Source organism: Cognatundibacterium rugosum (assembly GCF_014284365.1).
GTDB lineage: Bacteria > Pseudomonadota > Gammaproteobacteria > Burkholderiales > Burkholderiaceae_D > Undibacterium > Undibacterium rugosum.
In genome coordinates this window covers 57,672-115,342 of sequence record NZ_JACOGG010000013.1, presented here as the reverse complement: position 1 = coordinate 115,342, position 57,671 = coordinate 57,672, and the positions used below count along the sequence as shown (strand labels likewise).

The 57,671-nt window shown below is 54.2% G+C and carries 43 protein-coding genes and 1 riboswitch (2 of these 44 cut by a window edge); of the genes, 20 read left to right on the top strand and 23 right to left on the bottom strand.

Going from position 1 to position 57,671, the window contains the following annotated elements; all coding sequences use genetic code 11:
* A protein-coding gene (locus H8K47_RS12995; RefSeq protein WP_186881845.1) for a sensor histidine kinase crosses the window boundary here: on the bottom strand, positions 1-765 show its 5' portion. The gene continues 273 nt to the left of window position 1, outside the view; only the first 765 of its 1,038 coding nucleotides appear in the window; its start codon is at positions 763-765; its stop codon lies beyond the left edge, outside the window.
* Between the two features lie 91 nt (positions 766-856).
* Here H8K47_RS12995 and argH point away from each other — a divergent pair, with 91 nt between their 5' ends.
* Positions 857-2,251 carry an argininosuccinate lyase gene (gene argH / locus H8K47_RS12990; protein ID WP_186881844.1) on the top strand — a complete coding sequence of 465 codons (1,395 nt, stop codon included), beginning with the start codon at positions 857-859 and terminating at the stop codon, positions 2,249-2,251.
* Positions 2,252-2,375: 124 nt separating this feature from the next.
* Positions 2,376-3,521 (top strand): ABC transporter substrate-binding protein, encoded by a 1,146-nt coding sequence (locus H8K47_RS12985; RefSeq protein WP_186881843.1) that lies wholly within the window; start codon positions 2,376-2,378, stop codon positions 3,519-3,521.
* A 150-nt stretch (positions 3,522-3,671) separates the two neighbouring features.
* On the opposite strand, the gene pmbA is transcribed toward H8K47_RS12985, so the two are convergent.
* A complete protein-coding gene (gene pmbA, locus H8K47_RS12980) occupies positions 3,672-5,024 on the bottom strand; it encodes a metalloprotease PmbA (protein ID WP_186881842.1) in 1,353 nt (450 codons plus the stop codon).
* Between the two features lie 204 nt (positions 5,025-5,228).
* On the opposite strand from pmbA, the gene yjgA reads away from it, so the two are divergent.
* The 3 genes from yjgA (at position 5,229) to H8K47_RS12965 (ending at position 7,187) form a co-directional block, all read left to right on the top strand.
* Positions 5,229-5,831 carry a ribosome biogenesis factor YjgA gene (yjgA, locus tag H8K47_RS12975; RefSeq protein ID WP_186881841.1) on the top strand — a complete coding sequence of 201 codons (603 nt, stop codon included), beginning with the start codon at positions 5,229-5,231 and terminating at the stop codon, positions 5,829-5,831.
* Complete coding sequence (gene mog, locus H8K47_RS12970; protein WP_186881840.1) at positions 5,824-6,441, top strand: molybdopterin adenylyltransferase; 618 nt, start codon at positions 5,824-5,826, stop codon at positions 6,439-6,441. The genes yjgA and mog overlap by 8 nt, the downstream gene beginning before the upstream one ends.
* 71 nt (positions 6,442-6,512) lie before the next feature.
* Positions 6,513-7,187 (top strand): alpha/beta hydrolase, encoded by a 675-nt coding sequence (locus tag H8K47_RS12965; RefSeq protein ID WP_186881839.1) that lies wholly within the window; start codon positions 6,513-6,515, stop codon positions 7,185-7,187.
* A 59-nt stretch (positions 7,188-7,246) separates the two neighbouring features.
* Here H8K47_RS12965 and H8K47_RS12960 read toward each other — a convergent pair whose 3' ends face one another.
* Genes H8K47_RS12960 through purU form a run of 3 tightly spaced genes read right to left on the bottom strand, consistent with a single transcriptional unit; the run spans position 7,247 to position 9,308 of the window.
* Entirely contained in the window at positions 7,247-7,897 is a 651-nt protein-coding gene (locus tag H8K47_RS12960; protein WP_186881838.1) for a hypothetical protein, read from the bottom strand.
* The gene (locus tag H8K47_RS12955) at positions 7,894-8,436 is read right to left on the bottom strand and encodes a YaeQ family protein (protein ID WP_186881837.1); all 543 of its coding nucleotides are present in this window, start codon (positions 8,434-8,436) and stop codon (positions 7,894-7,896) included. The genes H8K47_RS12960 and H8K47_RS12955 overlap by 4 nt, the downstream gene beginning before the upstream one ends.
* A complete protein-coding gene (purU, locus tag H8K47_RS12950) occupies positions 8,436-9,308 on the bottom strand; it encodes a formyltetrahydrofolate deformylase (RefSeq protein ID WP_186881836.1) in 873 nt (290 codons plus the stop codon). Before purU ends, H8K47_RS12955 begins: the two co-directional genes overlap by 1 nt.
* Positions 9,309-9,589: 281 nt before the next feature.
* On the opposite strand from purU, the gene H8K47_RS12945 reads away from it, so the two are divergent.
* Together H8K47_RS12945 and H8K47_RS12940 are read left to right on the top strand one after the other, a co-directional pair.
* On the top strand, positions 9,590-10,615 hold the full coding sequence (locus H8K47_RS12945; RefSeq protein WP_186881835.1) for an NADP-dependent oxidoreductase: 1,026 nt from the start codon (positions 9,590-9,592) through the stop codon (positions 10,613-10,615).
* A gap of 650 nt (positions 10,616-11,265) precedes the next feature.
* Positions 11,266-13,863: a collagenase gene (locus tag H8K47_RS12940; RefSeq protein WP_222612793.1), complete on the top strand. Its 2,598-nt coding sequence runs from the start codon at positions 11,266-11,268 to the stop codon at positions 13,861-13,863.
* A gap of 82 nt (positions 13,864-13,945) precedes the next feature.
* Here the strand turns inward: H8K47_RS12940 and otnI are convergent, their stop codons facing one another.
* Together otnI and H8K47_RS12930 are read right to left on the bottom strand one after the other, a co-directional pair.
* Positions 13,946-14,743, bottom strand: coding sequence for a 2-oxo-tetronate isomerase (gene otnI / locus H8K47_RS12935; protein ID WP_186881833.1), 798 nt, complete (start codon positions 14,741-14,743; stop codon positions 13,946-13,948).
* Between the two features lie 53 nt (positions 14,744-14,796).
* Complete coding sequence (locus H8K47_RS12930; protein ID WP_186881832.1) at positions 14,797-15,762, bottom strand: bile acid:sodium symporter family protein; 966 nt, start codon at positions 15,760-15,762, stop codon at positions 14,797-14,799.
* Positions 15,763-16,032: 270 nt separating this feature from the next.
* Here H8K47_RS12930 and pepF point away from each other — a divergent pair, with 270 nt between their 5' ends.
* On the top strand, positions 16,033-17,901 hold the full coding sequence (gene pepF, locus H8K47_RS12925) for an oligoendopeptidase F (RefSeq protein ID WP_186881831.1): 1,869 nt from the start codon (positions 16,033-16,035) through the stop codon (positions 17,899-17,901).
* A 465-nt stretch (positions 17,902-18,366) separates the two neighbouring features.
* Entirely contained in the window at positions 18,367-18,966 is a 600-nt protein-coding gene (locus H8K47_RS12920; RefSeq protein ID WP_186881830.1) for a hemerythrin domain-containing protein, read from the top strand.
* A gap of 133 nt (positions 18,967-19,099) precedes the next feature.
* Here H8K47_RS12920 and H8K47_RS12915 read toward each other — a convergent pair whose 3' ends face one another.
* The gene (locus tag H8K47_RS12915; RefSeq protein ID WP_186881877.1) at positions 19,100-20,023 is read right to left on the bottom strand and encodes a LysR family transcriptional regulator; all 924 of its coding nucleotides are present in this window, start codon (positions 20,021-20,023) and stop codon (positions 19,100-19,102) included.
* A gap of 140 nt (positions 20,024-20,163) precedes the next feature.
* Here H8K47_RS12915 and metE point away from each other — a divergent pair, with 140 nt between their 5' ends.
* Positions 20,164-22,482 carry a 5-methyltetrahydropteroyltriglutamate--homocysteine S-methyltransferase gene (gene metE / locus H8K47_RS12910; RefSeq protein WP_186881829.1) on the top strand — a complete coding sequence of 773 codons (2,319 nt, stop codon included), beginning with the start codon at positions 20,164-20,166 and terminating at the stop codon, positions 22,480-22,482.
* Positions 22,483-22,588: 106 nt separating this feature from the next.
* On the opposite strand, the gene mmsB is transcribed toward metE, so the two are convergent.
* From mmsB to H8K47_RS12875, 7 genes are all read right to left on the bottom strand, one after another.
* Positions 22,589-23,494 carry a 3-hydroxyisobutyrate dehydrogenase gene (gene mmsB, locus H8K47_RS12905; protein WP_186881828.1) on the bottom strand — a complete coding sequence of 302 codons (906 nt, stop codon included), beginning with the start codon at positions 23,492-23,494 and terminating at the stop codon, positions 22,589-22,591.
* Positions 23,491-24,732 carry an enoyl-CoA hydratase/isomerase family protein gene (locus H8K47_RS12900; protein ID WP_230410204.1) on the bottom strand — a complete coding sequence of 414 codons (1,242 nt, stop codon included), beginning with the start codon at positions 24,730-24,732 and terminating at the stop codon, positions 23,491-23,493. The genes mmsB and H8K47_RS12900 overlap by 4 nt, the downstream gene beginning before the upstream one ends.
* Entirely contained in the window at positions 24,729-25,511 is a 783-nt protein-coding gene (locus H8K47_RS12895; protein ID WP_186881827.1) for an enoyl-CoA hydratase, read from the bottom strand. Before H8K47_RS12895 ends, H8K47_RS12900 begins: the two co-directional genes overlap by 4 nt.
* A complete protein-coding gene (locus H8K47_RS12890; protein WP_186881826.1) occupies positions 25,508-26,668 on the bottom strand; it encodes an acyl-CoA dehydrogenase family protein in 1,161 nt (386 codons plus the stop codon). The genes H8K47_RS12895 and H8K47_RS12890 overlap by 4 nt, the downstream gene beginning before the upstream one ends.
* A 13-nt stretch (positions 26,669-26,681) precedes the next feature.
* The gene (locus H8K47_RS12885; protein ID WP_186881825.1) at positions 26,682-28,238 is read right to left on the bottom strand and encodes a CoA-acylating methylmalonate-semialdehyde dehydrogenase; all 1,557 of its coding nucleotides are present in this window, start codon (positions 28,236-28,238) and stop codon (positions 26,682-26,684) included.
* A 251-nt stretch (positions 28,239-28,489) separates the two neighbouring features.
* A riboswitch (cobalamin riboswitch) is annotated at positions 28,490-28,696 on the bottom strand.
* A gap of 154 nt (positions 28,697-28,850) precedes the next feature.
* Positions 28,851-29,705: a dienelactone hydrolase family protein gene (locus tag H8K47_RS12880; protein WP_186881824.1), complete on the bottom strand. Its 855-nt coding sequence runs from the start codon at positions 29,703-29,705 to the stop codon at positions 28,851-28,853.
* A gap of 26 nt (positions 29,706-29,731) precedes the next feature.
* Positions 29,732-30,175 carry a winged helix-turn-helix transcriptional regulator gene (locus tag H8K47_RS12875; protein ID WP_186881823.1) on the bottom strand — a complete coding sequence of 148 codons (444 nt, stop codon included), beginning with the start codon at positions 30,173-30,175 and terminating at the stop codon, positions 29,732-29,734.
* Between the two features lie 121 nt (positions 30,176-30,296).
* Here H8K47_RS12875 and H8K47_RS12870 point away from each other — a divergent pair, with 121 nt between their 5' ends.
* Positions 30,297-31,163 carry an SDR family oxidoreductase gene (locus tag H8K47_RS12870; RefSeq protein WP_186881822.1) on the top strand — a complete coding sequence of 289 codons (867 nt, stop codon included), beginning with the start codon at positions 30,297-30,299 and terminating at the stop codon, positions 31,161-31,163.
* Between the two features lie 93 nt (positions 31,164-31,256).
* Here the strand turns inward: H8K47_RS12870 and recD are convergent, their stop codons facing one another.
* Genes recD through recC form a run of 3 tightly spaced genes read right to left on the bottom strand, consistent with a single transcriptional unit; the run spans position 31,257 to position 40,566 of the window.
* Positions 31,257-33,377, bottom strand: coding sequence for an exodeoxyribonuclease V subunit alpha (gene recD, locus H8K47_RS12865; RefSeq protein WP_186881821.1), 2,121 nt, complete (start codon positions 33,375-33,377; stop codon positions 31,257-31,259).
* Between the two features lie 47 nt (positions 33,378-33,424).
* The gene (recB, locus tag H8K47_RS12860) at positions 33,425-37,039 is read right to left on the bottom strand and encodes an exodeoxyribonuclease V subunit beta (protein WP_186881820.1); all 3,615 of its coding nucleotides are present in this window, start codon (positions 37,037-37,039) and stop codon (positions 33,425-33,427) included.
* On the bottom strand, positions 37,036-40,566 hold the full coding sequence (gene recC, locus H8K47_RS12855; RefSeq protein WP_186881819.1) for an exodeoxyribonuclease V subunit gamma: 3,531 nt from the start codon (positions 40,564-40,566) through the stop codon (positions 37,036-37,038). The genes recB and recC overlap by 4 nt, the downstream gene beginning before the upstream one ends.
* Before the next feature lie 474 nt (positions 40,567-41,040).
* Between recC and H8K47_RS12850 the strand changes: the two genes are divergently transcribed.
* The 3 genes from H8K47_RS12850 to H8K47_RS12840 all read left to right on the top strand — a co-directional run bounded on the left by H8K47_RS12850 (position 41,041) and on the right by H8K47_RS12840 (position 44,013).
* Positions 41,041-41,934 carry a DUF1186 domain-containing protein gene (locus H8K47_RS12850; RefSeq protein WP_186881818.1) on the top strand — a complete coding sequence of 298 codons (894 nt, stop codon included), beginning with the start codon at positions 41,041-41,043 and terminating at the stop codon, positions 41,932-41,934.
* A 543-nt stretch (positions 41,935-42,477) separates the two neighbouring features.
* The gene (locus H8K47_RS12845) at positions 42,478-43,746 is read left to right on the top strand and encodes a dicarboxylate/amino acid:cation symporter (protein ID WP_186881817.1); all 1,269 of its coding nucleotides are present in this window, start codon (positions 42,478-42,480) and stop codon (positions 43,744-43,746) included.
* Between the two features lie 12 nt (positions 43,747-43,758).
* Positions 43,759-44,013 carry a hypothetical protein gene (locus tag H8K47_RS12840; RefSeq protein ID WP_186881816.1) on the top strand — a complete coding sequence of 85 codons (255 nt, stop codon included), beginning with the start codon at positions 43,759-43,761 and terminating at the stop codon, positions 44,011-44,013.
* 77 nt (positions 44,014-44,090) lie between these two features.
* Here the strand turns inward: H8K47_RS12840 and H8K47_RS12835 are convergent, their stop codons facing one another.
* From H8K47_RS12835 to rdrA, 3 genes are all read right to left on the bottom strand, one after another.
* The gene (locus H8K47_RS12835) at positions 44,091-44,837 is read right to left on the bottom strand and encodes an SLATT domain-containing protein (protein ID WP_186881815.1); all 747 of its coding nucleotides are present in this window, start codon (positions 44,835-44,837) and stop codon (positions 44,091-44,093) included.
* Positions 44,838-44,912: 75 nt separating this feature from the next.
* On the bottom strand, positions 44,913-47,717 hold the full coding sequence (gene rdrB, locus H8K47_RS12830; RefSeq protein WP_186881814.1) for an antiviral RADAR system adenosine deaminase RdrB: 2,805 nt from the start codon (positions 47,715-47,717) through the stop codon (positions 44,913-44,915).
* A 7-nt stretch (positions 47,718-47,724) separates the two neighbouring features.
* The gene (gene rdrA / locus H8K47_RS12825; protein ID WP_186881813.1) at positions 47,725-50,013 is read right to left on the bottom strand and encodes an antiviral RADAR system adenosine triphosphatase RdrA; all 2,289 of its coding nucleotides are present in this window, start codon (positions 50,011-50,013) and stop codon (positions 47,725-47,727) included.
* Positions 50,014-50,327: 314 nt separating this feature from the next.
* Here rdrA and H8K47_RS12820 point away from each other — a divergent pair, with 314 nt between their 5' ends.
* From H8K47_RS12820 to H8K47_RS12810, 3 genes are all read left to right on the top strand, one after another.
* A complete protein-coding gene (locus H8K47_RS12820; RefSeq protein WP_162018260.1) occupies positions 50,328-51,113 on the top strand; it encodes an SDR family NAD(P)-dependent oxidoreductase in 786 nt (261 codons plus the stop codon).
* A gap of 22 nt (positions 51,114-51,135) precedes the next feature.
* Positions 51,136-51,876: a Rossmann-fold NAD(P)-binding domain-containing protein gene (locus tag H8K47_RS12815; protein ID WP_186881812.1), complete on the top strand. Its 741-nt coding sequence runs from the start codon at positions 51,136-51,138 to the stop codon at positions 51,874-51,876.
* Positions 51,877-51,970: 94 nt separating this feature from the next.
* The gene (locus tag H8K47_RS12810) at positions 51,971-52,660 is read left to right on the top strand and encodes a TetR/AcrR family transcriptional regulator (protein ID WP_186881811.1); all 690 of its coding nucleotides are present in this window, start codon (positions 51,971-51,973) and stop codon (positions 52,658-52,660) included.
* Here H8K47_RS12810 and H8K47_RS12805 read toward each other — a convergent pair.
* Both H8K47_RS12805 and parS read right to left on the bottom strand, forming a co-directional pair.
* The gene (locus H8K47_RS12805; RefSeq protein WP_186881810.1) at positions 52,638-53,114 is read right to left on the bottom strand and encodes an RES family NAD+ phosphorylase; all 477 of its coding nucleotides are present in this window, start codon (positions 53,112-53,114) and stop codon (positions 52,638-52,640) included. The genes H8K47_RS12810 and H8K47_RS12805 overlap by 23 nt on opposite strands.
* Positions 53,114-53,650, bottom strand: coding sequence for a type II RES/Xre toxin-antitoxin system antitoxin (gene parS / locus H8K47_RS12800; protein WP_186881809.1), 537 nt, complete (start codon positions 53,648-53,650; stop codon positions 53,114-53,116). Before parS ends, H8K47_RS12805 begins: the two co-directional genes overlap by 1 nt.
* A 429-nt stretch (positions 53,651-54,079) precedes the next feature.
* On the opposite strand from parS, the gene H8K47_RS12795 reads away from it, so the two are divergent.
* From H8K47_RS12795 to H8K47_RS12785, 3 genes are all read left to right on the top strand, one after another.
* Complete coding sequence (locus H8K47_RS12795) at positions 54,080-55,111, top strand: putative 2-aminoethylphosphonate ABC transporter substrate-binding protein (protein ID WP_186881808.1); 1,032 nt, start codon at positions 54,080-54,082, stop codon at positions 55,109-55,111.
* A 69-nt stretch (positions 55,112-55,180) separates the two neighbouring features.
* A complete protein-coding gene (locus H8K47_RS12790) occupies positions 55,181-56,302 on the top strand; it encodes an ABC transporter ATP-binding protein (protein WP_186881807.1) in 1,122 nt (373 codons plus the stop codon).
* A protein-coding gene (locus H8K47_RS12785) for a putative 2-aminoethylphosphonate ABC transporter permease subunit (RefSeq protein WP_186881806.1) crosses the window boundary here: on the top strand, positions 56,299-57,671 show its 5' portion. 430 nt of this gene lie beyond the right edge of the window; 1,373 of the gene's 1,803 nt are visible here — the first part of the coding sequence; it begins with the start codon at positions 56,299-56,301; its stop codon lies beyond the right edge, outside the window. The genes H8K47_RS12790 and H8K47_RS12785 overlap by 4 nt, the downstream gene beginning before the upstream one ends.

Sequence of the window (57,671 nt, the reverse complement as noted above, 5' to 3'; positions counted from 1 at the left end):
TAACAGCAAAGACGGGATTTCTACCCCGCGCGCCTCATCATCTGACAAATCCGCTCTATCCCAGATTACATGCAGGCGCTCACCCAGGCGTAACGTTTCTATCGCCAGATATTGCTCGCACAGACGCAATTCATCACGCAGGCTGATCATGGTGCGCGTGTCGCGCATCAGGATACGGAATAAATCGGACAAATCCTCCAGCACCACTTCAGCGCGGCGCGGATCACTCCTGATCAGCGACAACGCTGTATTTAGACTATTAAACAAAAAGTGAGGACGAATACGCGCCTGCAAAGCCTGCAGCCTCGCCTCGCCCAATGCCGGTGAAAATGCACGTGTACGTAATTCAAAATAAGCCTGAAACAGCAGCCCGGCACAGGCGGCGGCGACCACGACAAAGACCAGATCCAGCTTAGGAAAAATCAGACCAAACCAATCCATACTGCGCAGTGTCCCTATCGCCAGCCAGCTCACCATTGCCGGCAGCAGGGCGCACAGGCTACGCTGCAAATGAGGCGACAAATAAATCCGGTACAGTGCGCGCCGACACAGACACAGCAAAAATAACGAGCACAGACAGATCAGTTCTATCAGTATCGACGCCTCCATGAAATTACCCAGCACCAGCCAGACACTGTCGCCACGCGACCTCAATCCGGCGAGCACCGCCACACTGACCGCGAGCAGCACGCGGAAAACCACGCCCAGATTGCAGCAATCCGGGATGTAGGGTTCAAAGCTGGAGGCAGGTGTTTTCTTACTCATCGATGCTTTTATTCGGGAAAATGGGAGGCTTGCTTTATAATCTGCTGAAAACTTACTGCAAACCGCTGCCTTTTACGGCAAACCATTCATTATGACATCACAATTCAATAAAAAAAGCGAAGCCTGGTCGGCGCGCTTCTCTGAACCTGTTTCTGATCTGGTCAAACGTTACACCGCTTCGGTCTTCTTTGACAACCGCATGGCACTGGTTGATATCCAGGGCTCACTGGCACATGCGGAAATGCTGTGTGCACAGCACATCATCAGCGCGCAGGACTACGCCGATATCCAGCGTGGTATGCAGCAGATCCAAAGTGAAATTGAGTCAGGCAAATTTGAATGGCTGCTGGATCTGGAAGACGTGCATCTGAACATAGAAAAACGCCTGACCGAACTGGTCGGTGACGCTGGTAAGCGTCTGCATACCGGCCGCTCCAGAAACGACCAGGTCGCGACCGACATCCGCCTGTATATGCGCTCCGCCATCGACAATATTGTCGGGCTGTTACGCACCTTGCGCTCTGCGTTGATTGATCTGGCTGAGAAAAATGCAGACACCATCCTGCCTGGCTTCACCCATATGCAAGTAGCACAGCCGATCACCTTTGGTCATCATATGCTGGCCTATGTTGAAATGTTTGGGCGCGATACCGAGCGCATGCTGGATTGCCGCAAACGGGTCAACCGCTTACCTCTGGGCGCCGCCGCGCTGGCCGGCACCACCTTCCCGATTGACCGTGAGCGTGTGGCAAAAACCCTGGGCTTTGATGAAGTTTGCTATAACTCGCTCGATGCTGTCTCTGACCGCGATTTCGCGATTGAATTCTGCGCAGCCGCCGCACTGGTAATGACGCATATTTCACGCATGTCGGAAGAGCTGGTGATCTGGATGAGCCCGCGGGTAGGCTTCATTGATATCGCCGACCGCTTCTGCACCGGCTCATCCATCATGCCGCAAAAGAAAAATCCTGATGTACCCGAACTGGCACGCGGCAAAACCGGTCGCGTGAATGGCCATCTGATCGCTTTACTGACCCTGATGAAAGGCCAGCCTTTAGCGTATAACAAAGACAATCAGGAAGACAAAGAACCACTGTTTGACACCGTTGATACCGTGGTCGATACGCTGAGAATTTTCGCTGACATGGCAACGGGCATCAGCGTCAAGCCGGACGCCATGCGTGCGGCTGCTTTACAAGGTTATGCAACCGCAACCGATCTTGCCGATTATCTGGTAAAAAAAGGTTTGCCATTCCGCGATGCACATGAAGCAGTCGCCCATGCGGTCAAAACGTGTGTAGAAAAAGGCTGCGACCTCAGTGATATGTCACTGGACGAACTGCAAACTTACTCAGCCTTGATAGAAGCCGACATTTTTTCAGTACTGACACTGGAAGGCTCAGTGGCGGCGCGTAATCATATCGGTGGCACCGCACCGGAACAAGTACGGCTGGCAATCACGCGTGCGCGCCAACAATTAGGCTGACAGACGACTAAGGCGCAAGCCTGAACTCAATGCTCCGGACGATCAGGAATCATTTTCCTGATTGCTGATCTCTGCGCTTCACCATACAATCAGCAGATAACGATTAAAAGCGTCCGGAGATACAATGTCGCAGCAGTTGAAGATTTTTGTCGCATTCCTGAGCCTGTGTCCTTTACTGGCACAGGCAGCCGATATCCGCATCGGCCTTGCCGCAGCCTTGAGCGGCCCCACCATCAAGTATGGTGGTCCGATCCGGAATGGCATGGTGCTCGCGACCGACAGCATCAATGCGAAAGGCGGCATCAATGGGAATAAGCTGGCATTGGTGGTTGCCGATGAACAGGGTAAAAAAGAAGAAGCAGTCAGTGTCTTTAATAAGCTGATTTATCAGGATAAGGTCTTGATGCTGTTTGGTCCTACCCTGTCTAACTCTGCTTTTGCCGCCGATCCTATCGCCAATCTGGCCAAAACTGTGGTGTTCGCAACCAGCAATACCGCTGACGGTATTACAGCCATAGGCCCCTACACTTTCCGCAATTCAGTGACCGAAGCAGACGTGTTACCCACCACGGTACGCGCAGCGATCAAACAGTTTCAGATTAAGAAGGTTGCCATCATTTATGGCAACGACGACGTTTTCACCAAGAGTGGCTATGATGTGTTCAAAAACACACTGGCGGATCAGAGAATTCTCGTCACCAACACAGAAACCTATGGCAAAGGCGAACTGTCCTTCAAAGCACAGCTCAGCAGAATTAAAGATTCAGCACCCGATGCCATCGTATGTTCTTGTCTGACCGAAGAAGCCGCCAATATCATCCTGCAAACCCGTTCACTAGGCATGAGGCAACCCTTCATCGGGGGTAATGGTTTTAATTCATCTAAGCTGTTTGATATAGCCAAAGATGCTGCCGACAACACCCTGATGGGTAGCCCCTGGTCGGCTGAAAACGCCACAGCCATCAATAAACAGTTCCTGACCGACTACCGTGCCAGATATAAGAGTGAACCAGATCAATTCGCAGCGCAGGCTTATGATGCGATACACATCATGGCAGAGGCGCTCAAAACTATCCACTTAAGCGGGGACCTCGCTAAAGACCGTATCGCATTGCGCGATGCACTGCCTCAGGTTCGGTACGAGGGCGCTACCGGCAAATTTGCATTTCGCAAAGCGACTGCCAGAGATGGCAAGGAATCCGGCTACGATGCGCAACAAGAAGCGATAGTCAATATCGCCAAAGGCGGCAAATTCATTTTACTTAAATAAAATCGACATGAATTTTACGCAAGCTTTGCGCAAAGTTGGTCATACAAGCTGAACTACAAACAACAACGGCAAGGACTCTGATCCCTGCCGTTGCCATGTTCGCCACAAGGATCAGCCTCACCATCTCCTTGCGTTGAATTCCTAAATTTCTTAATTCCCCGCCACCATCATATTTTCAATCAGGATGGAGCCGGTCTGTTTAGTACCACGGATCAGCGTGTCATTCCCAATCGCGACGATTTGACGGAACATATCGCGCATATTGCCAGCGATCGTGATTTCTTCAACCGGATATTGGATTTCGCCGTTTTCTACCCAGTAGCCGGATGCGCCACGCGAATAATCACCCGTCACATAATTCACGCCCTGCCCCATCAGTTCGGTGACCAACAAACCGGTACCCATTTTTTTGAGCATGCCGGCAAAATGATCACCCCGCTTAGTCAGCGACGAAAGCAGGCTCAGATTATGCGAGCCACCCGCATTCCCCGTGGTTTGCATACCCAGCTTACGTGCCGAATACGAAGACAGGAAATAGCCCTGCAATATCCCTTGCGTGACCACTTCGCGCTTGCTGGTGCGCACACCCTCATCATCAAACGGAGACGAGCCGACAGCACCCGGCACATGCGGGTCTTCCAACACCTGAATATGCGATGGGAAAATCTGCGTACCCAGACTATCGAGTAAAAAACTGGATTTGCGGTATAAAGCGCCACCGGAGGTAGCCTGCACAAAGGCACCCAATATGCCTGCAGCTAAAGGCGCCTCAAACAAGACCGGGCATTGACGTGTGGTTAGCTTGCGTCCATGCAGGCGCGCCAGCGCACGCTCGGCAGCGTAGCGGCCTATTTCTTCGGGCTTAGCCAATTTGGCAGGATTGCGTTGCGATGAATACCAATCATCACGCTGCATCGCAGCACCCTTACCGGCTATCGGCGCCACCGAAATGGTGTGACGCGAGATTGGATAACCGCCTATAAAACCGCGCGAATTGGCAGCCACAAAATGCGACTGCTGCACATGTACGCTGGCGCCTTCACTATTCGTGATGCGCTTATCGACCGCAAAGGCAGCCGCTTCGGTACGCCGGGCGATTTCTATCGCTTCTTCCGCACTGATTTGCCACGGGTAACACAGCTTCAGATCACGCGGTGCCAGCTCCAGCATATCAGCATCCGGCAAACCGGCGCAGTCATCCTCAGCGGTGAAGCGCGCGATATTGTAGGCAGCATCCACCGTGTCACGCAGCGCACGCTCAGAAAAATCCGAAGTGCTGGCATTACCACGACGCTGACCCAGATAGACTGTAATTCCTATGCCTTTATCGCGGTTCAGCTCTATCGTCTCTACCTTCCCTTTGCGCACGCTGATCGACAGACCGCCACCTTCGCTGATCTCGACCGCCGCATCCGACGCGCCTTTTTCTTTCGCAAAACGTAACATATCATTCGCGATCTGCCGCAACTGATCCTGGGAATGGGAGAACACGGGTTTGCTCATAGACGTTTTCTTTACTATAAATACGAGGATAGGACTGCCAGTTCTTAGGCCGATGCGACACCGGAAACTGCGCACTGCAGACAGCGTGCAGCAATTTTTCCACTGCATCCCGGCTGCCAGAATGGGCATTTTTGTCGCGGCGCCCACTAAAACGGGTATCATAGCAGCCGTTTCATAAAGTTTATACAGTAAAGGCGCAGAATTATGCCAAATCCAAACCGTGGCTCATGTGGCTACCAATCCAACGAGTTCGAACAAGAGTACGAACGTCCATCAAAATCCCAGCTCAAGCGCGAGATGACCGCCTTGCAAAAACTGGGTGAAGAACTGGTCGAACAGCCACGTGACCGCGTCAAACGCGTTCCCATGCCAGAAGACGTGCGCGACGCAATTCTGGAATGCCAGCAAATCAAGAACCATGAAGGTCGCCGCCGTCAGATGCAATATGTCGGCAAAAAAATGCGCACACTTGATGAAGAAGAAGTCGCGCTGATACAGAAAACCATCGACAGCTGGAAAGGCGCATCCAAAGCCGAGACCGCAGCGATGCATGCACTGGAACGCCGCCGCGACAAACTGCTGGCCGACGATAATGCCCTCACAGAATTGCTGGCTGAGCATCCGGAACTGGATGTGCAGCAGTTACGCACCCTGATCCGCAACGCACGTAAAGAACAGGCGGAGAACAAGGCACCGAAGGCCTATCGTGAAATCTTCCAGATACTGAAGCAAATCAGCAAAAAACCAGCTGACGCACAGGATGACGCCGATGAAGACGATGCTGAGGACGAAGCCTTCGATGAGTAATACCGAACGCGCTTTACGTATCGGTCTGGTCTCGGTATCAGACCGTGCCTCTGCCGGTATTTATCAGGATCAGGGCTTGCCCGCTTTGCAGGACTGGTTCAGTCAGGCACTGGCTACGCCCTGGCATCTGGAAACCCGTCTGATTCCTGACGAGCGCAGCGCGATCGAAGCAGCACTGACAGAGCTGGTCGACCAGGCGCATTGTGATCTGGTGGTCACAACTGGTGGCACCGGCCCGTCGCGGCGCGATGTGACGCCGGAAGCCACACTGGCAGTGGGCACCAAAGAAATGCCTGGCTTTGGCGAACAAATGCGTCAGATCAGCCTGCGCTTTGTGCCAACGGCCATCCTGTCACGTCAGGTCGCGGTGATACGCGAAACCGACAGCCATGCTGCGCTGATCATGAATTTACCGGGTCAACCCAAATCGATCAAAGAAACGCTGGAAGGCTTGCGGGATGCGGATGGTAAGCTGTTATTGCCCGGCATCTTTGCAGCTGTCCCGTATTGCATCGATCTGATCGGCGGCCCGTACATAGAAACCCATGCCACGGTATGTCAGGCCTTCCGTCCGAAATCAGCAATACGCAAACAGCCGGACCCAGCCTGAAACAGCATCATAATAAGCACCGCTTCAATATCCAACACCGCGCCTATACTTAACCTGAGCATCAGCCTGTCATGAGCCAATACCTGACCACCATAGAACTGGAAAGCGCCCCGCAAGCAACTGCCTCCATCATCTGGATGCATGGACTGGGTGCGGACGCCAATGATTTCGTCCCTATCGTCAAAGAGCTGGATTTACGCGCCTGTCCGCCTATCCGCTTTGTGTTTCCGAATGCGCCAACCATGCCGGTCACCATCAACGGTGGCTATGTGATGCGCGCATGGTATGACATATTGGGCACCGACATCGCCAGACGTGAAGATGAAGCTGGCCTGCGCCAGTCACAAGTTAAAATTGAAAAACTGATCGCCAGAGAAATCGAACGCGGCATACCTGCCCATCGCATCATCCTGGCAGGTTTCTCCCAAGGCTGCGCCATGACCCTGCAAACCGGCTTACGCTATCCGCAACAACTGGGCGGCATGCTGTGCTTGTCGGGCTATGTACCGCTCAGCGAACACATCGCTGCCGAGCGTCATCCTGCTAACCAGAATACACCGATATTCCTGGTACATGGCGTGGCTGATCCCGTGATTCCTTTACAACGCGCAGAGCAATCGCGCCAGTTGCTGGAGCAATGCGGCTACCAGATAGAATGGCATACCTACCCGATGCCACATTCCGTCTGCGAAGAAGAGATCGTCGATATCGGCAACTGGCTGACTAAGGTATTAAGTGGCGCTTAAACGCATAACTCTTCCGCCGATTCTGAAGCAAAGGCAACGGAGATAAAATTCCGTTGCCATCAGTACCGCGCACATAATTTCGTACTGCCAGTACCGCCACTGACCGCATTGTGCAGGTTCTGCACTGTGACCCACCGGCCGGGACCACGATATATGCGGCCATCGGGCAGACGTTCCTGAAAGATGCATTCCAAGGTGCCGAGTCTGAGTGCGAATTGTTCGCTGAGCGTAGGTTTAACAGCATTGGCGCGTGGATCGTTACGCGCCAGCTCTTGGGGCGTGGCTTTGTCCTGACGCAGCCAGTCACGCCGTATCTGCAGGTCCAGCGTTGCCGGTTCAGCCGGATGCGCGTCACCTGCCAATATGGAATTACTGGCTTTGCCGCTGTTATCCGTATCGGAGACCTGAGCAGGTGTGGATGTGAGCGCTGGTGCGGCGCGACTCGGGCGTCGTCCGGCTGATTGTAGTTGAGTTGGCTTAGCTGACTGCGCCGACTGCCCTGCGTCGCGAGCAGTGAGCGTGCGTTGACGCTGCACAGGCACGAAATGCAGCGCTATGGTCTGAGTGATCAACAGCCTGCCGGGCCCGGAACGATCAAGCTGACTACGTAACAAAAGAGCGATCAGTCCTACATGCGCCAGCCCCAGCAAGAACAGGATGAGCACATCTGCTCTACGCTGTCTGGCTGAGCGGCGCAGCTGCATGCTCACGCAAAGTCTTTCAACGTCTCCACATCAATCTGCACTGATACCTCACCGGCTGACAGCCAGATTTGACCATCCTGTATCGTGCATTGCAATTGCATAGTGCGTTGTGCCAGTTTCTCCAGGGCCTGACTTTGTTCGGCCGGGATATTTCTGACGCTCAGATTCTTAGCACGGTCTAAACGGCTATTCATCTGCTTCCACCAGACATCGCTGGCACTGGCATAGCTGTATACATACACCTTTTCAGAACGGCCGCAAGCCTTTAACAAGCGGCGGTCATCCGGCTGGCCGACTTCTATCCAGGTCTGGATCGCATCGGTGTAGTCTTTTTCCCATAAATCGGGTTCTTCTGTATCCGAAATCCCTTTACCAAATTCCAGCCTTTCTGCGGCATGAATCGCGAAGGCTAATACCCGCACCATCATGCGCTCATCGGTTTCCGACGGGTGGCGGGCGATGGTCAGGTTGTGATCCGCGTAGTAGCCGCGGTCCATATCAGAAATATTGAGTTCTGCTTTATAAATGATCGATTTTAATGCCATTATTTGAATACGACTGTCTTATGTCCATTAACTAAAATTCTGTGCTCCACAAAGCACTTGACTGCGCGTGCCAGCACGACGCACTCCACATCGCGCCCGATCGCAGTCAGTTCTTCCGGCCCCATTGCATGATCAACCCGCGCTACATCCTGTTCAATAATCGGACCCTCATCCAGATCACTGGTCACAAAATGTGCGGTCGCGCCGATCAGCTTCACACCGCGTTCGTGCGCCTGGTAATACGGTTTTGCTCCTTTAAAGCTGGGCAGGAAAGAATGATGGATATTGATGGCGCGGCCTTTCAGATCCTCACACATTTGTTGTGACAGGATCTGCATATAACGCGCCAACACGACCAGCTCCACGTCCTCCGCTTCAGCGATTTCCAGTATTTTTTTCTCCTGGATGCGCTTCACTCCTTCCGGCGCCCCTGTAGCCAAAGGCAAATGATGAAAGGGAATGTTGTAGCTGGCGGCCAGTTGGTAAAAATCCGGATGATTCGACACGATGGCGCGTATATCTACCGGCAGCAAACCACTTTTATGGCGGAACAATAAATCATTCAGGCAGTGACCTATGCGTGACACCAGTATCATCACACGCGGCTTATGATGCGCGTCATGTAGCTGCCATTCCATGCCCAATTCCTGCGCCAGTCCGGCAAATGCCGCATGCAATATGACATGATTCGCACTGTCATCCTCTGCCGCAAAATGTACACGCATAAAGAAGCTGGCGGATTGTGCATCGCCGAACTGGGCTGAGTCAATGATATTGCATGCATATTGGCTCAGTAAGCCGGAGACACGATGCACGATGCCGCGTTGATCGGGACAGGACAAGGTCAGGATAAATTCAGGTTTTTGACTCATTTTCGATTTTTCGTTGGTTCAGCTATTCTGAGGAATAGAGTTTTCAAATAATATTCGGATATTTCTGCAAACAGCGAAGTGCGCATTGTCGCATGAGAACGCGTTTTTATTCAGACCGGGCAAAGGCAGTGGCACTGACAAAATCCAAATCTGTCAAAAAAATTTAAAAAGTACGCTCGTTCTATTTATTCCAATTTGATGTATATTGTGTACGGCGACAAAGAAGAAACATCCGTACACCACATGCACACGGATGCCCCAAAAAATAAATTGGAGACGACATGAACCCACGCATCAACCACCAAATCCGTCTGGCAGCCCGTCCGGTCGGCTTACCACAAGCCAGCGACTGGCAATTCACCGAAGAGCCACTGCGGGACTTGCAGGACGGTGAAATCCTGATCAGAACAATCTACCTGTCGCTGGACCCGGCCATGCGCGGCTGGATGAATGAGGGTAAATCCTATATCCGCCCGGTTGCAATCGGCGAAGTCATGCGGGCGGGCGGCATCGGCCAGGTAGTTGAATCCAAATCGCCACGTTTTAAAGCCGGTGATTATGTATCTGGTGGTACCGGTGTGCAGGAATACTGGATAGGCGATGCCAATGATAAACACGCGGCGTTTTATCCAGTCTCACCCAAGCTGGCGGCGCTGCCAAAATTTCTGAATGCGCTGGGTATGCCGGGGATGACCGCATATTTCGGCTTGCTCGATGTCGGACAACCTAAAGCGGGCGAAACCGTGGTGGTGTCGGGTGCCGCCGGTGCGGTAGGACAAACCGTAGGCCAGGTCGCCAAACAAAAAGGCTGTCGCGTGGTGGGCATCGCAGGTGGCAAAGAGAAATGTGATTTCGTGGTCAAGGAGCTGGGTTTTGATGCCTGCATAGACTATAAAAACAACTCAGTCAAAGAAGGACTCAAAACACATTGCCCTAATGGTGTGGATATCTACTTCGACAACGTCGGCGGCGATATTCTCGATACAGTGCTGACCCGCATCAACCTGAAAGCGCGCATCATTATTTGCGGCGCGATTTCCCAGTACAACAACACGACGCCTGTGAAAGGCCCGGCAAATTACCTGTCTTTACTGGTCAACCGTGCACGCATGGAAGGCATTGTGGTATTTGATTATGCAAGCCGTTATGCGGAAGCCGTTGCGGAAATGGGCGCCTGGATGCAGCAAGGACAATTCCACACCCGCGAGGATATCGTGCAAGGCTTAGAGCAATTCCCGCAAGCCCTGCTGATGCTGTTTGAAGGTAAAAATTTCGGCAAACTGATACTGCAAGTAGCGCAAGAATAAACCTGCTCTGCATACATCAAACGCAGACCGGGGACAGGAGGAGCTGGCCAATACTGGTTAATGTTGGCTAACGCTGGCTCTTCCGCTTACCACAACAGTTCCATCCATATGCAGCGCTTGCGCTTGCCACGCCTATCGCTACACCTCCCACCTCTCTGCCCGACTCTCTGCATACCTCATTTACACGGCTGTTTCAGATCAGCCAGTCGGCGCAATTTCAGCGTTTCAGCCTGAATTCACTGCCACGCCATTTCCCTCGTGCGGCCTGCTCACGCGATGACAAGAACGGGCAACAAGCGCTGAAAACAGCGCCGTCCATCCTTCCCGCCCTCCTTAGGTCTTGACGCTAAATATATTTGACTTTTCGCAAATCTAATATAAATATATTTATTAATTGCATCAGCGTAATTTTTTTCTTTGAATTATTGCTTAATTTCCTATTTTTAACCAATTAGGCATCATTTTTAGTATCAATGTATTAATAGCAAACAAATTCAGCGCTGCAATTCCGAATAAAAACAAACAAATATTCATTTTATCCACCCACACTCAAGGAGGACACCGACAGGCTTCAACGATGTGCAAAACAGTTAAGCATCTACACGTCATGGACAAACTACCTAGCATCCATGCCAACAAAGGAGACTCAATTGAAACGCTATCTTTCCACCGCCTTACCCCGTTTACTCATTTCCTGTGCAGCGATCAGCGGCACGCTGCTCGCCTCAGAAGGCCATGCACTTGACGCTCAGGACAAGCTATCCGCACCAGTCAACAAAACCGCCAGCCTGGAATCTCAGGCTTCCAGCAAACACCACCAGAAAAAATCCTACACTCCCGCTGAACGGGCGCCACGGCAGGCGAGCCAGATCAATGCCCGCATTAGCTATGGCAGCGCCGACCAGGCCGCTATTCCAAACCGTCCCTCATCGTTGAGTACGAATCTGTCCAAAGCTGAACTGGCCAAGTCATCGCGTGCTTTAACACTGGACAAAGCACTCGCAGCCTGCGATCGCAATGCGTTTGCTTCCGCCAGCGGCGCTGCGCTGGTCAGCCTGGTGAAGTCCTCAAGCTCAGCTTGCATCAATGATTTATTCGGTGTCAGTGGCGCTCAGGCGAATGCCATTTTTAAAGAAGCGCAGATGGTCACGATAGCCAAAGCCTTTGAAAGCGAAGCCGCCAGCTATAACGGCAGCAATGCGGGTAGCGCATTGCAAATGGTGATGTTTTTGCGTGCAGGTTACTATGTGCAGTTTTACGATACGGCGGTAGGCAGCTATGGCACGAATCTGCAAACTGCGATACGCGCAGCCTTAGATGCGTTTATCAAAAATCCGAATTTTGTGCTGATGAATGACGTACACGGTGAAATCCTGTCTGAATTTATCACCCTGATAGACAGCGCAACTGAGAACGCTCGCTACCTGAACACCGCGGTTAAACGCATGCTGAGCCTGAACAGCAGCTTCCTCAATTTCTGGTACATGCGCAGTGCCGTCAACAACGCATTCACTGTTCTGTTTCGCGGGCATCAGAATGCCGATTTCAAATCACTGGTGCAGTCCGACCCGACTATCGTGGATAGCCTCTACAATTTCATGAATGCGAACTTCGGTTTGCTTGGGACAGATAACGACTATCTGGTCGCGAATGCAGGCCGTGAAATGGCGCGTTTTCTGCAATATAGCGAAGGCGGCGCATTAAAAAATCTGGCCAAATCCCGCGTAAAAACCATGCTAGACCGTAGCAATGTCACAGGTAATACCGCTGCTGTCTGGGTAGGGCTAGGCGAAATGGTCGACTACTACGATAAAGCAAACTGTGCTTACTACAATCTGTGCAATTTCCAGTCTACCTTAGACAGCAATGTGCTGCCGGTACGATATAGCTGCTCACCGACACTCAGACTCAAAGCGCAATCGCTGACCAGCGCACAACTGCAGGAAGCCTGTAGCATTGTCGGCGGCGAAGAGTCATATTTTCATCAGCAGGTACAGTCTGGGAATGTGCCGGTTGCGAATGACAATAACAAGCAGCTGGAAATGGTGATTTTCAATAGCAGCAAATCCTACGCTACCTATGCCGGTGCAATTTTTGGCATCGATACCAATAACGGCGGCATGTATCTGGAAGGAGATCCTTCCGCTGCCAATAACCAGGCGCGCTTTATCGCTTACCAGGCCGAATGGAAGTTGCCTGCTTTTGAAATCTGGAATCTGACCCACGAATACATCCACTACCTGGATGGCCGCTTTAATATGTTTGGTGATTTCAATGCTGCCGTCAGTGTCAATTCTATCTGGTGGATAGAGGGTTTTGCGGAGTATATGTCTTACTCGTATCGCAAACTCGAGTACAGCGATGCGAAGGCTCAGGCAGCCAGCGGCACCTACAAACTGAGTCAGATTTTCAACAATGACTATTCGTCCGGTCAGACCAGAGTGTATAACTGGGGCTATCTGGCAGTACGCTATATGTTTGAAAAGCAGCGCAATCGGGTCAGCACATTGTTGAATTCCTATTTCCGTCCAGGGAATTACAGCGCATACACCAGCTATATGAATGGCATCAACACCACGCTGGATGCGGACTTCAGTGCATGGCTGCCTTGCGTGAACAATGGCTCTTTACCGCAATGCAGCTCAACCGTGCCACCAGTGAACAAACCACCGGTAGCCGCGTTCAATAGCAGCATCAATGGCCTGAGCGTCAGTTTCAGCGATGCCTCGACCGACAGTGATGGCAGTATCGTCAGCCGTAGCTGGGACTTTGGCGATGGCAGCAGTTCCAGTGCCAGCAACCCGTCAAAAACCTATAGCAATCCAGGTAGCTACACGGTTACCTTGACGGTGAAAGACAATGCGGGCGACAGCAGTAAGGTCTCAACAACCATCAATCTCAGCAACGGGGGAAATTTGCCGGAATGCCCTGGCAGTGCTGCTGCATTGGGCAAAAACTGCAGTCGCAGCAATGTGAGCAGTGTGGCAGGCGACTACGCTTATCTGTATCTCAGCGTCCCGGCTGGCACCACCAAACTGACGATCAGTACCAGTGGTGGCACAGGCAATGCGGATATGTATGTGAGCACCAATGGCAGCTGGCCTTCACGCGATCACTACAATGCGAGTTCGGTCAATCCGGGCAACAACGAAAGCGTGATCATCAACAACCCACCTGCCGGTTACATCTATATCAGCTTATACGGAGTAACTAAGTTCTCGGGTCTGAAAGTCACAACGCAATACTGAACAACATTAATCTCCTGATAGCGACAAAGCCCGCAGTAACGGGGCTTTGTCGTCGGTGCTTAGCATGCAGTAAAACAGCCTTTCAATCCCGCTTTAAGTAGGGCCGCAGCCAGTCCAGTCCGGCTGAAGTCCCAGCCGCCGGACGGTATTCGCAACCGACCCAGCCCGCATAACCCGCCGCATCCAGTTGTGCAAACAGATAGGGATAATTCAGCTCGCCCAGCGAAGGTTCCTGCCGTCCCGGCACACCAGCGATCTGTATGTGCGCGATCTGGCCTTCCTGACGTCGCAAGCCCTCCAACATGCGGGTTGTGACGTCGCCCTGCATGATCTGGCAATGATAAATATCAAACTGCAGTTGCAGATTCTCGACGCCGATTTCATGGCAAATTTGCTGCGCATCTTCCTGCATATTTAAAAAATAGCCCGGCATATCACGGGTGTTAATCGGCTCGATCAACACGATCTTTTCATGACGCGCTGCATGCAATGCCGCATACGCCAGATTACGCTGATACACCGCACGACAACGCTCATGGTCTTGTTGTGCATCGACGATGCCAGCCATTACATGGATGTATGGATTACCCAATACTTCCGCATAGCTAAGTGCCTGATCAAAGCCTAGTCTGAATTCCGCCTCGCGCCCCGGCAAAGCGGCAATACCGCGCTCACCGGCAGCCCAGTCACCCGGCGGGGCATTGAATAAGACTTGCTGCAAGCCTGCCGCGTCCAGCGCATCACGCAATTCCTGTGCAGAAAATTCATACGGAAACAGATACTCGACCGCTTTAAAGCCGTCTTGCGCAGCTGCGGCAAAACGCTGCAAGAAGGGATATTCCTGATACATCATGCTAAGGTTGGCTGCAAACTGAGGCATGCTTCTATCCTTAAGTGAATTGACTGTTGACTGCGAATGAAAAAATTGTCCGCTCAGTTTTTGCGGCTGGCATACCGCTGCGCCAGCACGGTACAAACCATCAACTGTAACTGATGAAACAGCATGATAGGAAGTAAAACTAAACCGGCCGAGCCGCCGGCAAACAACACTTTAGCCATAGGCACACCGCTGGCCAGACTTTTTTTCGAGCCACAAAATACGATAGTGATTTCATCTTCCTTAGAGAACCCCAGACGCCGGCTGCCATAAGTCGTGATAAGCATGATGATGGTCAGCAGCAGTGCGCTGATCATCAATATCACCAGCAGCATCGCAAGCGGTACCCGCTGCCAGATGCCCTGCACCACCGCTTCGCCAAACGCGACATACACCACCAGCAAAATCGAACTCTGATCCAGCTTTTTTAGTGCGCCCGACCAGCGATCCACCCATTGCCGTATCAAGGGACGCAACAACTGACCCGCAACAAAGGGCAGCAAGAGCTGCACGACGATCTTCAGCACCGGCTCCCAGGAGAAAGGTAAGCCAGAACCGGCTTTCACGATCAGGCTGACCAGAACAGGCGTGATGAATATGCCCAGAATATTACTGGCTGAGGCACTGCATACTGCAGCCGAGACATTGCCGCGCGCAACAGACGTGAAAGCAATCGAGGATTGCACCGTCGATGGCAGCACACACAGATACAGGATGCCTAAATAAATCTCAGGCGTCACCAGCGACTCCAGCACGGGCCGTAAGGCCAAACCCAGCACAGGGAACAGCGCAAAGGTAATCCCCAACACCAGCAGATGCAGCCGCCAGTGCATCATGCCAGCCACCACCGCTTCACGTGATAAACGCGCACCATGCATGAAAAACAGCACAGCGATCATCAGCGTCGATAAACGGTCAAACGCTAAGGCATAAGCACCGGTCGCCGGAAAAAAGCTGGCCAGTGCTATCATCCCCAATAACATCATGGTCATCGGATCAGGAGAAAAACGGAAGTGTTTCATGATGAGTTCTACAGTCAGAGTCTCTGAATTGTACCGGAAAGCGACATGCACGCTCTTCTCCAGCCAAAGAATTCAGGCTGTCAGCAGGGAATTTTCATATAAAAACAGCACGCGCCATCAGCTCGCCAAAGATTCTATGGAATTTTGTTTTTCCAAGTTGAAGTACCTGGTTTTTCTTAGAAATAGTGCAGTGTTCGCGGTATATTTTCAGGTTATGCATTACACATTGCTACAGGCTGCCCGGCCTGCACGCTACAACCAGGAGACCCCATGAAAAAAAATCTGATCGCCGCGCTGATTGGCCTTGCTTTTGCCTTCCCTGTCAGCAGTTATGCCAATCATCCGAATGATACCGAAGCCTACCGCTGGAATCTGCAAGATCTGTATCAGGATCGCGCTGCCTGGGATCTGGATGCAAAAAAACTGGAAGCGCAATTCCCACAACTGCTGACATGCAGCGGCCACCTGGGTGACTCACTGCCAAAATTCAAATCCTGCTTGGATCTGTATGCCGATATCGCAAAACGCTACTCTCGTCTGAGCACCTACGCTGCCCAATTCCGCGACCAGGATACCGGCAACAACGCTGGTCAGGATCTGGCGCAGACGGCCGACATCCTGGGCAGTAAATTTGAAGAGGCCAGTTCCTTTATCCGTCCCGAAGTGCTGAACCTGGGCGCAAAAAAAATCGATGGCTACCTGGCTAAAGATAAATCCCTGAGCATCTACCGCCACCCGCTCAATGACATACTGCGCGGTGCCAAACACACACTGGATCAGAAAGCCGAGGCACTGATCGCCACCTTCAGTATGGCAACCGGCACCGCCAGCGCGGTCTACTCCACGTTGTCCAATGCCGATATGCCCTGGCCTAAAGTGAAATTATCCAATGGCGAAGAAGTTGTGATCGACCAGGCGGCCTATACCAAATACCGCGCCGTGTCGAATCGTGCTGACCGCAAGCTGGTGTTTGATGCATTTTGGGGCAAATGGAAAGAATTCGAGCGCAGCTATGGCGTCACGTTTTATGAACAACTCAAAAGAGACAGCACCTATGCCAAGGTCAGAAATTATCCGGATTCGCTGACCCATGCACTTGATGCCAATAATTTGCCGCGCGCCGTGTATGACACCCTGATCAGCCAGACCCAGGCTAACCTGCCTACCCTGCACCGCTATTTCAAGCTGCGTGCGCGTATGCTGGGTGTGAACGATCTGCGCTACTACGATATCTATCCACCGCTGGTATCGGGCGACTTCAAATACAGCATTACTGAAGGCGTGAAATACATGCTGGAGTCGGTCAAACCGCTGGGTGAGGATTACACCAAGGCGATGACTAAGGCGACTACCGAACGCTGGATGGATGTCTACCCACGCGCGCGCAAACGCTCAGGCGCTTACATGACTGGCGCTGGCTATGACGTGCATCCTTACATCCTGTTGAATTACAACGACGATTATGAGTCGCTCTCGACGCTGGGCCACGAATGGGGCCACGCGATGCACTCCTATCTGGCGAATAAGGCGCAGCCCTTCATCACGGCAGACTACCCGACCTTTACCGCAGAAATTGCTTCTACCACCAATGAAGTATTCCTGCTCGATCACATGCTGAAAATCGCAAAATCGGATGATGAACGCCTGCTGTATCTGGGTTCAGCATTAGAAAACCTGCGCGGCACCTTCTTCCGTCAGGCCATGTTCGCCGACTTTGAACGCGAAGTCCATGCCAAGGTCGACAAAGGCGAATCCCTGACGGGTGAAGGACTGAGCCAGATCTATGGCGGCATCCTGAAACGCTACCATGGCGATCAGGAAGGCATCATGAAAATCGACGATGTGTATGCCACCGAATGGGCTTACATCCCACACTTCTACACCCGCTTCTATGTGTTCCAGTACGCGACCTCGATCGCTGCCGGTTCCATGTTTGCCGATGAAGTATTAAAAGGCACACCGGGCGCACGCGACAACTACCTCAACATCCTGAAAACCGGCGGCGCCGCCTACCCGTATCAGCTGGTGAAACAGGCTGGCGTCGACCTCGCCTCACCCGCCCCGTATCAGGCGGTGTTCAAGCGCATGAACAGCATCATGGATCAGATTGAAGGGATACTGGCTAAAAAACGCCAGTAAGCACGACTTCAGCGCCAGTGACGAAAAAAACCTGCCCGTCAAAGCAGGTTTTTTCTCATTTGCAGAATGAAAACCAAGGACAGGCGCGGCTCACCAGGCAAAAAGCCGTAGAAAGACACAGAAAATATAGGTCTGTGCAGGACTACTTCTATGATCAGATGGCGGGCAAGCTGACAGAACAACAGACTCCCGACAAAAATCTTATTGGTACATGCTCAATATTCAAACGCAGCCAATGCCAGCTTCTATACTTCAATTTACGGATGAGGTCAGCACTGCCTGTTGCAGCATTTACCTCATCACGATGCGTGAAATAGCGCAGACGCAGTCTGCTATTTGCGCCATATCAAAGGTGGCTTTGCCTGCACAGAGTAAATTCATCGCAGTTTAACTATCTTATCGCGCAATACAGTGTTTCAGATCCATATCAATTCAGATGCACAATCAAAAACAGGGAGATTTAAGATGAGCGCCAGGAATTTCCATCCGGTTTCAGTCGATATCATCCACCAGGAACACGAGCATTTGTCCGCTGTCATACAAGGCATGCTGTACTTTGTACGCTCAATCAAACAGGGCGGACCGGTTCCGGATCTGAAGGTATTTCGTGCCATGTTGTACTACATCGCCGAATATCCCGAAAAAGTCCATCATCCGAAAGAGGATCAGTACCTGTTCGCGAAAATCAAGCAACGCACGCACCAGCTCGATGCCGAACTCGATGCGCTGATCGAACAGCACACTAGTGGCGAAGTCTTAGTCCATCGTTTGCAGGATGCCTTGCTGCAGTATGAATTCCAGGGCCACACTGCATTCGACAAATTCTATGACTTGGTCGAGCAGTATGCCAAGTTTTACTATGCGCATATGCGTAAAGAAGAAGATGTGATCATGCCGGTCGCCAGGCAAGTGCTGTTTGTCGATGACTGGCAGGAAGTAGATGCCGCCTTCATGGAAAACCGTGAACGGCTGGATGACAGCGGTGAACGCTATCGCTATGAACAGTTATTCTCACTGATCGTGAATATCAGCCCTTCACCTATTGGTGTGGCTGACCCGCTGTAACTCTTTGATTTCAATCCCCCCGCTGCAAACTGCTGCAAACCCGGATCGTGCGCCAAGGCCACGGTCCGGTTTTTTTAGAAATTACACCAAACCGTTTCAACTACGTTGTGGCGCTAAATCCTGCCATGTAAATTCACAGCAATTCCACATTACTCAGCGTCAAAAAACTACTTTCACGGATAGTTTGCACAAAGTCGAGCAGATAAGCTTTGGATGACATGGCTGGCAGGCAGCTCGCATACAGACGACCGGTCAAGCCGTCGGCGCTGATTTTCTTAGCCAGCACATAATTCCGGTTCAGGTAGTTTTGCGCGGCCCATAAAGGCAAGGTCGCGATACCGCGTTTGCTCGCGACTAATTGCAGCATCGCGACTGTCAGCTCAGTCGTCCTGCGCGTAGTCTTGATACCGGCTGGCCGCAACACCTGCCGCACTACGTCGAGCATCTCATCCGGTACCGGATAGGTAATCAGGGTATCGCTGGCAAAGTCTTCGGCCACCAGATAATCGCGTGCCGCCAGAGGATGATCTTTGGCGACCAGCGCCACGATTTCATAGCGGAACAGCGGATGGTAATCGACTACCTCATCGGCATCCCGGTCGGCCACAATCGCAATATCAGCGCGGTGTTCGTGCAGCAAAGCGATAGGATCGGCATGAAAGCCCGACACAATATCGAGCTCCACCGCTGGCCAGCGTTGCCGGAAAATATCCATGGCTGGCATCAGCCAGTCAAAACAGGTATGGCATTCCACTGAGATTCTTAACTGCCCGGCCTCGCCCTGCGCCAGCCGCGCCATATCGCGCTCGGCCTCCGCCACAGCCGGTAGCAAGTCATCGCCCAGTTGTAGCAGCCGTTCCCCGGCTGCGGTGAAACGCACCGGCACCGACTTCCTCTCAAATAATTCCAGACCGTAGTGCTCTTCCAGTTGCTTGATCTGATGCGATAAGGCCGATTGAGTCACATTCAGCAAGCTGGCAGCGCGCATCAGATTGCCTGCCTCGCGCAGGGCACGCAGGGTTTTTAAGTGCCGTATTTCCAGTATAGATGCCATTATGAGTAAATTTCATGATGAATAGGAATTTATATCGTTTGAATAATACTCGACCCCAAGACAAAATGACAAGCCCGAAACCCGTATCAGGCTTACGCAATCAAGCCTCAGGTTTGCAACCACCCTTTGATCTGGAGTCCATCATGTCCTTAGCTCACATCCCCGGTTATCCGCGCATAGGCGCCCACAGAGAATTGAAATTTGCGCTGGAATCGTTCTGGCGCGGCGACAGCAACGAACAGCAATTGCAGGAACTGGCCGCCAGCCTGCGTCTGCGCCACTGGCAAAGTCAGGCGGATGCCGGTCTGGATCTGGTCACGGTCGGCGATTTCGCGTATTACGATCATGTATTGCAAACCCTGGCTTTGCTGGGCGCGATCCCGGAACGTTTTGGCTTCGATCCCGCCAGTCTGAATCTGCAACAGTATTCCGAACTGGCACGCGGCAACAACCAGCAGTTTGCGATGGAAATGACCAAATGGTTTGATACCAACTACCATTATCTGGTCCCGGAATGGAGCCAGCACACCCGCTTTGACGGCGGCACTGACTGGCTGTTTGACGAAGTCAGTCAGGCGCAGGCCGCGGGTTTTCAGCCTAAGATAGTGTTGCTGGGACCGCTGAGTCTGCTGGCACTGGGCAAAGTCAAATCCGGACTGTCACATGCACTGGAATTATTGCCGCCATTGCTGAGCGCCTATCAAGGCATACTGCAGCGCCTGCAACAGCAAGGCGTGACCTGGGTGCAAATCGACGAACCAGTGCTGTCACTGGATCTGGATGCGGCCTATCTGGCGCAATTCCTGCCCTGCTATCAGGCATTGAGCCTGCACGCGCCTAAGATTTTACTGGCCAGCTATTTTGGCGATGTAAGTCAGCATCTGGACTTACTGCAAAGCCTGCCTGTGGCCGGTGTACATCTGGATCTGGTGCGTGGCGCTCACCTGACGACGGATGTACTGGCGAACTGGCCGGCACCGCAGGTTTTGTCTTTGGGCGTGGTCGATGGCCGCAATATCTGGCGTACCGATTTGCGGCGCGCGCTGCACAAGCTGCAGCCTGTGCATGCGGCGCTAGGCGAGCGTTGCTGGATCAGCAGCAGTTGTTCTTTACTACATGTACCGGTCGATCTGGACAGCGAAACCCGGCTGGATAGCGAACTGAAAAACTGGCTGGCTTTCGCGAATCAGAAAATCACAGAAATCCAAACCCTGAGACTGGCACTGGATCAAGGTGAAGCAGCAGTCGCGGCCCAACTGGCGGCCAGCGATCAGGCCGTACAGTCGCGCCAGAACTCTAAGCGCATCCACAATCCGCTGGTACAAAAGCGTCTGCAAGCGATTGCTGCCAAAGATACTCAGCGTCATTCTGGCTTCAGCGAACGTATCCGCGCCCAGCAAGAAAAATGGCAGTTGCCGCTGTTCCCGACCACCACCATTGGCTCCTTTCCGCAAACACCAGCCATACGCCAGACCCGCGCCGCGTATAAGCGTGCTGAAATCAGCCATCTCGATTATCTGGAAAAAATGCGCGCAGAAATCAGCCTGGTAGTCAGCAAGCAGGAAGAACTGGGACTGGATGTGCTGGTACATGGCGAACCAGAACGCAATGACATGGTGGAGTATTTCGGTGAACAGCTGTGGGGTTATGGCTTTACCGATTTTGGCTGGGTACAGAGTTATGGTTCGCGCTGCGTGAAACCGCCGTTTATTTATGGCGATGTGTATCGCCCCGAAGCCATGACGGTAAGCTGGAGCGCCTATGCGCAAAGCCTGACCGACAAGCCGATGAAAGGCATGCTGACCGGACCAGTCACGATGCTGCAATGGTCTTTCGTGCGTGACGATCAGCCACGCGAAGTCACGGCGCGCCAGATTGCACTGGCATTACGCGATGAAGTCTGCGATCTGGAACAGGCAGGCATAGGCATGATACAAATCGATGAACCCGCATTCCGCGAAGGTCTGCCTTTGCGCCAGCAAGACTGGGCGCATTATCTGGACTGGGCAGTACAGGCCTTCCAACTGTGTGCAGCCGGGGTGCGCGATACCACCCAGATTCATACCCATATGTGCTATTCAGAATTCAACGACATCCTGCCCTGGATCGCTGCCATGGATGCCGATGTGATTACGATAGAAACCTCGCGTTCAGACATGGAATTACTGGATGGATTTTCCAGCTTTTCCTACCCTAACGATATAGGTCCCGGCGTGTATGACATCCATTCACCACGGGTACCCAAACCGGAAGAAATCGCTCGCTTATTGGGCAAGGCACGCAGCGTGATTCCCGATGCGCGTTTATGGGTGAATCCGGATTGCGGCCTGAAAACCCGCCAATGGCAGGAAACCGAACTGGCACTCGCGAATATGGTGGCAGCAGCACGTCAGCTCAGGCTGCTGGCCGAACAGGATCAGCAAGCCAGCGCAACGGTGGATGCGGTGGCGCAGCCAGTCTGAATGCAGTTGAAATAATCTGTACTAAAAAGCTGAGTATCTGCGCACCTGAGTATCCGCAACATTGCGGACTCAGGTGCGCATAACACGTTGAAACTGACGATCGGCGTCAGTCTTCGGCCTTACGCCCCAACAAGCTGTAAATGCTGGAAAAATCTAAAGCACCCGCGCCTTGCTGACTGTGTAAAGCATACAGATTCCGCGCCAGCTCACCCAGCGGCACCGCAGCCTGTACCGTGCGTGCTGATTCCGCAGCCAGGCCCAGATCCTTCAACATCAGATCCACCCCAAAACCGCCGCTGTAGCCGCGTGACGCGGGCACATTATCCATCACACCGGGACAAGGGTTATACAATTCCAGTGCCCAGTTACGGCCTGAACTCTGACGCATGATATCCGACAGCACATGCGCATCCAGCCCGTTCGCCACACCCAGCGCCAGCGCCTCTGCGGTACCCGCCATCAGTATGCCCAATAACATGTTATTGCAGATTTTTGCAGTCTGACCTGCGCCATAACTGCCTGCATGAAAAATGTTTTTTCCCATTGCGGACAGTATAGGACGCGCGCGTTCCAGATCATTGAGCAAGCCGCCCACCATGAAGGTCAGCGTGCCTGCGGCCGCACCGGCAGTGCCGCCTGAAACCGGCGCATCGAGCAAACTCAGGCCACGCTCCGCCGCCGCGCTGGCCAGCTGTATCGCAGTCTGCGGAGCGATTGTGCTGCAATCCAAAACCAGCGCATCGTCTGCGATCAGCCCCAGTATGCCGGGGCTATTCTTGGCACCAAAATACAGGGCTTCGACATGGCGGCTCGCTGGCAGCATAGAAATCACCACCTCCGCTTCAAGCACCGCATCGGCGGCGGAACTGGCACACTGCGCACCGGCGCTGGCCAGCTTATCCATAGCTGCAGCCGATAAGTCATACACCCTGAGGCGATGTCCGGCCTTGAGTAAGTTCAGCGCCATCGGCGCTCCCATATTACCTAAACCAATAAATGCAATCTGACTCATGCTGCTTGCTCCTCCAGGTTAATGTGCTCATTGTGCTCATTCTGCTGCACTGACACTTCGGGCTGGGCTAAGTCGTGTAACGGATGCTGAGGCCAGTCTGGCGCGGCAAACATGGCCGCCACTAACGTCTCCATGTGGGCTGCCGTCAGTTGCTGCAGATCGGCAGGCTGCCATTGCGGCTTACCGTCTTTGTCTATCAGTAAAGCGCGAATCCCTTCTGCAAAATCAGTGTGAGCGGCACAGCGTAAAGCCAGCACATATTCCATCTGAAACACCTGTTCCAGCGACATGGTGGCCGCACGCCGTTGCGCTTCCCAGGCCAGTGCCAGCGATAAAGGTGCGGCCTTGTGCAGGCTGGCTGCGGCTTTCTGCAACCAAGGGTCAGTGTATGCATGATCACGCAGTTTCTGCACGATGTGCTGCCAATTCTCGCCCTCGCACAAACGATCGATCAATGTAGCCGCTTCCTGCAAAGGCCCGGCTAATACGGCTTCCGGCATGGCGACACTATGCAGCAGCTGGCTCAATTGCTGAGCCGCTTCAAATGGTGAAATGCTCCAACCCTGGCGCAGGATAGCGGCGATCAGTTGCTCACGGCTCGCATGTGGAATTGCGTAATCAGCGATGCCCGCATACAGACAGTCGGCGCTGCGTAGCTGGGCGCCGGTCAGTGCCAGAAACAAGCCAATTTTGCCGGGCAGGCGTGACAGCATCCAGGAGCCACCGACATCCGGGAATAGGCCTATCGCGGCTTCTGGCATCGCAAAGCGGGTCGCTTCAGTCACCACTTTATGGCTGGCGCCCATCATCAAACCCACACCGCCGCCCATCACCACGCCATGCGCCCAGCACAGCACAGGTTTGGGATAACGGTGTATCAGATAATCGAGCTGGTATTCACTCGCAAAAAATTCTGCCGCATACGCATTCGCGCAGCAATCACCCGCTGCAGCCGAGGCATGATGCGTGCGCATAGACTGATACAGCTGTTGTAAATCGCCGCCAGCACAAAAGGCTTTATCACCACTCGCTTGCAACAGCACCAGCGCAATCTGCGGGTCGCTGGCCCATTGCTTCAGGCGCGCAGTCAGCAGCTGCACCATAGGCAGCGATAAGGCGTTTAAGGTCGCAGGCACGTTCAGGGTTGCGATTGCCAGCCGCTTGCCATCGGCACACACGCGCTCTTCAAATAAGACGACATCCATAGCCTTATCATTCATCACCTTAGCCTCCATCATTGATAACTCCAGTTAGGCTGACGTTTTTCTAAAAATGCCTGCACACCTTCGGTCTGATCGGGCCCGTCAAACAAATCCACAAAGGCTTCACGCTCCTGCACCAGCATGTGCTGTACCGGCTGGCTGCGTGCACCCTGTATCAATTGCTTGCAAGTGCGCAGACTGCGCGGGCTTTGTTTAGCAGCCAGGGCCGCCAGTTGCTGCGCCCGTTCAAGGGCCATGCTGCTGCCCACCACTTCCTGCACCAGACCGATACGCAAGGCGGTAGCGGCATCGATGCGTTCGCCCAACAAGATCAGGCGTTTGGCCCAGGCTTCACCAACCAGCCAGCTCAGATGCTGGGTACCACCAGCACAAGGCAGCAAACCGACCGTAGCTTCCGGCAGGGCCAGCACGGCCTGGGTTTCTGCGATACGGATATCACAGGCCAGCGCACACTCCAGCCCGCCGCCCATGGCATAGCCATTGATTGCCGCAACCGACACGCCGCGGAACGCCGCCAATGCCTCGAAGGCCTCACCAAAGCGGCGCGCCATTTCGCGTGCCAGCGCTTTATCGCCAGATGCAAATGCCTGCAAATCTGCACCCGCAGAAAAAAACTTTTGCCCGCTACCAGACAAAATCAGGCTGGTGATTTCAGGTCGCGCATTCAGGTCATGCACCAGCTGGGTCAATGCCATCAGGCCTTCACGCGTGAAGGTGTTTGCGGGTGGATTGTGTAAGCTGATCAGCGCAGTATGCTGTTCAAGTTGTACTTGCAGATTATGGTAGTGATTCATCGCAGTTCTCCGGTACTCAGGGTGTTGAGGAATTGACGCGCAATAATCGAGCGCATGATTTCATTGGTGCCTTCCACGATTTTGTGGGCGCGTGCATCGCGCATCAGGCGTTCCAGCGGGTATTCGCGGATATAGCCATTGCCACCGCAAATCTGCATCGCTTCATCGCAGACTTGAAAACCGACGTCGGTGGCAAAGCGCTTGGCCATGGCGCAATAGGCTGTCGCATGCACCGCCTGCTCATCCAGCTTGACGGCCGCCATACGGACTAACTGACGTGCCGCAATCAGATCGGTCAGCATGTCTGCCAGTTTGAATTGCACAGACTGAAAATCCGCCAGCAGATGGCCGAACTGACGCCGCTCACGCACATAGGTTTGCGCTGCATTTAACGCGCCTTGTGCAGCACCGATAGAACAGGCAGCGATATTGATGCGACCACCATCCAGTCCGCGCATGGCAAGCCGAAAACCTTGGCCAACCTCACCCAGCAAATGATCCTGCGGCACCCACACATCTTCAAAAAACACCGCACGCGTAGGCTGACTATGCCAGCCTAATTTTTCTTCCAGCCGGCCATAGCTGATACCGGCATTGCCTGCCGGCACCACAAACGCCGAGATACCGGCCGCACCCGCCGCGCCGGTACGTGCCATCACGATCAGCACATCGGACGCACCGGCGCCTGAGATAAATGCCTTGGCACCGTTGATACGATAACCGCCGTCAACCGCGCTGGCCTTGGTGCGCAGGGCTGCCGCATCGGAACCCGCACCCGGCTCGGTCAGGCAATACGAAGCCAGTTGCCGGCCCGAAGTCAGCGCGCTGGCCCAGCGTTCGCGCACGGCTGCACTACCCCAGCTGCACAGCATCCAGGTCGCCATATTGTGTATGCTCAGATACGCGGTGGTGGAGGGATCGGCCGCTGCCAGCTCTTCAAAAATGATGCTGGCGTCGAGTCGTGACAAGCCCAATCCGCCTGCGCTTTCAGGGGAATACAGGCCGCAAAAGCCCATGTCACCGGCTTTTTCTATCACGGCACGCGGGAAAAAGCCGTCCGCATCCCATTGCGCCGCCAGCGGTTGTAACTCTTGTTCAGCGAAACTGCGCGCCGCATCCTGAAACGCGCGCTGTTCCTGGTTGAGATCGAAATTCATCGCACTCACCCATTCACTTCAACGCGATCGTGGTATTCACACCAGCGCCAGCCTGGCTATCATCAAACCAGCGTTGGGTCACGGTTTTAGTCTGGGTATAAAAGCTGATGACCTGCTTGCCATAAGGCCCCAGATCACCGAGCTTGGAGCCGCGCGAACCGGTAAATGAAAACAAGGGTACTGGCACCGGGATAGGCACATTAATACCAACCTGACCGACATCGATCTCTTCCTGGAACTGACGTGCCGCCGCACCGGACTGGGTGAAAATCGCAGTGCCATTGCCATACGGGCTGGCATTAATCAGCGCAATAGCCTGCGCCAGATTCTCAGCTTCCATCACGCATAAGACCGGTCCGAAGATTTCCTGCTCATAGATATCCATGCCGGGACGCACCCCGGAAAACAGCGTAGGGCCAAAGAAATTGCCCTTTTCGTAGCCGGGTACTTGCGGGTTGCGGCCATCCAGTTCCAGCCTGGCACCCTGCTGCACACCACGCTCTATCAGGGTCGCCACGCGGTCCGCTGCAGTGCGTGAAATGACGGGCCCAATATCGGTACCGGCCTCCGTACCGGCGCTGACTTTGAGGGTACGCGCCACGTCGATCAGATCTGGCAACCATTCGCGTGCGGCACCAACCAGCACCGCTACCGAAACCGCCATACAACGCTGACCAGCCGCACCAAACGCCGCCCCCACCAGGCTGTTGATGGTCTGGGTACGGTTTGCATCCGGCATCACCACCGCATGATTTTTTGCCGCCATCATGCATTGCACGCGCTTGCCATTCAGGCTGGCGCGCTGATACACATGCTGACCCACGCGACCCGAGCCGACAAAGGACAGTGCACGGATATGCGCGTGATCACACAAGGCATTCACCACCTGTTCGCCGCCATGCACCACATTCAGCACACCGGCTGGCACACCGGCCTCCAGCGCCAGCTCGACCAGACGCATGGTCACCATAGGATCTTGTTCAGACGGTTTCAGCACGAAGGTATTGCCGCAGGCGATAGCCATAGGGAACATCCAGAGCGGTATCATGGCCGGAAAATTAAACGGCGTAATACCGGCACACACACCGATAGGCTGCAGCAAAGTATAGGTATCAACCCCATTAGCGACATTATTGGCCAGCTCGCCCATTTGCAGATTGCCGATATTGGCTGCATGCTCCACCACTTCCAGCCCACGGAAAATATCGCCTTCCGCATCGGCCAGGGTTTTGCCCTGTTCCGCGGTCAGCATCGCCGCCAGTTGCTTCATATTGTCGCGTATCAGTTGCTGATAGCGCAGGAAGATACGTGCTCGCGCACCGATAGGCGTTTTGCGCCAGTGTTGAAAGGCTTTATGTGCAGCATTGATCGCTGCATCAGTTTCTTCAGGTGTCGCAAACGGTACGCGTGCCAGCACTTCCTGCGTGGCGGGGTTGATGATATCGCGCCACACGGTACTGCGGGATTGCACGAATTCGCCATTAATCAGCAGTGGAATAGCCGGCACGGTGTTACCGGAATGCGCAGCAGAAGATACGGAACTTGCAGGGGATACGGCAGGATGGGTCATCTCAGTTTCCTTTACATCGTCACTGTGCCAGGCACAGAAATTAGCGATAAAAAGTCACCGACGCGTGTGCACACGTGTGCTGACACGAAGCGACACAGCTTCGGTGACCTGACTGAAAGCGCAGCAAGGGAAAAAATTGTGCGCCACGGCCAGCACCCTCCGTGCCAGACCGCGACCTCAGAGAACAGCGTGAGACGCAGACGCCAACCGCATCGCAATGATGCCGTTGCAGCCTGATCGCCAACCCGCGATTCGCTACAGATCATCAGGCCGGTATCCGGGCTCGTAAGACTTGCTGTCACGCCTTCCCAGTCTGTCGACCAGTGGCACAGAGTAACAACCACACTTACTTACCGTTGCGGGGGCAGCAGCGGCTTAGTCTGCAAGAGACGCACCACTTTCCCGTTTAACTGTCGCATCCAGAACGAACACGCAGCACCTGATGCAGAAAACAATAGCACCGATTGACGTTTACGTAAACGTCACTTATGAGAAACAAGAAAAAATATCGATGAAAAAAATTTGCGGGTGGTGAGACCGGCTCAGAATCAGAACCGGACTCAACACCCGCAGCTTACTGCTTCAGAGATCAATCACTCATCAGCAAGGACCTCAGGCCACGCCACCCCGCGCAAAGCAGGCCAGCATTTGCTGCCACGCGAGTTCCGACTGCTGTCCATCGTAACGCGGCATATCGATCACGCACCAGCCATGCTGAGCCGGGAACACGGTCACCTGTGCCGCCCTGCCCGCATCCTGCGCCGCCTGCTGCAGGATGGCCTGATGGTCGGGTTGCTGTGCATGATCGTCCTCGCCTATCGCTAACAGCAGACTGACTTCAGACGCCATCTGCGCGAACAGGCGGTGCGGGCTGTCGGCCAGATTGGTAATCAAAAATGCGCCATGGAAGGAAACCGCAGCATGAATGCGATCAGGCGCTGCCGCTGCAGCACGCAGCGCAAATGCCGCACCCAGACAATAACCGATGCTGGCGATTTTCTTGCTATGGTCAACCGCCGCCTGCCCATCCAGAAAAGCCAGTGCCGCATGCGTATCCGCCGCGATACCAGCCGGACGTATTCTTGCCACCCGCGGCCAGGCTGAATCGCGGTCAGCCAGCCAGTCGCTGAATTCCACATACAGCGGTGCTGGCGCATCGCGATAATAGTGATTCAGCACCAGCACCGCATAGCCCGCTGCGGCCAGCCGTGCTGCCATGATGCGCTTCGCTTCACGCAGACCGGCGATGTCCGGCCACAACAGCACGGCTGGATGGCTGCCCTTAGCCGGATGCACGAAGTACGCATCCATCTTGCCATCCGGCGTAACGATCACGACCTCACGCTGGGTCAGCTCTGCGCCATGCGACTGCCATTGTGGCGCGATGGCAGCGCGCCAGTCAGTTGCGGCCGACTGCGCTGCATTCGTTGCGTCGTTGATGGCTGCTGCGGTTTGTTCATTACACATGCTCACTCCCGGTTTGGACATTCAAATTATTTGGCGCGATTGCGGGTGGATACCGGCTGCGCCTCGTGGCGTTCACGTGCCGCCAGCACATCACCAATACGGATTTCTATCCAGTCTGCCAGCACCCGCACTTTTTCTGCGGCTTCCTGACCCAGTGGGGTGAGGCTGTATTCCACATGCGGTGGCACGACATCTTTTGCCTCACGCAGAATTAAGCCATCAGCCTCCAGCCATTGCAAGGTCTGCGCCAACATGCGCTCACTGACGCCGCCAACCGCACGCCTGAGTTCAGAAAAACGGCGCGTTCCGTTTTCCAGCACCATCAGAATAAGCACGCCCCAGCGACTGGTCACATGCTTGAGCACATCGCGCGAAGGACATGCTTCCATCAGCAAATCGCCGCGCCTGACTGCCTCGGACAAGGGCAGTCGCTCTGTCGTATCAGCCCGTTTTTTTGGTGATTTATTCATGTTATCACTTACCTTTATGTAAGTACTTACGAAAAGTTAGCGCCAATCGTACAATGATTTCAGTGCCGGATGCAAGCACCCGGACCATAGACACACATTGATCTCACTCAAGGAAAAAGCCATGACTATCGCAATTACAGCCGCTAACGGCCAACTCGGACGTCTCGTCATTCAACACCTCAGCACACGTGTCACCAACAGCGACATCCTGGCACTGGTACGCTCACCGGAAAAAGCGACCGACCTCGGCGTTGCTGTCAAAGCCGCTGATTACAGCAGTGATGCCACCACCCTGCAACTGGCACTGACAGGCGTGGATACCCTGCTGCTGATTTCCGGCAATGAACTGGGTCAACGCGTGGCGCAACACCGCAATGTGATAGACGCAGCCAAACTGGCTGGCGTGCGCCATCTGGTCTATACCAGCCTGTTACATGCAGACCGATCCAGCCTGAACCTGGCACCCGAGCATGTTGAAACTGAACAACTGATCAAGGCATCCGGACTCAGCTATACGATATTACGCAATGGCTGGTATGCAGAAAATTACACCGGCAATCTGGCACCCGCTATTGCGCATGGCGCACTGGTCGGCAGCGCAGCCGATGGCAAATTGTCGCTGGCACCGCGCGCCGACTACGCCGAAGCCGCCGCCATCGTACTGGCTAACCCGGCCGCCCACGCAGAACGCAGCTATGAACTGGCCGGTGACAGCGCACCGACTATGGCTGGAATCGCGCAGGAAATCTCTGCACAAACCGGCAAAACAATTCCCTATCATTCGCTGCCAGAACAAGAATTTGCGGCCATCCTGCTGCAAGCTGGCTTACCGGAAGTCTGGGCAAACGGCATCGCAGGCTGGGATGTGGAAGCCGCCAAAGGCGTCTTGTTTGACGACAGCAAACAACTGTCTGCACTGCTGGGCCGCCCAACCACCCCGCTCAGCGACTATGTACGCGCTGCATTAGCTGCTGTTGGAGTTGTGTGATCTGTTGAACTCAATGATGTGCGAATCCGGCACTGCCCGCGCGGTGCCGGATTCGTCATTTTTCAATGCATCTGCCATAGCAAGCAACAACACCTAGCTCAACAAGGCTTGCAAACCACTCACACGCTTAGTCTGGCGCTGTAGGGCATCCGCAAATACGCCAGGCTGTGGTGTCAGCAGTGTGAAGAACTGGCGCGCACGCGTGATGCCGGTGTACAGCAATTCTCTTGCCAGTAAGTTGCCGCCCTGTTCGGGCAAGACCAGTGCGACGTGTGAGAATTCTGAGCCCTGGGATTTGTGTACTGTCATCGCGAAGGCGGTTTCCACATCAGCCAGCCGGGTTGCGAGCACACTGCGCACCTGCTCGCCCTGCAGAAAATACACACGCAGCGAATCCGGGCGTCGCGGGTCAGGCAGGGTCATGCCGATATCGCCGTTAAATACACCCAGGCCGTAGTCATTACGCGTAATCATGACCGGACGCCCGGCATACCAGTCACTGCGTTTTTGTATCCAGCGCTGTGTCATCAAGGCTTGCTCGATCAGTGCATTCACACCGGCCACACCCCATTCGCCTTCACGTACCGCACACAGGATGCGGAAGCGGTCAAACGCGAGCAGCACCTGCTTTACCCAGGCCAGATAATCTGCTTCATTGCCAGCATCGGCGTTACTCTCTGCACCATCCTCTGCAGCATCAGACTGCAACACTGGCGCGGCTTGCAGCAATTGCAGATAAGTCAGATAACTGTCTTCCACTCCGGCACGACCAGCCAGCGCCAGTTGCAGCAAGGCAGGCAATTGCACCTGCGCATACCAGCTCAGCATGCCACTGTTATCGGTCTGTAGTAAGTGGCTGCTGGCAGCTACCTGACCCGCATTCACGGCGAGCGCAAGCTGACCGATGGGGCCACCGAAACGGCGGCTCTCACGCAGCATCACGGTTTGCTGCGCCAGTGCGGACTGACCATGCAGCATCGCTGCTGGCAGTTGCTGGCCGCTGGCGGCCTGTACATAGGCAGCGGTTTCAGGCAGATAGGCACCGGCACTCGCGTTGTGGCACAAATCGCCCAATACCGCACCGGCTTCCACCGAGGCCAGCTGGTCTTTATCGCCGAGTAAAATCAGCATCGCATGCGGTGGCAAAGCATCCAGAATGGCTGCCATCATTTCCAGATGCACCATCGACGCCTCATCCACAATCAGCACATCGACATCGAGTGGATTACCCGCATGGTGGCGGAAGCGGCGCGTATCGGGACGCGCACCCAGCAAGCTGTGCAAAGTCGCTGCCGGTGCCATGCGCGCCGCCAGTTCAGTCAGCGGCAGTTGGCCCTGCATTTTTTCTGCCAGCCCGGATAAGGCATGGTCGATCGCCTGCTTCAGACGCGCAGCCGCCTTGCCGGTCGGCGCAGCCAGCACGATGCGCAATTGCTCTGCCTGTGCAGATAAAGAAAACAGCAATGCCAGCAAACGCGCCACGGTATAGGTTTTACCGGTGCCGGGCCCGCCGGTGATGATACTGAAATGACTGCGCACTGCAATCGCACAGGCGATTCTTTGCCAATCCACCGTCTGCGCTGCGTCTGTGTTTTTGGCTACGCCGAACAGCGTATCCAGTCCCTGTCTGACCTGCTGCAAATCCAGTGACCGTGGCTGACTGGCCTTGCGCTGCACGGCGCTGGCGACTGCACATTCATAATTCCAGTAACGGCGCAGATATAGTCGGTCATCCACCAACAGCAGGGGTTGACCGTGATCCAGCTCCGCTTCGAGTAACACCTGACTACAGGCGGCGAGTTGACGCAGCCACAAGCGGCTGGTGGCGGGCAAAGGTCCGGCGCTGTTTTGCAAAGCCTGCCACTGTCCGGTGGGCCATCCCAACAAGGCATCCGGATCGCTCAATAAATCGGGAATGCGCAGACAGCTGTGCCCACGTCCTTCCAGTTCTGACAGCACCACGCAACTCAACAACAATACCGGGTCGGCGGTGCCCAGCTGTGCCACAAAGCGGGTAAATGCCACACCCAGACGACGCAGCTCGCCCTGCTGCATCAGCAGCTCCAGTTGTTGATCCAGCGCGGCCGGTAAGCCATGCTGGGCAGTGGTGACTGCAGCGATTTCCTGCAGCGCAGGATAGACTGGCTGAGATGGCGGCAGGGAGTGCTGCAAGGATTGCGGCGGCTGGGCCGGGTTAAGTTCTAAGCTGGACATCGTGGCTCACTGAATAGAATACAAAAAGACGACATCAGACGCCTCACTTACCAACTGGTTTGGGCTGGAAACAGCTGATCCAGCTGCGTCAGCAAAGCGGCGTCCGGCGCGATACGGATGCAGCCGGCCGTGTCAGCATGAGCCACACCGCGCATGAAGTAAAACAGCGCACCGCCCAGATGCTGTTCCGGCACATATGCATCGCCCATGCGCTGCCTGAGCAAACGGTGTAAGGCCAGCAGATACAGCACGCCCTGCACATCATAACGATGATGAACCAGACATAGCTGCAAAGCCTGACTGTGATAGCTCGCATCATTCGGGCCTATGGTATTGGACTTGTAATCCATCACCCAATAGCGGCCCTCATGACAAAACACCAGATCCTGAAAACCGCGCAACATGCCATGCATATCACGTTCACTCAAGGCAGGACGCGCCAGCCCTGGCAATACATGCTGACGACAAAGCGCATCCAATTCCGCACTGAGTAAGCCACTGGCCGGAAACCAGAATTCCATTTCAGGCACACATTGCTGCAACGCAGACAGCGAACACCCCAATGCGGGCAGCTCGCGGCTGCAGACTGCGGCCAGCCAGGCGATCACATCGTCCTGTCTGTGCGCCCAACCAGCGCGTTCGCAACGTTTTTCCATCACAGCGCGATAACGTTCGCTATACACAAAATCAAAGCCTTCACCGGCCAGCCATTCCAGCTGTTCATGCAAAAACTGTCCCGGCACCGGACCGCGCGGAAAGCGGTGCCAGGGGCTGTCCTGTACTTGCTGCCAGGATGCGGCATCATCGACTTCTGACAGCTTTTCCATCAGCGCGCTATGCGCTTGCCGGGTTTCACCCAGTCCACGGGTAATCGAGGTATAACTGGCGACACTCCAATTGCGTTCAAACTGTGCCGAGTACACGGGCGCATCCTGCAATACAGGAGCGGCCTGCTGGCGCATCAACCTGCTCAGGCCGGGTTGCGCACTGCTATCCTGTGCGGCGATCGCGCTGTTGACGAGTAAGGGCTGTAGCAGTTGCGCGAGTTGACCCGCTTCTATCGCATTCCCCGCATTGAGCAAATAACCGAGCGCAGAATGCTGAAAGCGCCCTTTTTGCGCCGTCACGCCCATCCACAATGCATGCCGGGGTCGCGTCAGCGCCACATACAGCAAACGTAAATCTTCCTCCAGCCGCGCCGCATCGGCGAGTTCCAATACTTCTTTGCTTTGTGTCAGATCCAGTTGTGTCACGCCATCGGCATCGGTATAGGTCAGCAATTTCCCGGCACGGCGCGCGACCGGGCGTGCTGCTGCGGCAAACGGCAAAAACACGATAGGGAATTCCAGGCCCTTGGATTTATGGATAGTGATGACCTGTACCAGCTCGGCATCACTTTCCAGCCTTAGTACCAGCTCATCGGCACCGCTATCAACAGGGTCATGCATCTGTTCCGCCAGCCAGCGTATCAGCGCCTGTTCGCCATCCAGTTGCTGACTGGCCGATTGCAGTAATTCCGCCAGATGCAGCATATCCGTAAGCCGTCGTTCGCCACCAGTTTGCGCCAGCAACGTGGCTGGCAAATGCAGCTCATGGATGAAACGGCGCAACATCGCGAGTATGCCCTGGCGCTGCCAGATACGATGCATCTGTCTGAGTAATTCCGTTCTGGCTTCCCAGGCCAGGTCATCGCTGACCAGCGTCGCCAGTTCCTGCAGCGACAGATTGGCACTGCGGGTGGCATAGGCGGCACGTGCAGTCGCCGCCTGCATAGGGTTCGCAATCGCCTGCAGCCACAACAGCATATCGCGTGCTTCATCGCTGTCGAAAATCGAATCTTTGTCCGATAAATACACACTGGCCACACCACGCTGTTGCAAGGCATGCCGCACGGCTCTGGCTTCACTGCGGTCACGCACCAGAATCGCAATGTCTGCCGGTTTCACCGGCGTCAGTTGTTCATCCTGACGAAAACCGGCGTATGCATCATTGAGCAAGCTGACAATCTGTTCAGCGCAAACGGCGGACACATGGCGATGCAGTTCGTCTTTACTCATGTCCTGCTGCACATAACTGAGCGTCATGGCGGCCGGTGTCCCTGCCGCAGTCACAAATGTTTCCGCCCTGCCCCTGGCTTGCACCGGTTCAAAAGGCAGCGGATTGCCTTGCGCTGTGCGGTAACGAAAGGCCCCGGCCGGATAACCGGGCTGAGCAGCATTGCCTTCCGCCAGTTCAAACAACTGATTCACCGCCCCCACCAGCGCCGCCGAGGAACGGAAATTCGTATTCAACACATAGTGACGTCCACTGGTGGCACGCCGCGCATCCAGATAGCTGTGGATGTCGGCACCACGGAAGCCGTAAATCGCCTGTTTAGGGTCGCCAATCAGAAAAATTCCATGCGGCGTGTCAGCATCGTGCAAGCGATACAGCAAATCAAAAATCCTATACTGATCGGGCGAGGTGTCCTGAAACTCGTCAATCAGCGCAACCGGATGCTGGCTGCTCATACGGCGCGCCAGCGTCGCTCCGTTGGCCGATTCCAGCGCCAGCCGCAAACGTTGCAGCATATCGGCAAAACCAAACTGACGGTTCATTTGCTTGAGCTGCTGCATGCGCTGGGCCACCCGCACTGCCGCATGTTTGAGCATCACATGCTGCACTGGTTCAAATGCAAGCAAGGCTGCCTTCAGTTCGGGGAACAGGCTAGCCGCCTGCGGCAACACGGCAGACTGATCTTTTTTAAAGCAAGTCTGCAAATTGTCTGCATTGAGCCTATCGCAACCGTCCAGAAAACGCTTATCAGGAATTATTTGCTGTGCCTGATCCAGCCATTGCTTCGCGCTCTCAAAAAACGCCGCCAGCGTCGTTTTGCGCAAGCGGTTGCCATTGAGGATGGCGCTATGCTTTTCTAACCACAGCTGTAATTCCTCCAGCAGCGCACGCCACTGGCTTTTCAATTGCTGTACGCTGTTCTGCTCGGTTTCACGTTTATCGGCCAGCAATTTAGCGAGTGACACTGTGCCCAGTTCTGCATAACGCTCTGCATAATGCAACATAGGCGGTATCGCGCTGCGCAAGGCATGCACATCGGCCCAGGCCTCTGCCACCTGGGCAAATACAGTCGCAGGCAGCGGATACACTTGTTGCCGCCAGTAATCGCGCACCGCATCATCGAGCAGACTGGTTTCGCTGCTGATCAGTTCTTCATCGAACAGGCAGCCGCTGTCGAATGCGTGTTCACGCAACATACGTTGGCACCAGGCATCGATAGTAAAGATCGCGCATTCGTCCATCGCTTCTGCCGCCATCATCAGCATGTGTGCGGCTTGCAGCGCTTGCTGCGGCTCACGGTAGCTGTCGCTGAGCGCCTGCAAAAACGGATCGTCTTCCACGCCCGGCTCACCGCGAAAATACGCAGCGGCCTGCACCAGACGCTGGCGAATGCGCTCAGACAATTCACGGGTTGCGGCGCGGGTAAAGGTCATGACCAGGATTTCGGTCGGCAACAAGGGACGCCCGTATCCATGCTCGCCACCATGTCCAAGCACCAGACGGATATACAGCGCGGCGATGGTCCAGGTTTTACCGGTACCGGCACTGGCCTCGATCAGACGCGCGCCGCGCAAAGGAAAATCGACTGCATGTAAAGGCTGACTCATGATGCAGCCTCCCCGACTGACTGATGGGTGTTTTGTTCTGTCGCTCCGCCATCCAGCGGCTGCAAAGACTGCAGCGGCTGTACCTGTACCGCACTCTGTATCCAGTCCAGCACAGGCTGATATAAAGTTCGGCTCAGTTCTTCCCAATCGGGTTCTGCCGACAAGGCAGCGAAATCCGGCCACATGCGATGCAGGCAGCGGTCCTGATTTTCACCGCTCGTGGTGTAACTGCCGTCATAGCACTCTTCAGGATTTTTCCCGCTCAGTAAAGCAAACGCGGTTTTACGCGCAACCGGCAAAGGCTGCTGGCAAGCGCGCTGCCAACAGGCGAGCACACTGTCCAGCGTCTGCAGCGCATCCTGCTGCGACAGCGGCAGGCAATACAGCACAGCATCGCGCCCAACCAGATAAGCAGGAACGGCCACACCACAGGCTGCCGACACCAGTTGCCGCAACCAGTAAGGCAAACAGGCATCCGGCCGCACCTGCAGTTCTTCGCCCTTAGCCTGACACAGATTAGCGGGCGACATCGCAAGCCACACAGTGTGCGTGCCGTCAGTCCACAACTGATCCAGCCAGTCCTCGATCTGCACTGTCGGAAAATTCAGCGCCAGCGCATGTTTGGCGGCTGGTTGCGGATAGCGCGCGCACAGGCGCAGCCATTGCTGACGTACCGGCACCAGCTGACTCAATAACTGCTGCTGCCACCACTTGCCCATTTGTCCGACCGGGAACACGCCTTCACGCGCCAGGCGCTCTATGTTGCGTTCCATATCCGGCTGCACATCGGCCAGGGTCTCGCGATCTCCATCATCCTGCAACAGCAACTGGGCGAACTGATATTCATCCAGCCGGTTCAGGCTGAAGGGTTCTTCATCGGCCGACACCAGTTGTTGTTCCGGGAAGCTGACTTGCAATCTTTGCCGGAAAAAATACGTCACCGGCTGGCGCATGAAACGGCTGAGCTCAGACAGATTGAGGCGGTAACCAGGCTCCATCGCGGCCAGCGCAGTGAGCGCATTAGGGTTGTCAGCCGTCACAGATTCCAACGCTTCGGCTTCATGGGCGGCGCGCCATTCACGTGCAAAAGTCAACGGCCCACCTGCTTCAAAATAACGGCGACTGAAAGGCTGCAAGGGATGCTCGCTGGTCAGACTGGCCAGATCGAGATCCCAGCCAGCCGCCAGATAATCACGCAATTGCGCCACCAGCACAGAAGGAGGCTGCTCCGAATTATCGCGGATATTGCGGCCCACCCAGCTGATGTACAGACGTTCACGCGCAGCCAGCAGCGCTTCCAGCATCAGATAGCGGTCGTCATCGCGACGCGAGCGGTCACCCGGGCGCTGGGTGCCGGGCAAGGCCAGCAAATCAAAATCGGCATGTTGAGTGCGGCGTGGATAATCGCCATCATTCATGCCCAACAAACAAATCACACGGAAAGGCACGGCTCGCATGGGCATCAAGGTGCAAAACGTCACACCGCCCGATACAAAACGCTGGGTCAGATTGCTTTCCTCGACCTGTCCTAACCAGGCTTCGCGCATGACTGCCAATGGCACCGGCTGCTCAAATTGCGCAATCTCACAATCATCCAGCCAGCTTTGCAAGGCTTGTTCCAGTTGCGCCAGCGAGAGCTTGTCGCGCTCCGATTCAGGTGCAAAAAAAGTGCTCAGCAAACTACGTGCACGTTGTGCCCACACAGCCGGTGTGGCGGCTTCACTGAGTACGGTACGCCATACCATCAGCTTATCCAGCATATCGGCCAGCGAACCGGCCAGTGCCGCATCCAGACCTGCGATTTCCGGATAAGGCTGGATCGCATCAAAATCCACCGCATCGCCATTCGCATAGCCGAGTAACATGCGACGCACGCCGAACAACCAGCTATTCTGTTCACCGACCTGACCCAAGCCCAGACTCGCACGATGGCTGGCATCCAGCCCCCAGCGCACACCGGCGCCTTCTATCCAGCTGCCCAGACGCGGCAAGTCAGCTTCTTCCAGGCCGAAACGCGCCGCAATCGCAGGTACATCCAGCAAATCACGGATTTCACTTTGCAGGCAACGCTGCTGCGGCAAGCGCATCAGCCATTCCAGCGCGATATATAAAGGATTGATCTGACGCTCTGTGGTATCGGCGATTTCATACGGAATATAACGTGCATCCTGACGCCCATACTGGTCAAACACGGCTTGTATCGCTGCGCTGAACTGCGCAATATCCGGCACCATCACCACGATATCACGCGGACGCAGCACACTGCCGTCGGCATCAGACGGCGCCTCCGCCAGCATCAGCAACAGCTGGTCATGCAAGACCTCCACCTCTCGCTGCACGCTGTGAGCGATATGGAATTGCACAGAGCGGTCATCGGCAGCCAGCGGCAGGTGCGCATGTTCAGCCAGCGGCAGCAAATCACGGATCGCTGCCTGCACCTGTGCCAGCAAATGCTGACCGGGTCCTTCACTGAATAAATCCAGCCTCAGATTTTGATAGCTGGCGCGGGTCGCATTGGCATCGTCAAACTCGTCCAGCATGCGGATGAAATCGCGTCCCATGCGACCCCAGGCGGCCAGCAGCGGATGGCTGTGGCTGTGCAATTCTTCAGGTGGAATCTGGCTCAGGTCGCGACCCTCGCGTAACTCCTGACGATGGCGATTCGCACGCAGCAATTCCCTGCCCTGAATAATATCGCCCCAATAAAACTGGCAGGGATTGGCTACCGCAATCACGACCTGAGTATGCTGGGCCAGTGCGCCCAGTGCTTCCAGTGTCTGACGTGGTAACGCAGACAAGCCAAACACCACGATGCGGCGCGGCAGGGTGGGCTTAGCATCGTGCTTTGCGTCAGCCGTTGCAGCAGACGGCAAATCTGAAGCCGCATCTGGCATCAAGGCCTGCAAAAAATGCTGATGCACATGGGCGCGGCCACCGTAGCGCTGCTGCTCATCCACGCTCTGCATCACAGCGCGCCATAGGGCAGCCTGCCAGGCCTGATCCGGCGGCAAAGGCAAAGCCGGTCCCGCTGCACAGCGCAATGCATCGTGCCCGGCATCCCAGTCTGCCAGCCAGTCAGAACGAAACACCTGATAACCGTCGAACAAATCGGCTAGTTTTTGCGCCAGTTGCAAGCGCCGTTCCGGCGCGCCATCTGCCAGAAAATGGCGTAAAGGCGCAAACACCTCCTGCGTCAATAGCTGCGGCAGCATATGCATCAGACGCCAGGTCAGCGAGGATTTATCAAACGGCGAACGGCGTGCCACTGCCTGTGGCCCCAGCACGCTGCGGTAGGATTCCCACAAAAAACGCGCAGGCAACATCACGCGGGTCGCGGCGCAAATGCCATTTTCAGCGGCCAGCGAAATCTTGAGCCATTCCGCCACCCCGTTCGATTGCACGATAAAGGTTTCCTGCTCCAGCACGTCTAATGGTTGCTGTCGCAGCCAGCTGAAGATTGCCGCGCCTAGTTGTTCGAGCTGATTGCCATGTATCGCGATCAGGCCGGGTGTGATAGTTGAAGCCATCTGTATGCTTAGTCCTTACCTGCATGGTGCAGGCATCAGAAATTGAGTATCTTGGTCTGTTGTTCGGTTAGCCGGATGCTGCCAGCCGTGAGGCAAACCGCCGCTTAGCGCCAGCACCTCGTGCAGTTTGAATATCTGTGCAAATATACAGTGTCGGTGCTGCTTATGACAATGACAAATACCGATCTGGCGCGGCTTTCCTGCAAGCGCCAGTCAACCCTGACTGCCAAACTTAGCTGCCTTACACGCAACGCTAAGCAAGATCAGCCAACCAGCACGCCGTCCATGCCAAAGCACGATCAAACAGGCGTGGAACAGCAGACTGAGTATCTGCACCAAAAAGAGGGGATGTCACAAAATTCAACAGGTGCAGCTGTTATACTGAGCGATTAGCTGTTTTTTCACGATACCGGATGCTGTGTTTCCCTGGCGTCGTGCAGGATAGCCACATTTTACTTTCCGAATCTGTTAACTATGTCTTCCATCTGGCCTGTGCTGCGCGAGCAACTCGAATTTTTTTCCTCACCTTTTCCGCGTGCGGCAATTGCGCTGGCAGAGGAGAATAAAACGGAACTCGCGCCCCACCTGACGGAAATCTTGCAACAGGTCGCGACCACCCCGGCTATCACCGAAAACGGCGAGTACATGCTGCATATGTATGCGATGCATTTACTGGCTTCATGGCGTGACAGCAGCGCCTATGCGCCTATGATCGCGATGGGCAGCTACAGCGATGAAGTGATAGAAAGCATGATGGGCGACGTGGTCACAGAAACCTATGGCCGCTGCCTGGCTTCGGTCTGCGATGGCAATGTCGCACCACTCAAAACCCTGTTTGAAAACACCGGCATCTCGATCTGGTCGCGCACCGCCGCGCTGATCGCCTGGCAGGTACGCGTGATCGCGGGTGACAATCCGCGTCAGGAATTGCTGGAATACCTGCAGACTCAGGGCGAGCTGCTGGCCAATCAGCGCCGTACTGCGAGTGAAGGCGATGCCGTTTTATTAGAAACCATCGTCGATGTCGCCACGGCGCTGTGTGCCAAAGAAATGGCCGATCAGGTCAATGGCTGGTTTGCCGACAAATTGCTGGACCCGCAGATGAGTGATCAGGACTGGTTCAACGAACATATCGCCGCCGACTTCCATGCCAGCCGCGCGCTGGAGCTGGAACATGGCAAAGGCTATATCCACGACGTGGAAAAAGAAATGGGCTGGTGGGACAGCTTTCAGGAAGTGAACAAACCTAACTTCCGCCAAACCTATACCACCCAGACCATACGCAAAGAAGCCAAGATAGGCCGCAATGATCCCTGCCCTTGCGGCAGCGGCAAAAAATATAAGAAGTGCCACGGCGTCAACGTCTGAGTACTGCGCCCCTTACAGACCTCAGGCGCAGACCTGAGGTAAGCGCAGTACAGCACAAGACAGCACTCATCATCATTCCAAAGTAACAGACTACGTATTCACACATGCAGTCTGCGACGACAGCACAGAATGCCTGCCGGCATACAAGCCAAGCCTGGCTTTTTCTTAGCAAAAAGCTCTAAAACACCTCAAAAATCAAATTTCATCCGTTTTTTTCGACAATTTCCGTTTAAAACAACGGGCAATTGTGGTTTTCCCCAATATGGTGCATCTGCGCTTAGTGCCATGATGCGACCCCATTATGTTTATCCTCAAACTCTCTCAGAAGAAGTCCGGAAAACAGACTAAACCGACCAATCGGATCAGCACCCACATCCCGGTGACCTGAAGTCGCGCGTTCAGTATCCCTGAACGCTCATCAAGCCGATTCATGAATTTCAGCTGTGCCGCAACGCGTATGCAATGTGTCGCCACTGAGGCTCATTGCGTCATTCCCTAACATAACGAGAACGCAGCGCAATCTGCCTCTCACACGGAGCATGTATGAAGAAAAAATCGATGACCCCGCTCATCTTTGTTGCGATGCTGGCTGGTATCGCAGTCGGCTATGGCTGCCATGAAACCTGGGCTGGTAGCAAATTTGCGACCGAACTCGCCGGTTACTTTTCCATTTTCACCGATGTCTTTCTGCGTCTGATCAAGATGATCATCGCGCTGCTGGTATTCTCAACCCTGACCATCGGTATTGCGCATCTGGGTGATACCAAGACGGTAGGCCGTATCGGCGTGAAAGCCATGGGCTGGTTTATTATCGCCTCGCTGGTATCGCTGTCTATCGGCATGCTGTTATCAAATGCGCTGCAATTAGGCGCACACCTGAACCTGCCTTTGCCTGAAGTCGGCACTGCCACCAATCTGAAAACCGCTGCGTTCTCGCTCAAGGAATTCGTGAACCATCTGGTCCCAAAATCCCCGATGGAAGCAATGGCAAATAACGAAATTCTGCAAATCGTGGTGTTCTCGCTGTTCTTCGGTTCTGCGCTGGCTGCGATGGGTGAAACCGGTAAAAAACTGACCAGCGTGATAGATGAATTGTCACACGTGATGCTGACTATCACTGGCTCCATCATGAAAATGGCACCGGTAGCGGTATTTGCAGCGATGGCATCGGTCGTCACGACTCAGGGTCTGGGCGTGCTGGTCACTTTCGCTAAGTTCATGGCAGGCTTCTACGCGGGCCTGGGCATTCTGTGGACACTGCTGATATTTGCCGGTTTCCTGTTCCTCGGCAAATCGATTTTCCATCTGATGAGCCTGATACGCGAACCTTTCCTGCTGGCCTTTTCTACTGCAAGCTCGGAAGCGGCTTATCCTAAGATTCTGGATGCACTGGACAAATTCGGCGTCAAACGCAAAATCTCCAGCTTCGTACTGCCTATGGGTTACTCGTTCAACCTCGATGGTTCTATGATGTATTGCACCTTCGCGGTACTGTTCATCGCTCAGGCTTACGGCATAGAATTGTCAACCAGCACCCAGATCACCATGCTGCTGCTGTTGATGGTGACCTCCAAAGGAATGGCGGGCGTACCACGCGCTTCGCTGGTGGTAATTGCTGCGACCCTGAATCAGTTCAATATCCCTGAAGCCGGTCTGTTGCTGATCATGGGCGTGGATCAATTCCTCGACATGGGCCGCTCCGCGACCAACGCAGTCGGCAATTCCATCGCCGCCGCTGTGATCGCGAAATGGGAAAACGGCATAGAAACACCGGTTCATCTGGAAGCTGTAGCGACTAAAAAAGCTGCGTAATTTCCTGCTGAATTGAACGACAAAAAAGCGAGCATGGTGCTCGCTTTTTTTATGTACTGTTTTGTGCAGCAGGCTGTGCGCCTGCCTGTGTGTTTCAGTAAACGCCTTCTCTTTGGCAGCTGTCATTTAGCTGCTGCCATCTGCTCGCAAAAAACCCAGCCCCAAAATTTCGTCATTCCCGCGCAGGCGGGAATCCAGCGGCATTACGGCGAAAGTCACTGGATCCCTGCCTGCGCAGGGATGACGGTGGCGGTGATTAATATTTAGTTTTTAGTGTTTTGTACTTGCGCCACAGAACAGCAATTCAAGCACTGCGTACATCCACCGCTGCCACCTCTGCCAACTCAGCCACCAGTCGCAGCACCCTTCTCTTCCACTTGCTTAGGTGTGGTCGCTTGCAAGCCCGCCTTAAACGCTGCCGTCCATTGCTCAGTCTCGATCTGGATGATGCGATGGCGTGCGCGGGATACGCGGATCAGCTCGGCCATTTCCTTACCCAGATCGGGCTGACCGACGTGTAAGACCTGTATCGTGAGCCAGTTCAGTTCAAATTCTTCGCGCAAACGCTGCAACTGTTGCTGCGCCAGTACAAAGCGCATCCAGGCTTCGGCGTCACCATAAAAACGTTCGTACGCATACAGCGTCGCCGTCAGGGCTATCAGTACGGAGGTCCACATCGGCGATATGGTCTCCCCTAACACCGGCACCATCCAGGCTGGTAAATGCATCTGCGTCAGGGATGGAATCACGGCAGACAAGCCACCTGTCGTAATCATCGCAATCCGCAAGCGCCTGGCCGTTGCGCCGCGCTGGGGTGCCTTTTCTGCATACCAGGAAATCGAGGCATCAATCTCGTCTAAGACTTTTGTTTTCGCCGCTTCGATCAAGCCCATCGCGTCAGTATTAAACGGCACTTCCAGCAGTGCCGGATCAACGATAGGCGCCAAATCGGTGCCTGCGTCAGCGGCTGGCGCCGATACCACAGCAACATCCGCTGCGGTATCGGCGACTGGTTCAACAGCCCCAATTGCAGTAAGCGCAGTGGTGTCATTTTGATTCTGCGTATTCACAGCTAAATCGTTTTCAGCCATCGTTTATCCCATTTCTTTTTTATTTGAGTTAAGAGTTAAAGCATAGTTAAGCACTAATCATCAGCGCCAAACGTGTCATACACGCTGGGTCCACACAGCCTGATGTTTGCGGCGGAATTCCTGCACGCCGGTTTGGCGCAGGCGTTCGGTCCAGCTTTCGGCATCGGTGCGGGTGGCGCCATGCTCCATCGCAGCTGCGCGCAGCAAGGCAAATTCGGTTCTGAGTGTGGTCGGCATAATGCCCGGGTCATCAGTATTAATGCAGACCTTGATCGGGCCACGGCGCAAGCCAAAGCGGTTGGCCGCTTCGCCCGGTCTGAGTACGCTTTCTGAGACCGGATACCATCTGAATACCGGATGTTCACTGAAACGTTCCAGCCTTGCGATATACACATTGCTGGTCAGATTCACCTCTATCATCAAGCCACGCGCATCGTACAGATCGAGCAGATAATCCTGCAAGGCTTCCATAAATTCCAGCTCGGTTTCCGTATGCTGATCGCTCAGGGTGCCCAGCGCATTTAAAGCTTGCTGTTGCCAGCGGCTGTCGCTGTGTTCAGGTACGCTCAGCGAGACTCTGACCTGAGGCAAAGCCGCATGGCTCTGGCGACAACCCCAGGCCGGTGCTGGCTTGCCGCCCTTTTGCATCTCTAACCAGCGCGCGCGGTCGCGGAACAAACGTACATCGGGCAAATAGCCCGATACTGCCTCAGCTGTACTTGCATCCACCTGTAACTCCGCAGGTGGTGTACAAGGCTTCATCAGCTTATAGCGATCCGGTAATGCCTGCGCCGATTCTGCATCACAAATGCCAGACAACTCGGCCTGCTTCAATTGCCAGCTGCAATTGCGGCGTAACTGCCAGGCTTTGAATAAGGTTTCCGGATGGGTGCCCGTGATATGCGCTTCGGCCTTGCAGGCAAATTGTTCATGCGCGGCTTTCAGCATACTGCCCGGCTGCAGCCAATCCAGACAAGCCGGATGCATCCACGGCACATAGCGCAAAAAGCGCCGTATGCGTCGCTCCAGCATAGGCATGACTTGCGCCGCTAAGGGCAGGCGCTCTGCCATCACACCCGCATAATGCCAGGCCCAGACCAGATTATCGACATGCTCATCGACCGGCACCACCATGTCACCATGACGCTGCAGCCAGTCGCGCGGACGCATGCCCAGTGCCAGCGCATGTCCCAGCCTGTCGCCGGAACGCATCTCGCAAAACTGGACGGTTTCATCCAGATGGCGCATGCCGGAATAAGGATGGGCATAATCCTCACCCGCATGCACACTCAAATGCAAGCCCGCGACAGGCGCCTGACGCTCTGCCTGATGCTGCAAGCCCTGACGCAGCCAGCGCAATGCGGGTGCATAGGTTTCGACCCGCACCAGATTTTCATCACCAGCCACATCCAGGCCGCGCACCCAGCGCACAGGCAGCAATTGGCGGCGCATATCCTGCGGCAAACGGCTGCTCAGGCCCAGTAATTCCGGCCTGTCCCAGCCCGCCTGCGACAGGCATTGTTCGCGCAATTGCCGCGCCTCACGCCACACCAGTTCCGGATGATGTTGGAATTTAGGGATGCGTAAAAAATGTATACAGAAATGCCAGCGATCCATCAATGCACGATACGCTGCAGCCTCGTCCGCTGGCAAAGGCGCCAGCCCTTGCGGCGCAGCCACGCCAGTCGCGCTGGCAAGCTGACGTAACCACAAACCGATTTCTTCCGGTTTGAATTTGGAACGCGTTACCTTGAGCTCTGCCACATCGTCAGGATGCTGGAACAGCACTTGCGCGGCATTCAGATGATTGGGTTTCTGCTCACCCCAGCGCAATGGCCTGTCGTAATAAGCCACGAAGCGCGTCAAGCCTTGACCATCCATAATCAGCTCGCGCCGCAAGTGCATCAGACGATTCACAAAATAAATGATGAGCACACGCAGCGCGTAAGGGCATTGCGGACTTTGATACTGCCGCCACAGCCAGATCAGCAGCCATAACCAGGCTTGCGCAACGCGCCCGGCCAGCATCGCGACTGCCATTTGCTGACGCAGCCAGGCCGGATCGCATACCGACGCATGCACGCTTTGCTGCGCTATCAACTGCCAGTCGCTACACCGTTGCGGCTGGGTACGCCAACGCTCGCCCAGACTATCTTGCAGCAGCAAATTGAGCGCGGCATCGCATGTTGGTTCTGCCCCATACTCATAGGACTCAGGCAGCCAGCTCGCGCGCGTCAGCAAAGCATGCAGCACACGCTGCAGTTCACACAAAGTCGAAAGCTGAGGATGCTGCTTAAGGTGATCTCCGTCAGGAGCCAGCACCCCCAATAACAGAGCGAGCCCGCTGGTATGCACGCCGCCCAAATGCACATGATTTTCCGCGACGGCATTGCCATCGACTACCGCCGGACTGAACAAAGCCTGCTGCTGTCCCACGATGCGCTGCATATCGTGGGTAGTCAGACTATGCGGCGACATCAGATGCTGCGCAAACTTCCAACCCACCACCAGCGCCGGATCGAGCTGCGCACAAAAGCGCACATAATCCTGCTCCTGCCCATCGCGGTAACGCACCGCATCACCATCTTCAATGAACAGCTGTTCGTACAAATAATCCAGGCTGCTGAATGCAGGACCACGCAAGGCCATTTGCGGCCACACGATTTGCAAACCATGCCGGATTTCATTCAGACGAAAACGCCGCGGCCAGTCTCTGTCCAGGTCAGCCTGCAACACGTCCAGACAGGCAGCGTGAAAATGGCTGATCTCCATCAGATGGCGTGGGTCGGGGCTGAGCAGGTGTTGTTTGATGAATTCTGCAAACTGGGGACTGCAAAACACATTGGCGATTGCAGTTTCAAACAAAGCGGCCTTTAACATACGGCGCTCATTTTTTCACGCCTGCGACTTCTTCTAACAGTTTTCTTAAAGGATGCATGTAGAGGGCACCGGTAAAGCCTCTCACACCAGGCCTTACTTCCCATTTTTTATCCCCACCAACGAGGAAAGGTTGAATGTTCGCCTGAAACAGTAAAGCCTTTTCGAACTCCCCTGTATCATAAGGCGATGAGAATCCATTCAAGTTCACTACGGCACCCGCCGAGAAATATTCAAAACTTCCCATTGCTGCACAAAATGTTCTAAACGCCTGCAAACCCCACATTGCCGTATTTTGCATGGTATTCAGGCCGCCAGCGGCATCGTTAATAGGGTCGTTTCGAACCATGCTGAGCTGCGTAAAAAATTTATTCATTACGCGATATATTAATAATCCATTCGGAACGTTATTCACTTCACGTAGATAAATTTGTTTCCAGTTCTTGATACTCTCAACTAAATCATAAAAACTTTTTCGCCAACTTTCTGTTCCGTCAAAAGTTTTTGGCAATTGAACATTACTTCCCTCATCATCGATCAATGCTTTGGTGCCAGAAAAAGAAACCAGGGAATAAAAGGGTGTGCGCTGCAGCAGTTGTTCAAACTCATGTTCAATAACTTCATCCATCATACTTAACACAAGAAGCTCAAATATCCTGCCAACAAATACATAACGAGTACTATTTGTTGCCGAATAAACTTGATCAACTACCATTAACTTTTGTACGATCTCCACCTGATCAGCGGGTACTTCGCAATGATCAAGGGTACGCAGCAATGGGAATCCACGATCCGGTAATGGATAAGACAAAATTGTCTTATCGGGCAAGCTATTAATCCAGTAGGCGTCTTTAATCCTATCAGCAAGATGTCTTTCCCAATTCACCCTCAATCCCGGCACTTCAGCATCATTTCGGAATTCAGGCTCCTGATGCCTTAATGGTTGAAATAAGGGGGTATCGAAAATGGATATTGATCTAGCTGCGTGTGCATTCTCCCTAAGCGGCCCGGATTCCCGCCAGTATTGAGTAGCCTCCATCAGCAGCGCAACTTCTGGCGAATATGAGCCTCGCTTAAATAATTGAGTCAGTTTCTTATTGAATGCAAAAAATAATGAGTTAAACCTAGGATTTGAAAATTCTCCAGAATTACCCAGAAACAATAAGTTTTTATTTTTTTGCGTTGGGTCTTTTGATGGTTTTTCTAAAATTACTTCTCGATAATCATCTAATTGAAGAATTTCATCCTGACAGGCGAAAATCAGCTGAGTTAACTGACGCACCGTCTCAACTGGAAATTTTATCTGGCTATTTTCAAAGCCATTGATGCCACAATTCAGCACAAACCATAACCAGCCGGATAAATCACGTAAAGAAAAAAGAGCACCCCTACTTCTTTCTGTAAGCATGATGTCGGCATTATTCATGTGAGCCGACACTGCAGGTACACGTAAGCGTTGCGCAACGGGCAGTAATTTACGCTGATATTCCGTTGCGAGTTCCTTCGCGCGTTCAATAGCCTCGCCTGTTTCTACGCTGCTGGCCGACGTAATCCCCTGATGAAAATTCCGCCAGATGACTTCGTGATACAGCTCCAGATCGCCTGACAACAACGGAACTGCATATGGAGTGGCCAGATATTTACGCACGACTTCTAAATTTTTGAATGCATGCTGCAAAGAGGTATCCACATCATCGATAGGAAAAACAATCATGTGTTTTCCCGTCATTTGCAAGGCGCAATAAAACAGTTTGTGCACCTCATCTGCGACGCTGTGATTTCCTATGAAGGCGCGCAGCTTATCCAAGCCATATTGTTCTTTTTGTTTTTGTGTACCTTCCAGTGCATTTCCTAAAGCTTGTAACTGCTCAAAAAAAGCGGTGGATTTTGCGTTTGGCTGCGCACTGGCTGCTTTGACCTGCTTATCACGCAACAGGGCTGCGACGATGATATTGAGGAATAAGTCATCATCATTTTCTAACAAGGTGGGATCAACTGGTTTTAAGATCAGCAGCTTGTCCCTGAGCGCCTCTCTGGAATCCATATAGGTATTCAGATTCACTAAGATTGTGCTCTTTCCTGTGCCACGTCCACCGTCTATCAGTATGGTGTCATGCGCGCGAAATTCATCCAGTTCAACCATGCGGGTATCGGCAGGCAGTTTTGCCAGACTTTCTTCCAGAAAATCCGCAATACTTTCGTACACATCGCGCGCCAGCAAATTCTCTGTTTTCGCTTGCCTTGCCTGTTCACCCTGATCAATGGGAAAGTAGATGATGTTTTGTTTATTGTCGCTCATGACTTTTGCCGGATTTCGATACAAAACAGCAACTATATGTCAGGCATAGTCAGTTTGTTAAGCAAAAAACTAGCCTTGAAGTCATTTCATCGACAAACTGTGTTTTATCAGACTGTCATGGCGATTTTTACGCGGAAAATGTCTTAGATGACGATAAATAAGCGGCATCCCCACCCTGCTAAATACGATATTTTTTATTGACAAGCCTCAGCAGCAGATTTACGATGCACTTAAATGACCAACGGTCATTTATTTTTAGAATACAACTGACCAATAGTCATTTAATCAAATCCAGCATGGAAAAGGATGGAAATATGCAAGACATTCGCGGTTTATGGGCCTTGATTACCGGGGCGTCCAGTGGCTTTGGGGTGGATTTTGCGCATTTGCTGGCGGCGCGGGGTGCGAATCTGGTGTTGGTGGCGCGGCGTACTGCGCCTATGGAAGAATTGGCGGCGCAATTGCGGGCGCAGCATGGGGTGCAGGTGCGGGTGACTGGGCTGGATTTGACGGCGGCGGATGCGGCGACGCAATTGAAACAGGGGCTGGATGCGGATGGGATAGCGATTGATATTCTGATCAATAATGCGGGCTATGGTTTGTATGGCGAATTCCTGCAGCAGCCACTGGAAAAGACGCTGGATATGATGCAATTGAATATGCTGAGCCTGACCCGGCTCACGCATGTGTTTGGCCAGCAGATGAAGCAGCGCGGGCGGGGTTATATGTTGCTGATTGCGAGTATCGCGGCTTATCAGGCGACCCCGACTTATGCTGCGTATGCAGGCAGTAAGGGCTATGTGCTGTTGTTTGGCGAGGCGCTGCATCAGGAACTGGCGCCGTATGGCGTGAAGGTCAGCGTGCTGTCACCGGGCATCACGGCGACTAATTTTCTGGCGGTGTCGGGTCAGCGGCCAACCCTGTATCAAAGGCTGGTAATGATGCAATCGCGGCCGGTGGCGCACATCGGTTTACAGGCTATGTTTAAAGGCAAACTCAGCGTGGTGCCGGGGCTGATGAATAAGCTCACGATCTTTAGCAATCGCTTTACGCCACGCAGCATACAAAGCAAAGTCGCGTACACCCTCATGAAAAACTGAACCCAACGGAGCCGAAGGCATCATGCAAATCTCACAGACAGCCACGAATAGCCAATTGCGTATCCTGATACTGGGCGGCAGCGGGCTGGTCGGGCAATCGCTGATACGACAGGCGCTGGCCTTGCCTGGCGTAACTCAGGTGTGTGCACCGACGCGCCGTGCGCTGACTGGCTTTGCTGCTGATGCGCGCCTGCACAATCCAATCCGTGATTTCAATCAGCTACAGGCTGACGATGCAATCTGGCAGGCTGATGTGCTGTTGTGCGCGCTCGGTACCACGATGGCACTTGCGGGTTCGCAGGCGGCGTTTTACCAGTCCGATCATGATCTGGTGCTGCGTTGCGCGGCGATGGCGCGGGCAGCGGGTGTGAACTGCATGGTCTATAACTCGTCGCTGGGTGCGGCGCTCAAGGCATCCTCATTTTATCTACGGGTAAAAGCTGAAACCGAGCGTGATCTGGCGGCGCTGAACTTTTCCACGCTGGGCATCGTGCGCCCTGCTTTACTCGACAATGAAGGACAGCAGCGGCCGGATCACAGAAGCGGTGAAGCGATTGCGCTGCGTGTGTTGCGCCCGCTGCGCTGGCTGCTGCCGGCACGTTATCGCCCGGTTGGCGTCTCGTTAGTGGCAGGTGCGATGTTGAGACTGGCGCAGTCGGCTTATGCGGGCAATGCGGCCTATGCAGGCAAAGCAGAACCAGCGCAACAAGCGGCGCCAATGCCTAAGCTGCTGATACTGGAATCGGAGCAGTTGCAGGGCTGAACGCTGCGATTGCGTTGCGATTGCGCTACGGCTGCGGCTATAGCGCAGAACAGCTACAATGTCTGACCACTGTATCCCCTGCCCTCACGCACCCATGAAGCAAAGAGCCCTGTCCGACGACGATAAAGTCTTACGCCGCAACGCCATCCTGGCAGCGGCGCGTGAACTGTTTGTGCGCGACAGCCATCAACTGCCCTCGGCCGCACAAATTGCGCAGGCGTCCGGCCTCGCAAAAGGCACGGTGTATCTGTACTTCCGCACAAAAGAAGAAATTTTTGTTGCGCTGTTAGCGCAGGAATTTGATGGCTTGCTGCGCCGTATCAGCAGCTATCTGGAGAGTGCGGCGCTGGCGCAGGGGCTGGATGGTTTGCTGCAGGAAGTCTGCGAGTACATCGCGACGCATCCGGAATTTCTGCGGCTGGATGCGATGGCCTACAGCGTGTTGGAACAGAATCTGAGTGAAGCCTATTTGCTGGAATTTAAAACGTCCTTGACCCAGACCCTGGTCAGCACCGGCCAGCGTGTCGATCAGGCTTTGCAGTTGCCAGCGGGGCGCGGGGTGGCGCTGCTATTGCGTACTTATGCGCTGATACGTGGTTTGTGGCAGACGCTGGATTATCCAGACTATTTGCGACGCATCCTGGCGGCACCGCAATTTGCGCCGATACGGCCAGATTTTCAGACGGAATTGCTGGCCAGTCTGCGCGATTTCTGGGCGGGTGCACTGGCCTCCGGGGTTGATTCCCAAGCCCAACAGCACCTCACAAACGCGGATCGTAAATAAACTGGCGCTTCACGGTCGCGCTGATTTGCCTGGCCGCCGCATGGGCGGGATTAATCAGCACATTGTATTCTTCCGGCACGATGATAGATGGCACCAGCAACAGCGGTGCGCTCAATCCCTGCAACCATTGCGTACCAAAATCAATACTGGCGGAGCCTGGTGGCTCGGCCAGCCAGGTCGGGTCCAGCTCGCTGGCCTCTATCACTTCGCGTTCTTTCCAGACTTTGGCCGGTATGGTGATCTGCACCAGAAAGGCATTGCGGATCGCGATCTGGTCGCCCAGATGCACCAGTGTCTCCAGCGTTGCAAGTGCAATACTGGACGCGCTGTACACCACCGCACTGCCCTTGGCATTCCAGCGCCCGCCGACTGCTTTGGCGCCACCGCCACTCAGATCATCGGCGCGGTATTGTGGCGTATGTTTAGCGATACGCCAGACCAGTTGCGCCGACATCAGGACACCACGCCGTACTCTATCCTTCCTAAGGTGTCGAGCACCAGCTCATAACCCGCCTCGGTATCGAGCAGCGATAAAGGGGTTTCGCCACCCAGCGCACGATTGACGCCGCGTATCCACTGCCGCGCTGCCGATTCATCTTCGAGCACACTCAACGCGCGCTTCCAGACTTTGTCAGCACGGTACATTCTGTCCTGCTCAGCAGACGACAGTAAGCCGTTTTTACTGATGCGGGATTTCATGGTGCTTTTGGGTAGCCGCAATTGTTCAAACAAACCATCCTGCGTCATGCCAAACTGACGTGCAATTACGGGCACCAGTTCAGCACTGACCCCATTGCGCAGTTGATGTATCACTTCGGTCACATTGCCTCGGAAAGGCATCGTCAGTACCTTAGCTGAAGTTTTTTCTGTTGCGGCAGTGACAGCCGATGCAGCGGATGAAGATTTGCCGCGTACAGCTACACCTGAGAGCGGTGGCAAGACCGGACCACCGCCTATTTTATCGCCGCCTTTTTTGATGCTGACTGCCATATTCACCTCCGCTTTCATTCATACAAATCACACATGCCACTGGTACTGATTTCACTTCACCCAACGCCATCAAAGTCTAATATTGGATTTAATTAAGTCTCATTATAGACTTTTTTTAAGATCAGGCCAAGCCCGCATTGGCCAGTGAATTACGCAGTGAGTGGAACTCAGCAGCAGCGGACCTGAGTAAATTCCCTCATTCAAAAGCGGCTTTGCGCCCTGACGTTTTGGCGGCAAGCTGCCAGAACCAAGATACCGCACCGACCGCAAGAAACCTTATCAGCACAGCTAAACAGAATCAGAAAATCATTTAAAACAAACAGAAATAACAAGTCATCTAGATGTCATTGGCATGTCATTTTCGCTTGTTACAGTGCGCAGCGTGCAGTGTTTATCCGCCACCTGTTCAACCCCAACAAGGAAACCGTCATGACTTTGCGAAAATTTGTACTCAGTTGCGCCACCCTGCTGTCGCTGCAATGCGCTAATGCACTGGCCAATACCACATTGACCGTGTACACGGCACTGGAAGCCGATCAGCTCAAGGCGTACCAGACGCAGTTTGAAAAAGAATATCCGGATGTGAAAATCAAATGGGTGCGTGATTCCACCGGCATCATCACGGCCAAGCTACTGGCTGAAAAAGCAGCGCCGCAGGCGGATGTGGTGCTAGGCGTGGCGGCCAGCTCGATGCTGATTCTGGATAAAGAAGGCATGCTGCAGCACTATGCACCGAAAGACGTTACCAAACTCAGTAAAAACTATGTAGACAGCGCAAATCCACCAGCCTGGGTAGGTATGGACGTATGGGGTGCGACACTGTGCTTTAACACGATAGAGGCTGGCAAACTGGGATTGAAAAAACCGGAAAGCTGGAAAGACTTGCTCAAGCCTGAATACAAAGGCCGCATCGTGATGCCGAATCCAGCTTCCAGTGGCACCGGCTATTTTGATGTGACCGCCTGGCTGCATTTGTTTGGCGAACAGGAAGGCTGGTCCTACATGGATAAGCTACATGAGAATATCGCGCAATATACCCACTCTGGCTCCAAACCTTGCAAGCAAGCTGCGGCTGGCGAGTTCCCCATCGGGATCGCGTTTGAATATCGCGCCGCCAAACTGAAAGAATCCGGCGCACCGATAGACTTGATTTTTCCCAAAGAAGGTCTGGGCTGGGATCTGGAAGCGACGGCCATCATGAAGGGTACAAAATTTCTGGAAGCAGCACGCAAACTGGCCGACTGGGCGGCATCGCGTTCTGCCAATGAGCAGTATGAAAAGAACTTCGCCATCGTGGCCTACCCTGGCGTCGCCAAACCCAATGCCTACATTCCTGCCAATTATGAGCAATTACTGATCAAGCAGGATCTGCGCTGGGCCGCAGAACAGCGTGAACGCATCCTGAAAGAATGGAGCAAGCGTTACGACGCCAAATCTGAACCGAAACCAGTCGCTAAATAAAGTAGCAAGCCCTGGGTCTTGCCGAGTCAGCGCAGCGTGTTATGCAAAGCACGCTGCTCAGGAAAAATTATGTATTTACACGATCTGCCCATAGTACAGTCAGCGCAGGCCCAGACAGAAGCCTGGCTGCGCTGCCGCGATATCAGCAAACAATTTGGGACAAGCCAGGTACTGGATCACATCAGCCTGGACATACGCAAAGGTGAATTCCTGTGTCTGTTAGGGCCGTCCGGCTGTGGCAAAACCACGCTGCTGCGTATCATCGCTGGTCTGGAACAACAAGATCAGGGGCAAATCCTGATGGGCAGCCGTGACATTTCACGCTTGCCACCAGCTGAGCGGCATTACGGCATCGTGTTTCAATCCTATGCCTTATTCCCCAATCTGAATGTCAGCGACAATATCGCATTTGCTTTGCGCGACAGTCGTCAGGCCAAACGAAGACGGGTCGACGAATTACTGGATCTGATCGGCCTGCAAGGCATACAACAACGCTATCCGGCACAATTGTCGGGTGGTCAGCAGCAACGAGTGGCGCTGGCGCGCGCACTGGCAACATCTCCCAGCCTCTTACTACTCGATGAACCGCTGTCGGCACTGGATGCACAGGTCCGCGATCATTTGCAGACCGAGCTGCGCCGTCTGCAAGAAAAGCTCGGCGTGACCACGATCATGGTCACGCATGATCAGGACGAAGCGGCCGCGCTGGCAGATACCATCGCTGTTATGCATCAGGGGCGCTTCGTACAAAGCGGCACACCCGAGCAAATTTACCACCAGCCCGCGAATCGCTTCGTGGCTGATTTTGTCGGACGCTGCAACTGGTTTCCAATCACGCAGCATCAGAACGGGCACTGGCTACTGGCTGGCGAAAAGCTAGAGCTGCGTACCGCACCAACACCCAGCAAACAAGCACTGGACGTATTCTGCCGTCCTGAGCATGTGCAGATACAAAGCGAATGGCAGGCGCATAGCCAGCAAGCCAATCAATGGATGGCGATAGTCGAAAGAGTGGATTTTCTGGCTGGCCGCCGCCGTGCCACCCTGTCGTTGTGCAAGCAACGTGATATCCGCTTTGAGGTGGAATTACATCAGCGCGATGCCGCCTACGGTCAGCTGATAACCGGACAAATGGTGTGCGCGCATTTGCCGCCAGCCAGTCTGACGGTATTCAACCCGGAGTCTGTATGAGCGCGCCCAGAACGACGCTGCAGACAGCGGGCGCCGTGCCAACGTCATCCACGTCAACATCAACATCTGCGTCAACTGCCACATCGACAGCGGCATCCACCTCAGCATTGTTACGATCCATCTCCACGCACGCCTGGAGCGACGCGTTCGGCAAACTCTTGCTGATCGTAGCAGCGGCTTTACTGCTACTCTTTTTGGTCTGGCCAGTATTGAGCATACTGCAAAAAGCGCTGCAAAATCAGGCTGGTGAATGGATAGGCTTGCAGCATTTCTTTGCTGTATTCAGCGAAGCAAGAATCTGGCAGGCAGCCGCCAGCAGTCTGCAACTGGCGCTGATCACGCTGGCTATCGTGTTGCCTGTTGCCTTGTTGGCGGCATTTGCGCTGATGCGTTCGGCCCTGCCGCTGCGCCGCCAATTACGCGGTTTGCTGCTCTTGCCTATGTTATGCCCTTCACTGATGCCAGCGATTTCTCTGGTCTATTTATTTGGCAATCAGGGCTTACTCAAATCCTGGCTGGGATCCCACAGCATTTACGGGCCGATAGGCATCGTCATCGGCGAAGTGTTCTATACCCTGCCGCATGCCATCCTAATCCTCAGCACCGCGCTCAGCGTGGCCGATGCGCGTCTGTATGAAGCGGCGCAAAGTCTGGGCGCCAGCCGCATGCGCCAGTTTTTCAGCATTACTTTGCCCGGCATACGCTTTGCCCTATTGTCGGTCGCACTGTTGGTGCTGACGATGGTGGTGACGGATTTTGGTGTTCCTAAAGTGATCGGTGGTCAGACCCAGACGCTGGCACTGGAAGCTTACAAACAAGTCATCGGCCAGCAAAACTTTTCTCAGGGTGCGGTAATCGGCCTGCTGTTGCTGACACCAGCCTTGCTGAGCTTTGCATTGGAACGCTATACCGCCAGTCGCCCGGAAGCTGGTCTGAGTGCGTGCAGCCTGACTTTACAGATACGGCGCAATGTCTGGCGTGACACGTTGCTGGGCTTGCTATGTGGCTTGATGCTGTTGTTTGTACTGGCTTTGTTTGGCACCGGTATTTATGCAGCGCTGATCCGTTTGTGGCCGTATCAAATGGAACTCACGCTAAGTCATTTCAATTTTGATGCGGTCGATGGCGGTGGCTGGTCAGCCTTCATCAACAGCCTGCAACTGGCCTTGCTGACCGCGCTGGGTGGCACGGTGCTGGTCACTGTGAGCAGTTATCTGAGCCTGAAAAAATTCAGTCAGCACTGGCTCAGCCGCTGCCTGCAACAACTGGCATGGTGGCCGATGGCGATACCTGGCATGGTACTGGGTCTGGGTTATATTTTCTGCTTCAATCAGCCAGCGCATCCGCTGCATTTCCTGTATGGCGGCAT

Bases quoted from the DNA above. Each gene is read 5' to 3' on its own strand.
- argH (WP_186881844.1), top strand. From the start codon at position 857: ATGACATCACAATTCAATAAAAAAAGCGAAGCCTGGTCGGCGCGCTTC.
- H8K47_RS12985 (WP_186881843.1), top strand. From the start codon at position 2,376: ATGTCGCAGCAGTTGAAGATTTTTGTCGCATTCCTGAGCCTGTGTCCT.
- pmbA (WP_186881842.1), bottom strand. From the start codon at position 5,024: ATGAGCAAACCCGTGTTCTCCCATTCCCAGGATCAGTTGCGGCAGATC.
- yjgA (WP_186881841.1), top strand. From the start codon at position 5,229: ATGCCAAATCCAAACCGTGGCTCATGTGGCTACCAATCCAACGAGTTC.
- mog (WP_186881840.1), top strand. From the start codon at position 5,824: ATGAGTAATACCGAACGCGCTTTACGTATCGGTCTGGTCTCGGTATCA.
- H8K47_RS12965 (WP_186881839.1), top strand. From the start codon at position 6,513: ATGAGCCAATACCTGACCACCATAGAACTGGAAAGCGCCCCGCAAGCA.
- H8K47_RS12955 (WP_186881837.1), bottom strand. From the start codon at position 8,436: ATGGCATTAAAATCGATCATTTATAAAGCAGAACTCAATATTTCTGAT.
- purU (WP_186881836.1), bottom strand. From the start codon at position 9,308: ATGAGTCAAAAACCTGAATTTATCCTGACCTTGTCCTGTCCCGATCAA.
- H8K47_RS12945 (WP_186881835.1), top strand. From the start codon at position 9,590: ATGAACCCACGCATCAACCACCAAATCCGTCTGGCAGCCCGTCCGGTC.
- otnI (WP_186881833.1), bottom strand. From the start codon at position 14,743: ATGCCTCAGTTTGCAGCCAACCTTAGCATGATGTATCAGGAATATCCC.
- H8K47_RS12930 (WP_186881832.1), bottom strand. From the start codon at position 15,762: ATGAAACACTTCCGTTTTTCTCCTGATCCGATGACCATGATGTTATTG.
- pepF (WP_186881831.1), top strand. From the start codon at position 16,033: ATGAAAAAAAATCTGATCGCCGCGCTGATTGGCCTTGCTTTTGCCTTC.
- H8K47_RS12920 (WP_186881830.1), top strand. From the start codon at position 18,367: ATGAGCGCCAGGAATTTCCATCCGGTTTCAGTCGATATCATCCACCAG.
- metE (WP_186881829.1), top strand. From the start codon at position 20,164: ATGTCCTTAGCTCACATCCCCGGTTATCCGCGCATAGGCGCCCACAGA.
- mmsB (WP_186881828.1), bottom strand. From the start codon at position 23,494: ATGAGTCAGATTGCATTTATTGGTTTAGGTAATATGGGAGCGCCGATG.
- H8K47_RS12900 (WP_230410204.1), bottom strand. From the start codon at position 24,732: ATGATGGAGGCTAAGGTGATGAATGATAAGGCTATGGATGTCGTCTTA.
- H8K47_RS12895 (WP_186881827.1), bottom strand. From the start codon at position 25,511: ATGAATCACTACCATAATCTGCAAGTACAACTTGAACAGCATACTGCG.
- H8K47_RS12890 (WP_186881826.1), bottom strand. From the start codon at position 26,668: ATGAATTTCGATCTCAACCAGGAACAGCGCGCGTTTCAGGATGCGGCG.
- H8K47_RS12885 (WP_186881825.1), bottom strand. From the start codon at position 28,238: ATGACCCATCCTGCCGTATCCCCTGCAAGTTCCGTATCTTCTGCTGCG.
- H8K47_RS12880 (WP_186881824.1), bottom strand. From the start codon at position 29,705: ATGTGTAATGAACAAACCGCAGCAGCCATCAACGACGCAACGAATGCA.
- H8K47_RS12875 (WP_186881823.1), bottom strand. From the start codon at position 30,175: ATGAATAAATCACCAAAAAAACGGGCTGATACGACAGAGCGACTGCCC.
- H8K47_RS12870 (WP_186881822.1), top strand. From the start codon at position 30,297: ATGACTATCGCAATTACAGCCGCTAACGGCCAACTCGGACGTCTCGTC.
- recD (WP_186881821.1), bottom strand. From the start codon at position 33,377: ATGTCCAGCTTAGAACTTAACCCGGCCCAGCCGCCGCAATCCTTGCAG.
- recB (WP_186881820.1), bottom strand. From the start codon at position 37,039: ATGAGTCAGCCTTTACATGCAGTCGATTTTCCTTTGCGCGGCGCGCGT.
- recC (WP_186881819.1), bottom strand. From the start codon at position 40,566: ATGGCTTCAACTATCACACCCGGCCTGATCGCGATACATGGCAATCAG.
- H8K47_RS12850 (WP_186881818.1), top strand. From the start codon at position 41,041: ATGTCTTCCATCTGGCCTGTGCTGCGCGAGCAACTCGAATTTTTTTCC.
- H8K47_RS12845 (WP_186881817.1), top strand. From the start codon at position 42,478: ATGAAGAAAAAATCGATGACCCCGCTCATCTTTGTTGCGATGCTGGCT.
- H8K47_RS12835 (WP_186881815.1), bottom strand. From the start codon at position 44,837: ATGGCTGAAAACGATTTAGCTGTGAATACGCAGAATCAAAATGACACC.
- rdrB (WP_186881814.1), bottom strand. From the start codon at position 47,717: ATGTTAAAGGCCGCTTTGTTTGAAACTGCAATCGCCAATGTGTTTTGC.
- rdrA (WP_186881813.1), bottom strand. From the start codon at position 50,013: ATGAGCGACAATAAACAAAACATCATCTACTTTCCCATTGATCAGGGT.
- H8K47_RS12820 (WP_162018260.1), top strand. From the start codon at position 50,328: ATGCAAGACATTCGCGGTTTATGGGCCTTGATTACCGGGGCGTCCAGT.
- H8K47_RS12815 (WP_186881812.1), top strand. From the start codon at position 51,136: ATGCAAATCTCACAGACAGCCACGAATAGCCAATTGCGTATCCTGATA.
- H8K47_RS12810 (WP_186881811.1), top strand. From the start codon at position 51,971: ATGAAGCAAAGAGCCCTGTCCGACGACGATAAAGTCTTACGCCGCAAC.
- H8K47_RS12805 (WP_186881810.1), bottom strand. From the start codon at position 53,114: ATGTCGGCGCAACTGGTCTGGCGTATCGCTAAACATACGCCACAATAC.
- parS (WP_186881809.1), bottom strand. From the start codon at position 53,650: ATGGCAGTCAGCATCAAAAAAGGCGGCGATAAAATAGGCGGTGGTCCG.
- H8K47_RS12795 (WP_186881808.1), top strand. From the start codon at position 54,080: ATGACTTTGCGAAAATTTGTACTCAGTTGCGCCACCCTGCTGTCGCTG.
- H8K47_RS12790 (WP_186881807.1), top strand. From the start codon at position 55,181: ATGTATTTACACGATCTGCCCATAGTACAGTCAGCGCAGGCCCAGACA.